The organism is Streptomyces sp. NPDC013457 (genome assembly GCF_043089925.1).
GTDB lineage: Bacteria > Actinomycetota > Actinomycetes > Streptomycetales > Streptomycetaceae > Streptomyces.
Window position 1 is genome coordinate 521,939 of record NZ_JBICBL010000004.1, and the last position, 55,306, is coordinate 577,244.

Here is a 55,306-nt window from a genome sequence, read left to right on the forward strand (position 1 = left end):
TGCCATCATCCGCACCCGCCCGGGCTCCCCCGACACTCTCCCCAACCGACCAGGAGGAGCCACCCCCCATGAGACACCCCAAGGTCCTCACCACCTCGCTCGCCGCCACCCTCGGCCTCGGACTCGCCGCCGCGCTGGGCGTCCCCACCGCCTCCGCCGCAACCGTCGAATCCGTCGCCGCGCCCGCCGGGTACGCCGCCTACGAGGGGTCCGCCGAGGACGCCAGGGCGACCAAGGCCTTCCACGAGGCCGTGATGAAGTCCGTGGCGAAGAAGCGGGCCGCCAACCCCGGCGCGGCCGCCGTCACCGTCGTCTACAGCGCCTCCAACGCCCCGAGCTTCCGTACGCAGATCTCCCGGAGCACCCAGATATGGAACAGCTCGGTGGTCAACGTACGACTGGTGGAGGGCAGCAACCCGGACTTCCGCTACTACGAGGGCAATGACTCGCGCGGCTCGTACGCCAGCACCGACGGCCACGGCAACGGGTACATCTTCCTCGACTACCGGCAGAACCAGCAGTACAACTCCACCCGCGTCACCGCCCACGAGACCGGGCACGTCCTCGGCCTCCCCGACCACTACTCGGGCCCGTGCAGCGAGCTGATGTCCGGCGGCGGCCCGGGCACCTCCTGCCAGAACGCCCAGCCCAACGCCCAGGAGCGGTCGCGCGTCGACCAGCTCTGGCGCAACGGCCTCGCCACGGCCTTCAAGGCGTTCTGACCGCCTGCCCGAACCGCGTCCCGGCGGGGCGGACGGCAGCGGCCGCCGTTCGCCCCGCCGAGAGCGAACATCCTTGGATCCGGGGTGTGTCACCTGAAAGCTGGGGGTGACACATCCCGGATCAGGAGGCGTTCCATGACCGCCGAGCACACGAACACCCTGTACGAGGCCGTGGGCGGTGCCGACGCCCTGCGCCGGCTCTCCGAGACCTTCTACGAAGCGGTGCTGGCCGATCCCCTCCTCGCGCCGGTCTTCGCCGACTTCACCGCCGCCCACGTCGAGCACGTCGCCGTATGGCTGGCGGAGGTCTTCTCGGGGCCCGCCGGGTTCACGGCGGAGCTCGGCGGGCACCAGTCCCTGCTCCGCGCCCATCTCGGTCTGGGCATCACGGAGGAACAGCGGCTGCGGTGGATGGAGTTGATGACGGCGGCCGTGGAGAAGGAGCTGCCGGACGACGAACTGCTGCGGCGCCGCGTGGTGGAGTACTTCGACTGGGGGACGCGGATCGCCAAGGACGTCGCGGCCTCGGCGCCGGGCACGGATCTCGGCGAACCCGGACCCACCCCGCGCTGGGGCTGGGACGGCCTCGCCTGACCACGGCCTCGCCCGATCGCCGTCCCGCCGCCCGGTGGTGGTCTCTCCCGTCACGCGGACGGGAGAGGCCACCGGGTGCGTCCTCAGGGCAGGAAGGCCCAGAACGGCCCGTCAGGCGCGAGGTTGCGGGAGCACAGCATGACGTCCCTGCCTTTGAGGTAGGCCAGCAGCCACTCGCCGAACGTCATCTCGTAGAGGGTCCAGGACGGACTGTCGAATTCCTGGACCACCACGCGCCACGGCGACGAGGCGTCGTCGGGAACGCGGAGGAAGACCGCCTCGCCCGTCGTCGCCGACGCCACCGGGATCAGCTCTCCGGGGTTGGGCCCCACCGGACTCGGCAGGAACTCCACCATGTCCTCGTCGCGCCAGAGTTCCAGATCCCCCCGGATGCTCTCCCCGAGGCTGTGCAGGAGATGGCCGGCGGGGTGCGTCAGATACAGCTGTCTGTTGATCTCGATCGAACCGTAGGCGTCCACGATCTCGCGGAAGTCCGCGGGAAACGCGACACCGAGCTCCTGCTCCAGTTCGGTCCACGGAGCCGCATCCGACCAGTTGAACCGGGGTTCGCCCAACAGGGCCGTGATCTCCGGCAGCGTCGCCATCGCCGGACTCCTCTCGTCAGGCCGTCTGCAGCAGCCGACGGCCGAACGCCGCGCCCTGCGGCAGCTGACGCCTCACCCGGTCGAGCGCCTCCTCGAAGTCGCCGCCCGCGATGCCCGACTCGTAGGCCGTCCCGCCGTAGTGCAGCGTCAGGCTCAGGTCCGCCCGCTCGCCGAGCGTCAGCAGGCAGCAGAGAGTGGCCTGCTGGGTGGCGCCTTCCAGCACGACGGGGAGCGGAAGGTCCCATTCCAGGACGCAGCCGGTGAGGGCCTCACCGTTCTTCTCCGCCGCATCCGCCGTCCCTGCGGCGCGCAGGGCGGCGAAGCTCGCGCCCGTGTACTCGACTCCCCTGATGCGGGCGGACACCTGCCGTCCGTCCACCGTGATCACGATCGCTTCCGCGCCGTTGCGGTCCCGGTACCAGCCGGTCCAGACTTCCGTCGACTCCGATGACATGCGCGGACTGTAGCGGTCTGACCGGCTTCTTCGCGCGGCCGGTCACCCTGTGGCCGGACTTCTCCCGGTCTCGCCGTTCTTGCCGGTCACGTGCGGGGTAGCGGCTTCCGTGCCGTCGTCGGCGACTCCCGCGGGAACGCCGTTCGCCACCGCGCCCGCGGCCTCCCCCGCACCGTCGCCGGGCTCGTCGCCCTCGCCGCCGGCGCGCTCGGGCCGGACGTAGAGCCCGCACCGCGGGTTACGGCACGGCTGCACTTCCCACTCCGGCACCCAGGCCCCGAGGACCTTGTGCCGCTTCGCGACGATGCCGAGGGACTCTCCGCAGGCCGGGCATGTGGGCGTGGCCTGCGGGTCCCGTACCGTGCGCGGGGTTTCGCTGCCCATACCTCCCAGGGTAGGGCGCGCCCCTGGTCACCGCTTCCTGGTGTACGTACGGACGAGCACGCCGTTGTCGAAGGTCCGCACGGCGCCCAGTTCGAAGTCGCGGGGCTCGAACCCGGCGCCGAACATCGGCATTCCGGAACCGTAGACCTGCGGGTACGTCTTGATGATGAGCTCGTCGATCTCCTCGATGAGCTCGCCCGCGACGATGGAACCGCCGCAGAGCCAGATGCCGAGCGGGCTGTCCTCGGCCTTCAGCTCACGGACCCGGCCGACCAGGTCGTCGGCGATCAGCTCGACGTTCGGGTCGGGCGACTCGGTGAGCGAGCGGCTCGCGACGATCTCCCTCATGTGCCCGTACGGGCTGGTGACGCCGATGTCCAGGGCGAGCTGGTAAGAGCCGAGGCCCTGGATGACGGTGTCGAAGTGCTTGTTGTCCGCGTCGATACCGAGCGCCTCACGCCCCTGCGTGGGGATGGTCTCGGGGTACTCGGCGGCCATGAACCCCACGTACTCCGGGTCCAGGAACGCGAACATGGACGTGGCGTCCCCCTGGGGGTCGCCGATGAAGCCGTCGATGCTGCACGCGATGTAGTAGGTGAGCTTGCGCAAACCGGTCCTCTTCGTCTGTCGGATGTCCGAGATGTGCGGCCGCGTCAGCAACCACGACGGATATAGTGCTTCACCTGTAGTGGTTACGCAAGGGCTATCTTCCGGAGAGAAGCGGAATCAGGAGGTCCGGTGGCGAGAAATCCCGAGCGGCGAGCGGCGCTGCTCGACGCGGCGATCGAGGTCCTCGCAGACGAAGGTGCCCGTGGGCTCACCTTCCGAGCGGTGGATGCCCGGGCGGGTGTGCCCACGGGCACCTCGTCGAACTACTTCACCGACCGGGACCAGCTGCTCTCCCAGGTCGGGGACCGGATCTTCGTACGGCTCACCCCGGAGCCGGGCTCGGTGGACACGGCCATGCGGCCCGAGCCCAGCCGCGAGCTGGTCGTGGAGCTGATGCGGTGGCTCGCGCGGCGGTTGGCCGCCGAGCGCACCTGCTACCTGGGGCTGTTCGAACTCCGTCTGGAGGCCACCCGCCGCCCCGAACTGCGCGAGCAGCTCACGAAGGTGCTGCGCCACGACCTCGACCTCAACATCCGCATGCACCTCGAAGGGGGGATGCCGGGCGACGCGGACACCGTCCGGCTGCTCTACTTCGCCCTGACCGGACTGCTCTTCGACCACTTCACGGTCCCCGGGCTCCATGGCGACCGCGAACTGGACGACCTCATCGAGACGGCGGTCCGCCGGATCGTCCCGGAGGACCGACCGGTCACCGCGTCCGGCGCGTGACGAACTCCGCCAGGGCGAGCAGATCCCCGGCCGCGGCCAGGTCGGGGACCGCCCGGGAGAGCTGCTGCACGGCGCGGGCCATCCGGTCGGCCGCCTGGGCCTGCGCCCAGTCCCGGCCGCCCGCCCGCTCGACGGCGTCCGCCGCCGCGCGTACGGCCCGGGCATCCAGTTCCTTACGCGAGTACAGCTCGGCCAGCTCCTCCCCCGCCACGGTCCCCGAGGCGAGCGCGGCGACCACCGGCAGCGACTTCTTGCGGGCGGCGAGATCCGCGCCGGCCGGCTTGCCCGTGCGGTCCGGATCGCCCCAGATGCCGATCAGGTCGTCGATGAGCTGGAACGCGAGCCCGGCCTCCCGGCCGAACGCGTCCATCGCCGCGACCTCCTCCTCCGCCGCGCCCGCGTACAGCGCGCCGAGGGCGCAGGCGCAGCCGAGCAGGGCGCCGGTCTTGGCGGTGGCCATCGCCACGCACTCGTCCAGCGTGATCTCGTGCGGAGCGCGCTGCTCGAAGGCGCAGTCCGCCTGCTGGCCGGCGCAGAGCTCGATGACGCAGGCGGCGAGCCTGGCCGAGGCGGCGGCCGCGACCGGGTGCCCGTCCTCGGCGAGCAGCCGCAGCGCGAGCGCGAGCACGGCGTCGCCCGCGATCAGCGCCTCGGGGATGCCGAACACCGTCCAGGCCGTCGGCCGGTGCCGGCGGGTCGGGTCCTCGTCCACGATGTCGTCGTGGAGCAGGCTGAAGTTGTGCGCGAGCTCCACCGCGGCGGCGGCCCGCACGGCGGGCGCCGGGTCGCCGCCGAGCGCCCGGGCGGCGGCGAGGACCAGAGCGGGCCGGATCGCCTTGCCCGTCCGGCCGTCGGCCGGGGAGCCGTCGGCCTGCTCCCAGCCGAAGTGGTACATCGCGACTTTCCGTATGTCGCCCGGTAACGACTCGATGGTGGAACGCAGTTGGGGATCGACGACGCTCCGCGTCTGGTCGAGGAGCGCCACGGCGTCCTGGGGGTCGGCCACGGCGTCCGCCCGGGTCATGGTCACAGTTCCTGCTTTCGTCAAGGCTCGGCGCTCGGTACCGGGCGCTCGGTACTCGGGCTCGGTACTCCGCACGGCGGCCGTGACGGGGGCCGGTCGGCACGGCCCCCGTCACGGCCACCAGGACCGGCGCGTCAGCGCCAGCGGCTGACCTCCACGTTCTCCAGGACTCCCAGGGCGTCGGGCACGAGGACCGCCGCCGAGTAGTAGGCCGTGACGAGATAGGAGATGATCGCCTGCTCGTCGATGCCCATGAAGCGGACGGAGAGGCTCGGCTCGATCTCGTCCGGGATGCCCGTCTGGTGCAGGCCGATCACACCCTGCTCGGACTCGCCCGTACGCATGCAGATGATCGACGTGGTCCGGGCGTCGGAGACCGGAATCTTGTTGCACGGGTAGATCGGCACCCCGCGCCAGGTCGGGATCCGGTTGCCGTTGATCTCGATGGACTCGGGGACGAGGCCGCGCCGGTTGCACTCGCGCCCGAAGGCGGCGATGGCGCGCGGGTGGGCGAGGAACATCTTGGAGCCCCGGCGGCGCGAGAGGAGCTCGTCCATGTCGTCCGGGCTGGGCACGCCGTCGTGGGGCTGGAGGCGCTGTCCGTAGTCGCAGTTGGAGAGCAGGCCGAACTCGCGGTTGTTGATCAGCTCGTGCTCCTGGCGCTCGCGCAGCGCCTCGACCGTGAGCCGCAACTGCTGCTCGGTCTGGTTCATCGGCTGGTTGTAGAGGTCGGCGACCCTGCTGTGGACCTTCAGGACCGTCTGCGCGACCGAGAGTTCGTACTCGCGCGGCGAGGCGTCGTAGTCCACGTACGTGTGCGGGACGGTCGCCTCGCCGACATGGCCGGCGGAGAGGTCGATCTCGGCCTCGCCGTACTTGTTGGTGCGCTGGTGGGGCAGGGCGGCGATGCTCGCGAGGTGGTCGGCGAGCGAGGTGGCCCGCTCGGCCAGGTTGCGCACGTCGTCACGGGTCAGTTCGAGGACGGTACAGGCGGTGGCCGCGCGGGCCGTCCACTCCCATGTGGTGTCCGGGTGGGTGAGCGCGCTGTCGCCGAAGTACGAACCGTCGGCGAGGACGCCGAGGATCGCCTCGTCGCCGTACGGTCCCTCGCCGATCTGCTCGATCCTGCCGTGCGCCAGGAGGTGGACGCGGTCGGCGGACTCGCCTGCGGAGGCGATCAGCTCGCCCGGCGCGTACTCCCGCTGCCGGCACCGCGAGGCGAGTTCGGCGAGGGCCTCCTCGTCCTCGTAACCACGCAACGCGGGGAGTTCGCCGAGTTCGGCTGGGATCACCGCGACACGCTCTCCGGTCTGCACGAAGGTGACGCGACCGTCACCCACGGAGTAGCTGAGCCTCCGGTTCACCCGGTAGGTACCGCCCTGGACCTGCACCCACGGCAGCGTGCGCAGCAGCCACCGGGAGGTGATCTCCTGCATCTGGGGCGCTGACTTGGTGGTGGTAGCCAGGTTCCGCGCGGCGGCGGTACCGAGACTCTGCTGCGGGGCTGTCTGTTCCGCGCGGACCTCGTCGCCAACCGAACCAACGGACATGGAACTCCCTCTCGATGTGAATGACCTGCGAGAGGAAGCCTTTCAGCACGGAGAGTGCGCGCGCCATTACACAAATGAGTGGGAGTGATCGGCTTCTGGCTGGGCATGCCCTTCGGTTCCACTCGAACAGCGCAGCTCCGCCCGCCCATGGCGCCGTGTCCGGATCGGCTCGCACACCGGCCGAACGGGATAGCCGCGGAGTCGCTCCCTCCGGTACTCCGTTGCACGGGGCACTTCGACCCCGTCCCGTTCCGCTTATCCCGAAGGAGGCGGTCATGGCCCCACCCATGTCCCCGAGCAGGTTCCTCGACGCCCTCCGCGCCGAGGGCCTCTCGGTCGTCCAGGTCGGCGAGTGGCGTACGCACAACCGCAACCACAAGGGCCCCTGGGGGCCGGTCCACGGCGTGATGATCCATCACACGGTCACCCGGGGCACCGCGAACACCGTCCGGCTCTGCCGGGACGGGCACGACGCCCTGCCCGGGCCTCTCTGCCACGGTGTGATCGCCAAGGACGGCCGGGTCCATCTCGTCGGCTACGGCCGCGCCAATCACGCGGGGGCCGGCGACGACGAGGTGCTGCGGGCGGTCATCGCCGAACAGCGCCTCCCGCCGGACAACGAGGCCACGACGGACGGCAACCGGCACTTCTACGGCTTCGAGTGCGAGAACCTCGGTGACGGCAGGGACCCGTGGCCGAAGGTCCAGCTGGAGGCCATCGAGAAGGCCGCGGCGGCGGTCTGCCGGGTGCACGGCTGGACCCAGCGCTCGGTGATCGGCCACCTGGAGTGGCAGCCGGGGAAGGTCGACCCGCGCGGCTTCACGATGGCCTCGATGCGCGCCCGGATCGGCGAGCGCCTGCGGTAGGCGCCTGCGGGGAAGGGGGCGGCCCGGAGGGGACAATGGCCGGGTGAACGCGTTCGACCTCTCCCGCCTGCGGCCCCGGCTCCCGTCCCCCCTGGAGCCGGTCGAGGACGAGCGCTTCACCCGGCGCGGCCTGCGGCTGCTGCTCAAGCGCGACGACCTGATCCATCCGGATCTTCCCGGCAACAAGTGGCGCAAGCTGGCGCTCAACCTCCGGGCGGCCGACGGCCGTCCGGTCCTGACCTTCGGCGGCGCGTACTCCAACCACCTGCGCGCGACGGCCGCCGCCGGACGGCTGCTCGGCTTCGACACCATCGGGGTCGTACGCGGGCATGAGCTGGCCGGCCGCCCCCTGAACCCCTCGCTGGCGCGGTGTGCCGAGGACGGGATGCGGCTGGTGTTCGTGGACCGCGCCACGTACCGCGCCAAGGCGGACCCCGAGGTGCTGGCCGGGCTGCTCGCCCAGTCCCCTCCGGAGACCTATGTCGTCCCGGAGGGCGGCAGCAACGCGCTCGCCGTCGAGGGCTGCGTGGAGCTCGGCCGCGAGCTGCGCGGGGCGGCCGACGTGGTCGCCGTCGCCTGCGGTACGGGCGGCACGCTCGCGGGCCTGGCGGCCGGTCTGGGCCCCGGGCAGCGGGCGCTGGGCATCCCGGTCCTCAAGGGCGGCTTCCTGGGCGCGGAGATACGCGCCCTGCAGCGGACCGCGTTCGGCGGCCCGCGGGGCGAGTGGAGCCTCGACGAGCGCTTCCACGGCGGCGGTTACGCCCGGACGACCCCGGATCTCGACGCGTTCGCCCAGGAGTTCGAGGCGGGGCACGGACTCGCCGTCGAGCGGCTGTATGTCGCCAAAATGCTCTACGGACTGGTCACCCTGGCCGAGGAGGGCGCGTTCGCCCCGGGCACGACCGTCGCGGCGGTGATCACCGGCGCCCCACGATGACGGCCCGCGCATCCCTGCGCGATGACGGCTCCGCACATGCCCCCGCGGTGACGGCCCGCTCAGCACACCGCGGTGAGGGCCCGCTCAGCATCCCGGGAGTGACGGCCCGGCTCAGCACCCCCGCAGTGACGGCCCGCGCATCACTGTGGTGACGGCCCGCGCATCACTGTGGTGACGGCCCGCGCATCACTGTGGTGACGGCCCGCGCATCACTGTGGTGGCACCCCCTTCAGGCGCCGTCCTCCCGGTACGCCGCCGCCTCCTCCAGGTCGAGGCGGCGCAGCAGCGTCCGGAGCATCTCGTCGTCGATGCGGCGCTCGTCCCTGAGCCGGACGAACACCTCTCGCTCGGCTTCGAGCACCTCCCCGGCGAGCCGGCGGTAGGTGTCGTCCGCCGTCTCGCCCGTCACCTCGTTGACCGCGCCGAGGCGCTCCCACACCGCGTTGCGGCGCCGCTCCATGACTGCGCGGAGCCGGTCGGCCAGCGGTTGCGGCAGGGCGTTGCGTTCGTCGCTCAGCAGCGCGTCGAGGCGCTCCTCCGCCGCCCGCGAGGCCTCGCTCTGGGCCTGCGCCTCGGCCAGGGTCTCCGCGTACGTGTCGCGGCCGGGAAGCTTCAGAAGACGGATCAGCGGCGGCAGAGTGAGGCCCTGGACCACGAGCGTCCCGATCACGGTGGTGAAGGTGAGGAAGAGGACCAGGTTCCGGGCCGGGAACTCCTCGCCGTGCGTCGCCAGCGGGATGGAGAAGGCGATGGCCAGGGAGACCACGCCGCGCATGCCGGCCCAGCCGACGATCAGCGGCGCCCTCCAGTCCACTCCCGGTTCCCGTTCCCTGATCCGCCGTGACATCCAGCGCGGCAGGAAGGTGGCGGGGTAGACCCAGACGAAGCGGACGACGACCACGGCCACGAAGACCCCGAGGGCGTACGCGGCCGCCTCGCCGATCCCGTACCGCCCGAGGCCCTGGACGACGTACGGCAGCTGCAGGCCGATCAGGGCGAAGACGGCGGACTCCAGGATGAAGGCGACCATCTTCCACACGGCCTCCTCCTGGATACGGGTCGCGAAGTCCACCTGCCAGTTGCGGTGTCCGAGGAAGAGGCCGACGACGACCACGGCGAGGACGCCGGAGGCGCCGACCTCCTCGGCCGCCGCGTAGGCGACGAAGGGGATCAGCAGCGAGAGGGTGTTCTGCAGCAGCGGCTCGCCCAGCCGGCAGCGGAGCCAGTGGATGGGGGCCATCAGGATCAGGCCCACGCCGATGCCGCCGATCGCCGCGAGCGCGAACTCGCCGATGCCACCCGCCCAGCTGATGCCCTCGCCGACCGCCGCGGCGAGCGCCACCTTGAAGGCCGTGATGGCGGTGGCGTCGTTCACGAGGGACTCGCCCTGGAGGATGGTGGTGATCCGGTTCGGCAGACCCAGCTTGCGGGCGATCGCCGTCGCCGCGACCGCGTCCGGCGGCGCGACGACCGCGCCGAGCACGAGGGCGGCGGTCAGCGGCAGGTCAGGGACGAGGACGTACGCGAGCCAGCCGACCGCGACGGTGGCGAAGAGGACGTACCCGACCGAGAGCAGGGCGACGGGCCGGATGTTGGCCCGCAGGTCGAGGTACGAGGAGTCCACCGCCGCCGTGTAGAGGAGCGGGGGCAGGATGAGCGGAAGGATGATGTGCGGGTCGAGCGTGTAGTCCGGGACGCCGGGCACGTACGAGGCGGCGAGACCGGCGGCCACCAGGAGCAGCGGCGCGGGCACCGGCGTCCTGCGGGCCGCTCCGGCCACCGCGGCGCTCGCCGCGACGAGTCCCACCAGCTGCAGTGCGTCCATCCCTACGTCCCCGTCCCCGGCTCGTTCCAGCACGTAACCTGGCCATCATGAGCGAGTGTCCTCACGTTGCCGAAATGCCGCGCCCCGAACCGGCGCCGCTGACCGACACCTGTCCCGAGTGCCTGGCCGACGGCACGCACCCCGTCCAGCTGCGGCTCTGTCTGAGTTGCGGGCACGTGGGATGCTGCGACTCCTCGGCGGGGCGGCACGCCAGTGGGCACTTCTCGACCACCGGCCACCCGGTGATGAGGACCTTCGAGCGGAACGAGCGCTGGCGGTGGTGTTTCGTGGACGGTTCGATCGTCTGAGGGGTGGGTACGACAATCCTCCGCCGGTCGCTCGCAATTGGGCCCCGCAGACCTCTAGCCACTGTCCGTACTCATGGCCTTACCATGAGTGACAGACGGGGACGGGGTCCCGACCGGGGCCCACGGCGACACGGCAGCATGGATCGCGATAGCGTCACGGCGGATTACGCAACCGACTGCGTACCGCCCGGTTCGGGGGGCTTTCTCCCTCGATCCCCGAATGAGCTTGTGCCACCTTGGAGGTGAGGGTGTCCCAGATCGCAGGCGAGCCCGGGTCCCAGGACTTCGTGGAAGTCCGGCTGCCCGCTGCGGGTGCCTACCTGTCCGTGCTGCGTACGGCCACAGCCGGCCTCGCGGCACGCTTGGACTTCACCCTCGACGAGATCGAGGACTTGCGGATCGCGGTCGACGAGGCGTGCGCCATCCTGCTCCAGCAGGCCGTACCGGGCTCCGTCCTCAGCTGTGTCTTCCGCCTCGTGGACGACTCGCTGGACGTGACGGTCTCGGCGCCGACGACGGACGGGCGGGCTCCGGAGAGGGACACCTTCGCCTGGACGGTGCTCTCCGCGCTGGCCGGGAAGGTCGAGTCGTCCGTCGCGGACGACAAGACCGTCTCCATCAGCCTGTACAAACAGCGCGGCGCGGGGCCAGGCCCGGCGTGAGGAGCGGGGACGCGACGGCCGGCATCCCTGAGCAGCAGGCGCGGCCGCATCCGGAGGTCGAGGTCGAGGTCGCTACGGAGCAGGCGGTCCAGATGAGCGAGCACGAGCAGCACAACGAGGTCCTCAAGGACGCCGAGGAGGCGGAGGTTCCCGCGGCCCCCGAGACCACGGGAGCCTCCGGGACCACCGAGGCCCCCGGGAGCACTGCGGTCGCCGGGACCCCCGAGGTCGCCGAGGTCCATGAGGCGTCCGAGGACTCCGAGGTCCCGGAGGTCTCCGAGTCGCACGAGGCCCCGGCTCCGCACGACCGGAGCGGGGCGCGCGCGCTCTTCGTCGAGCTGCGCAAGCTCCCGGAGGGCTCCCCGGAGAAGGCGGAGCTCCGCAACCAGCTGGTGCGGATGCACCTGCCGCTGGTCGAGCATCTGGCCCGGCGGTTCCGCAACCGGGGCGAGCCGCTCGACGACCTGACGCAGGTCGCGACGATCGGTCTGATCAAGTCGGTGGACCGCTTCGACCCGGAGCGCGGTGTCGAGTTCTCGACGTACGCGACGCCGACGGTCGTCGGCGAGATCAAGCGGCACTTCCGGGACAAGGGCTGGGCGGTGCGCGTGCCGCGCCGGCTGCAGGAACTGCGGCTCTCGCTGACGACGGCGACGGCGGAGCTGTCGCAGCTGCACGGCCGCTCGCCGACCGTGCACGAGCTCGCGGAGCGGCTCGGGATCTCGGAGGAGGAGGTCCTGGAGGGCCTGGAGTCGGCGAACGCCTACTCGACGCTCTCCCTGGACGTGCCGGACACGGACGACGAGTCCCCCGCGGTGGCCGACACCCTCGGCGCGGAGGACGAGGCCCTGGAGGGGGTCGAGTACCGGGAGTCGCTCAAGCCTCTCCTGGAGGACCTGCCGCCGCGGGAGAAGCGGATCCTGCTGCTGCGGTTCTTCGGCAACATGACCCAGTCGCAGATCGCGCAGGAGGTCGGCATCTCGCAGATGCACGTCTCCCGGCTGCTGGCCCGCACGCTGGCCCAGCTCCGGGAGAAGCTGCTCGTCGAGGAGTAGCCGAGGAAGGGCGAGCGGCCGACGAAGAGCGAGCGGCCGAGGAAGGGCGAGCAGCCGAGCAACGCCGAGCGGCGGTCGAAGAGGGCCGCCGTCACGCCTCCCCTGCCGTCACGCCTCGCCCGCCGTCACGCCTCGCCGCGACGGCCGATGCCCAGTGCCTCGGTCGTCGCGGGGTTCACGAGGAGGACCAGGCCGCCCACGGCGAGAGCGGCGAGAGCGATGCCGGCCGGGATCATGGCGCTGTTCGCCTGGAGGAGCTGCCAGGCGACCGGCAGCGCCAGGATCTGGGTGATGATCGCCGGCCCGCGGCTCCAGCTCCGCCGCAGCAGCAGTCCGCGCGCCGCGGCCCCCGGGATCAGTCCGAGCGCGATCAGCGTCACGCCACCCATCAGGGCCTGCGTCAGCCCGTCCGGGTCGCCGGTGAACGCCGTCACGAGCACGTACACGCCCCCGGCCATCAGGGCGAGGGCTTCGATTCCGGCCACCGCCGCGGCCGCGGTCAGCCGGACGGGTCGGGGGGTCTGCTCCGTACTGCTCATACCAGGCAGGGTAGCGGGGCCGGGCCGGCGCTCCGCGGGTCAGGGGCCGTCCAGCGGGGGCGTCCGCCTGATGGCCACGACTGGGATCGGTACCGCCGGGTAGGTACGCTGGCGGCCATGCGCGCACTTCTTGTGGTCAATCCGGCAGCCACCACCACCAGTGCCCGCACGCGTGACGTCCTCATCCACGCCCTCGCGAGCGAGATGAAGCTGGAGGCCGTCACCACCGAGTACCGGGGGCACGCCCGCGACCTCGGCCGGCGGGCCGCCGAGTCCGAGGACATCGAGCTGGTCGTGGCCCTGGGGGGCGACGGGACGGTGAACGAGGTCGTCAACGGACTGCTCCACGACGGTCCGGATCCGGACCGGCTGCCGGGTCTGGCGATCGTCCCCGGCGGCTCGACCAACGTCTTCGCCCGCGCGCTCGGACTGCCCAACGACGCCGTCGAGGCGACGGGCGCGCTGCTCGACGCGCTCCGTGAGCGCCGTGCACGCACAGTGAGCCTCGGGCTCGCCTCCGGGGCGCCGGGGACGGAGGACGAAGGGGTCCCGTCCCGCTGGTTCACGTTCTGCGCCGGATTCGGATTCGACGCCAGTGTCATCGGGCGAGTCGAACAGCAACGGGAACGCGGCAAGAGATCCACGCACGCGCTCTACCTCCGTCAGGTGTTCCGCCAGTTCCTGGAGGAGCCGAACCGCCGGCACGGAACGATCACCCTGTCCCGCCCCGGCGAGGAGCCGGTCGAGGACCTGGTCCTCTCCATAATCTGCAACACGTCCCCCTGGACCTACCTGGGCAATCGTCCGGTGTACGCGTCTCCGGAGGCCTCGTTCGAGACGGCCCTCGACGTGCTCGGACTGAGCCGGCTCTCGACTCCCGCGGTGGCCCGGTACGCCACTCAGCTGCTCACTTCCAGCCCCGAGCGCGGTCCGCACGGCAAGCACGCCCTGACTCTTCACGACCTCACCGACTTCACCTTGCATTCGAAGGTTCCGCTGCCTCTCCAGATGGACGGAGACCACCTCGGACTGCGTACCAGCGTGGCGTTCACAGGCGTTCGCCGTGCACTGCGTGTGATTGTGTGAGTGGAAGGGCCCAAAGTCCTTTCACTCGAACGTTTAGACTGCCATCCACCCCTTAGAAGTACGGCTGTGACCTAGTCGACACCGAGGAATCAAAAAAAACTTTCCGGAAGGGGTTGTATCCGCTGCCGAGGTTTGCGAGTCTCTTCTTGGCGATCGGGACGGCCCGCAACACCGGCCTCCACTGAGAGCCAGAACCCCTCCTCAGTCCAAGGACCACACCAGTTCATCTGGCAGTCGGCCCTTCACTTACGGGGGGATTCGTGAAAGCGTTCACATTCACAAGCAACCAGCTTGTAACACTCAGAGAGGTAGCAGCCATGGACTGGCGTCACAACGCCGTTTGTCGTGAGGAAGACCCCGAGCTGTTCTTCCCCATCGGCAACACCGGTCCTGCGCTGCTGCAGATCGAGGAAGCCAAGGCCGTCTGCCGCCGCTGCCCCGTCATGGAGCAGTGCCTGCAGTGGGCGCTCGAGTCCGGCCAGGACTCCGGCGTCTGGGGTGGCCTCAGCGAGGACGAGCGCCGCGCGATGAAGCGCCGTGCCGCTCGCAACCGGGCGCGCAACGCGAGCGCCTGAACACCCTGAATAGCCTGAGGCAGGCGGCGCGTACATCGCGTACGCAATCACCGCTCCCGAGCCGCAGCGCGCAGCAGTAACCCACAGCATTCGAGCCCCGGACCGACTCCTTCGGTCCGGGGCTCGCTGCTGTGCGCACGCTCGCGCGGCTACTTCTGGGAACGTACGGGGATGTCGAGCACGACCCTGGTGCCGCGCTCCGCACCCGGCTGCATGTCGAACGTGCCGCCCAACTCCCCTTCCACCAGGGTCCGTACGATCTGCAGACCGAGGTTGCCGGCGCGCTGGGGGTCGAAGCCCTCGGGCAGACCGCGGCCGTCGTCCTTGACCGTGATCAGCAGACGGGCGTCGGCGCGGGGCTCGCCGCGGACGGCCGTGACCTCGACGGTGCCGGTCTCCCCCTGCGCGAAGGCGTGCTCCAGGGCGTTCTGCAGGATCTCGGTGAGGACCATCGAGAGCGGGGTGGCCACCTCGGCGTCGAGGATGCCGAAGCGGCCGTTGCGCCGGCAGGTCACCTTGCCCGGTGAGATCTCCGCCACCATCGCGATCACACGGTCGGCGATCTCGTCGAACTCCACCCGCTCGTCCAGGTTCTGGGACAGCGTCTCGTGGACGATGGCGATCGAACCGACCCTGCGCACGGCCTCGTTGAGGGCCTCGCGTCCCCGGTCCGAGTCCATCCGGCGCGCCTGGAGCCGGAGCAGCGCGGCGACGGTCTGGAGGTTGTTCTTCACCCGGTGGTGGATCTCCCGGATGGTGGCGTCCTTGGTGATCAACTCACGCTCGCGGCGGCGCAGTTCGGTGACGTCGCGGAGGAGGACGAGCGAACCGATGCGGGTGCCCTTGGGCTTGAGCGGGATCGCCCGGAGCTGGATCACACCGCCGTTGCCCTCGACCTCGGCCTCGCGCGGCGCGTAGCCGGAGGCGAGCTTGACCAGGGCCTCGTCGACGGGGCCGCGGGCGGGGGCGAGTTCGGCGGTGATCTGGCCGAGGTGCTGGCCGACGAGGTCGGCGGCGAGGCCGAGCCGGTGGTACGCGGAGAGGGCGTTGGGCGAGGCGTACTGGACGATGCCGTCGGCGTCGAGCCTGATCAGTCCGTCGCCGGCCCGCGGCGAGGCGTCCATGTCGACCGCCTCGCCGGGGAAGGGGAAGGTCCCGGCGGCGATCATCTGGGCCAGGTCGGAGGCGGACTGGAGGTAGGTGAGCTCCAGGCGGGAGGGGGTCCGCACGGTGAGCAGGTTGGTGTTCCGGGCGATGACGCCGAGGACACGGCCCTCGCGGCGTACGGGGATGGACTCGACCCGTACGGGGACCTCCTCGCGCCACTCCGGGTCGCCCTCGCGCACGATCCGGCCCTCGTCGAGGGCGGCGTCGAGGAGGGGGCGGCGGCCGCGTGGAACCAGATGGCCCACCATGTCGTCCTGGTAGGAGGTCGGCCCGGTGTTGGGCCGCATCTGCGCCACGGAGACGTAGCGCGTGCCGTCCAGGGTGGGGACCCAGAGGACGAGGTCGGCGAAGGAGAGGTCGGAGAGCAGCTGCCACTCCGAGACCAGCAGGTGGAGCCACTCGAGGTCGGACTCACTCAGAGCGGTGTGCTGGCGGACGAGGTCGTTCATGGAGGGCACATGAGCGAGCGTACCCGCGGAATCGGGGGGCGATGAACCTGGATCTCACGGGCTTCGTGTTGGAGGATGGACCGGGAACGCAGCCTTGCCGATGGATGGACAGACGAGAATGGTCTAGTCCACAATGGCGGAGCAGTGTTCTTGTGAATACCTCCGCCCTCCCCGCACAGGAGGGCGGACGAGAGGATCGGCGCTCTCTGCCCTGACTGCGCCGGGACCTCCCGATAACGGCCGTGGGACCGCACATCCTCGGCCGGGCAACTCCGGGCTGCGGTGCCGGACGGGTTGAGGGTCCCGTCGGGCGCCGTAGCCCGCGGGTGTTTTCCGGGCCGGTGACGCCTCCCCCGCCCCCTCCAGGAACACCGGGCGAGCCCGCCCACCCCCGCCCCGCCTTTCCGAGAGACAGGGCTCCGGTGGCTGCGCGGGGCGGGCCGTTCGACGATGGAGACGGGCCGGGGGGAGAGCGCCGAGAAGGGCGCCGAAACGGGCGCCCGCACTCCCGCCCGCACTCCCGTCCACGAGTCGGAAGGGCCTGAGCGGACGGCCCCCGCTCTGCTAGATTGAGCTTTGATTGGTCTATACCACCAGGCCCCTCACCAGCCCCTCACCAGATCGGCAGGCACAGCGTGGAAGTTGTCATCGTCCCGGACGCCACGGCAGGCGGAGAGCTCATCGCGGACGGCATCGCCGGCCTCCTGCGCCGCAAGCCCGACGCGCTGCTCGGCGTTGCCACCGGCTCGACTCCGCTGCCCATCTACGAGGCCCTGATCGCCCAGGTCAAGGCCGGTTCCGTGGACGCCTCCCGCGCCCGGATCGCCCAGCTGGACGAGTACGTCGGACTGCCCACCGGGCACCCGGAGTCGTACCGCTCCACCGTGCTGCGCCAGGTCGTCGAGCCGCTCGGGCTCTCCGAGGACGCCTTCATGGGCCCCGACGGCTCCGCCGAGGACGTCCAGGCGGCCTGCGAGGCCTACGACCAGGCCCTGCGCGACGCCGGCGGGGTCGACCTGCAGATCCTCGGCATCGGGACCGACGGCCACATCGGCTTCAACGAGCCCTGCTCGTCGCTCGCCTCGCGGACCCGGATCAAGACGCTCACCGAGCAGACCCGCGTCGACAACGCGCGCTTCTTCGAGAACGACATCGAGCAGGTGCCGCACCACGTCATCACCCAGGGCATCGGCACCATCCTGGAGGCCCGTCATCTGGTCCTCCTGGCCACCGGCGAGGGCAAGGCCGACGCGGTGGCCCAGACCGTCGAGGGCCCGGTCGCCGCACTCGTGCCGGCGTCGGCGCTGCAGCTCCACCCGCACGCCACGGTCGTCGTGGACGAGGCCGCCGCGTCCAAGCTGAAGCTCGCGGACTACTTCCGTCACACCTTCGCCAACAAGCCCACCTGGCAGGGCATCTGAAGCGTCCGTACGGCCCTCGCGCGGTCCGTACGGAGTCCGTGCGTGAAGGGGCCCGGCACCTGAAAACCAGGTGCCGGGCCCCTTCGCGTACGCCCCCGGACGGGGGGGCCGGTCTCAGATCCCCGCGATGGCCTCCGCAGCCGCGCGGCCGCAGACCCGGGCCGCGCCGTGCGTGGCGATGTGCAGTGCTCCCCGGGGCTCGGCCTGGTTCAGGCCCATCTCCACCACGACGGTGTCCGGGCGGGCCGCCAGCAGGGCGTCGAGGGCCTCGGTCATCCACGGATGCCGGTGGGCGTCCCGTACGACCGCGACGATCCGGCGCTCCCCGGCGGCGGCGAGCACGGCGTCCACCGACGGCTCGTCGTAGGCGCCGGTCTCGGTGCCGGGCAGCAGCCGCTCCAGCTCCGCGGCGACGCCCCAGGGCGTCTCGTCGCCCACGGCGAAGTTGGCGACCGGGGTGAAGGCGGCGACATAGGGGGCGTCCGTGACCGGCGCGCAGGGCCGCTCTCCCGTCGTGACCGTCAGGGCCCGGCGTGCCGCGACGAGTCCGATCTCGGTGCCGGGCGCGGTCCCCTCCTGCACTGCCGCGCCCGGCCCCGGAACAGCCCCCCTGGCCCGGTGCGCCTGGGTCCAGGACGCCAGGGCGCGTACCCGCGCCGCGGCGTCCGCCAGCCGCTCCTCGGGCAGTTCACCGGTCCGTACCGCTGCGACCAGCGCGTCACGCAGCCGCAGTACGGTGTCCTCGTCGGCCAGCCCGCCGCCGACGCAGATGGCGTCGGCGCCCGCGGCGATCGCGAGGACGGATCCACGCTCGATGCCGTACGTCGACGCGATGGCCTGCATCTCCATGCCATCGGTGACGATCAGCCCCTCGAAGCCGAGCTCCTGGCGCAGCAGACCGGTGAGGATCTGCGGGCTCAGGGTCGCCGGGCGGTCAGGGTCGAGCGCGGAGAGAAGGATATGCGCGCTCATGACTGCTTTGGTACCCGCGGCGATCGCAGCGCGGAAAGGTACCAGCTCACGGGCGTGCAGTGTGGCGAGGTCCACATCGATCCGGGGCAGCGCGTGGTGCGAGTCCACGTTCGTGTCGCCGTGCCCGGGGAAGTGCTTGGTGCACGCGGCGACGCCGACGGCCTGGAGGCCCTCGACGTACGCCACGGTGTGCCGGGCGACCAGATCGGGGCCGGCGCCGAAGGACCGGACGCCGATGACGGGGTTGTCGGCGTTGGAGTTCACGTCGGCCGACGGGGCCCAGTTGAGGTCGACCCCGCAGGCGGCGAGCCGGCGGCCGAGCTCCTCGGCGACGGCGCGGGTGAGGTCGACGTCGTCGACCGCGCCGAGCGCGTAGTTGCCGGGGAAGGAGGAGCCGTGCCGGACCTCCAGGCGGGTGACGTCCCCGCCCTCCTCGTCGATGGCGACCAGGACGTCGTCGCGCTCGGCCCGCAGCCGCGCGGTGAGCGCGGCGAGCTGCTCGGGGGAGGCGATGTTCCGGCCGAACAGTCCGACCGAGGAGAGCCCTTCGCCGATCCTGCGGAGCAGCCAGTCGGGCGCGGTGGTGCCGAGGAACCCTGGCTGGAGGACCGTGAGCGCGTCACGGGTCAGGGTGTCCGAGGCGGTGGCGAGTGTGCTCATGGGCGGTGTCATCCCTTCACCGCGCCGGCCGTCAGGCCCGCGGCCATCTTGCGCTGGACGAGCAGGAAGAGGATCACGATGGGGACGGCCATCATGGTGGAGCCCGCCATCATCGGGGCGTACTCGGTGCCGTTCTTCGTGATGAAGTTGCCGAGCCAGACGGTGGCCGTCTGGTTCTGCTGGCTCATCAGCATCAGCGCGTAGAGGTACTCGTTCCACGCCTGGATGAAGCCGTAGACGGAGGTGGCGACCATGCCGGGGGCGAGCAGCGGGAAGACGACCCGGACGAACGCGCCGGTGCGGGTGCAGCCGTCGACCTGGGCGGCCTCCTCCAGCTCCTTGGGGATGTTGACGATGAAGCCGCGCAGCGTCCACACCGTGAAGGGGAGGATGAAGGTCAGGTACGTGATGATCAGGCCGCTGATCTTGTCGTACTGGCCCAGGTCGTTGAGCATCAGGAAGACCGGGATGATCATCGCCACGAGCGGGACCATCTGGACGGCGAGGATGCCGACGATGACGATCTTGCGCCCGCGGAAGGCGAAGCGCGAGATGGCGAGCGCCGCCAGCATGCCGACGATGATGCCGATGACGACGACCACGGACGAGACGATGAGGCTGCGGGTGACCGGGCCCCAGAAGTCGGCGATCTCCAGCGCGCGCTTGAAGTTCTCCAACGTGAAGGTGGAGGGGAAGAAGTGCGGGTTGGGGTCGATGGCGTCCTTGGCCGGCTTGAAGGCCGTGTTGACCATCCAGTAGACCGGGAAGCCGATCGTCACGAAGACGAGGAGCCCGATCAGGTTCCAGCCGAGCTTCGACTTGCGGCGGCGGGCGACGGCGGGGCGGGTGACGGCGGGGGCCGCGGTGTCCGTGCTCACTCCACCTCTCCGATCTTCAGCATCTGACGCATGTAGACGGCGACCACGCCGAGCAGCAGCACGACGGTGACGAGCGCGATCGCGGAGCCCATGCCGTAGTCGTTGACGACGAACGCCCTGTCGAACGAGTACGTGGTGAGCAGCTGGAACTCGGCCTCGGGGTGGCCGTTGCGCATGACGTAGACCTGCGGGAAGACGCCCATGTCCCAGATCACCGAGAGCGTCGTCAGCATGACGATGATCGGCTTGAGGATGGGCAGGGTGACGAAGCGGAAGACGCCCCAGGCTCCGGCGCCGTCGAGGCGGGCGGCCTCCTCCAGCTCCTTGGGGACCTGGGTCAGGCCGGCGCTGAGCGTGATGACGACGAAGGGCACGGCGCCCCAGACGACCAGCAGCATGATGACGGCCAGGCCCTGGGGGCCGCTGGCGAACCAGTTGTGGCCGATCATGTCGACGCCCGGCACCTTGCTGAGCAGCCAGTTGAGGACGCCGTAGTCGGTGTCGAAGAGCCACTTGAAGATGGCGGTGGCGACGATGATGGGCATGCCCCAGCTCGCCACGAGCGCGATGTTGATGAGCGCCTTGACCCAGCCGGAGACGCGCTGCAGCAGCAGCGCGATCAGCATGCCGAGGACCATCGTGAGGACGACGGCGCCGCCCGCGAAGATCACGGTGCGCAGGACGACGGCCCAGAACTCGCCGTCACCGAGGATCTTGGTGAAGTTCTCGAAGCCCGCCCACTCCGCCTCCTGGAAGCCCCAGAGCTGGGGCTGCCCGAAGTACTGGAACGAGAGGGTCACCAGGCGCACGAGCGGATAGCCGAGCACCAGGAGCAGGATCAGGAGGCAGGGCGCGAGCAACAGCCAGGGGATGCCACCCCCGCCCAGGCTCGGCTTCTTCCCCGTCTTCGGGGCACCGGCTGCGGGGCCGGATGGTGGCGATTGCCGCGCCGGCGGCACCTTCGCGGTGGTTGTGTCTGCGGCACTCATCCCGTGCTCCTCAGCGATCCCTCTCGTGGTACGGGAAGCAGGGCCCCGTCACGGTGACGGGGCCCTGCCCATAGGTCACTTGGTGTTGATGACCTTGTCGATCGCGGCGTCCGCGTCCTTGGCGGCGGCGTCGACCGACTTCTTGCCGTTGGCGATCTCGATCAGCATCGTCTTGAGGATCTGGGCCTTCTCGACCTGACCCCAGCCGGGGGCGGTCGGCACGAACCAGCTGGACTCGGCGGCGGTGGCCGGGACCGTGGTGGCCGGGTCGGCCTTCAGCGGGGCGAGGTCCTTCTTGTTGTTCGGCAGGTTGCCCTTGGCGGCGAGGCCCTTCTGGCCCTCGGCGCCGGTGAAGGCGGCGATCCACTCGGCCGCGACGCCCTGCGCCTTGGACTTGACCGGGATGGCGAGGTCCGAGCCGCCGAGGAAGACCGGGAGGGCCTTGCCGGACGGGCCGGGCATCACGAAGTTCTCGACCTTGTCGGCCAGACCGCCGACCTTGTCGTTCTCCGGGGTGGCGGAGGTGGCGCCCTCCCAGCCGGCGGCGAACATCGTCGCGGCGTTGCCCTGGCCGAAGACGACGGGACGGTCGGACTCGTCCTTGGTCTTGTCGCCGTGCATGTACTTGTCGAGGATGCCCTTGTACTCGTTGAGGCCCTTGAGGGACTCGGGCGAGGACAGGTTCGCCTTCCAGGTCTCGCCGTCCTGCTTGGCGATGGAGCCGCCGGCGCCGTAGACGAAGGCCATCGCGCCGTACCAGTCCGGTGCCGGCTGGTACCAGGCGCTGAACTTGGCGCCCTTCTTCTTCTGGATGGCGTCGAGCGCGGAGGTCAGCTCGGCCCAGGTCTTCGGGGTGGCCTTCACGCCGACCTCGGCGGCGATGTCCTTGCGCCAGGTGCCCACGCGGCCACCGGCGTAGTAGGGGACGCCGTAGGTCTTGCCGTTGTAGGTGACCGACTCCTTGAGGGCGTCGAGCCACTGGTCCGAGTTCTCGAACTTCGAGGCGTCGACCTCGGCGAAGGCGCCCTTGGCCATGTAGCTGATCATCTCGGAGTTGCCCATCTCGACAACGTCCGGGGCCTTGTCCGTGGCGAGCACCGCGTCGAGCTTGGTGTTCTTGTCCGGCCAGCCGTAGTACTCGTGCTTGATCTTGATGCCCGGGTGCTTCTTGGTCACCGCGTCGTCGGCGGCCTTGACCAGCTCCGGCCAGTTGTTCTGGGCGTCGACCGTCAGCCAGACGGTCAGCTCCTTGGCGTCGCCGCCGGCGTTGTCCCCGCTCTTGTCAGTACCGCCACACGCCGCGATGCTGACCATGATGCCCGCGACGCCGATCGCCGCGATGAGCTTGCGCTTCACGCCACCCTCCTCAGGGATGCCTGCAACCCCCCCACCGCGCGAAGACATACGTCGAGTAGTGCTCGTGGGGCTGGGACCTGGTCTTTAATGGTTTAGACCAGTACCCGGAGCTTGGCCTAGACCTTTAGGGGTGTCAAGGGTGTATAAGAAGGGCAGTCGGGTCCGTTATCGGACCGACACCTGAGGGAGGGCGACGACCCGTGACCGGTCCGTGCCACCATGTGAGCCGCGACAGACGGAGGAGCCGGTGACGGCAGCAGCACAGGAGTCGGGAAGGCAGGCCATGGCCACGGACGCGGGCGGCACGGAGAAAGAGGGCGGGGTCGGCACCCGCACCGCCCGCGTGCCCAAGTACTACCGACTGAAGCGGCATTTGCTCGACATGACGGAGACGCTGCCGCCCGGCACGCCCGTCCCGCCGGAGCGCACCCTCGCCGCCGAGTTCGACACCTCGCGCACCACCGTGCGCCAGGCCCTGCAGGAGCTGGTCGTCGAGGGCCGCCTGGAAAGGATCCAGGGCAAGGGCACGTTCGTCGCCAAGCCCAAGGTCTCGCAGGCGCTCCAGCTCACCTCGTACACCGAGGACATGCGGGCGCAGGGGCTCGAGCCCACCTCGCAGCTGCTCGACATCGGGTACGTGACGGCCGACGACACCCTCGCCGGACTGCTCGACATCTCGCCCGGCGGACGCGTGCTGCGGATCGAGCGGCTGCGGCTCGCGAGCGGTGAGCCGATGGCCATCGAGACCACGCACCTCTCGGCCAAGCGCTTCCCGGCGCTGCGCCGTTCCCTGGTGAAGTACACCTCGCTCTACACCGCGCTGGCCGAGGTGTACGACGTGCACCTCGCCGAGGCCGAGGAGACCATCGAGACCTCGCTGGCGACCCCGCGCGAGGCCGGCCTGCTCGGCACGGACGTGGGCCTGCCGATGCTGATGCTCTCCCGCCACTCGCTGGACGCCCAGGGCGAGCCGGTCGAGTGGGTGCGCTCGGTCTACCGAGGCGACCGGTACAAGTTCGTGGCCCGGCTCCAGCGCCCCAACGGCTGAGCGGAACGCGCCACTTCGGCGTGAACCGATGCCCCGGCACATCCGTGAGGAGTGTCGGGGCATCGTCGTGTCCGCCGGGCCGCACAGATCGACACCCGTCCGCTATTCGGACGGGGGTTCCATGGAGCGAAACAGTCCCCTAGATTTCACGCGCATTACGCATGATCCATGCGATCCATGGTGTTCAGCGAGGGGACGGAGTCGCCGTATGTCCGAAGTGACACAAGGGAAACAACCGGTCGTCACACCCATCCGCGTGGTGGTCGCGCTCTGTCTGATCGCGCCGTTCGTGGCGATGCTCTGGGTGAGCTCGTACGCGAAGGTCGAGCCGACCTTCGCCGGCATCCCGTTCTTCTACTGGTACCAGATGGCCTGGGTGCTGATCTCGACCGCGCTCACCATGGTCGCCTACAAGCTGTGGCAGCGTGACCAGCGCGCCCGTAAGGAAGGTGCGTCGCAGTGAAGGACGGCGTGAACGGCGTCGCACTCGCCGTCTTCATCTTCTTCTTCCTGGCCGTCACGGTCATGGGATTCCTGGCCTCGCGCTGGCGCAGAGCCGAGAACGAGAACAGCCTCGACGAATGGGGCCTCGGCGGCCGCTCGTTCGGCACCTGGGTGACCTGGTTCCTCCTCGGCGGCGACCTCTACACCGCGTACACCTTCGTCGCCGTCCCCGCGGCGATCTACGCGGCGGGCGCGGCCGGCTTCTTCGCCGTGCCGTACACGATCCTGGTCTACCCGCTGATCTTCACCTTCCTGCCGCGCCTCTGGTCGGTGTCGCACAAGCACGGGTACGTGACGACCTCGGACTTCGTCCGCGGCCGCTTCGGCTCCAAGGGCCTCTCGCTCGCGGTCGCCGTCACCGGCATCCTCGCGACCATGCCGTACATCGCGCTCCAGCTCGTCGGCATCCAGGCCGTCCTGGACGTGATGGGCGTGGGCGGCGGCGAGACCACGCACTGGTTCGTCAAGGACCTGCCGCTGCTCATCGCCTTCGGCGTCCTCGCGGCGTACACGTACTCCTCGGGTCTGCGCGCCCCGGCGCTCATCGCCTTCGTCAAGGACACCCTGATCTACATCGTCATCGCGGTGGCGATCATCTACATCCCGATCAAGCTCGGCGGCTTCGACGAGATCTTCGCCAAGGCCGGCGAGGCGTACGCGACGATCAACCCGGCGACCGACAAGCCGCGCGGTGCGCTGGTGCCCGGCGAGATGGGCCAGTGGGGCTACGCGACGCTGGCGCTCGGCTCGGCGCTCGCGCTCTTCATGTACCCGCACTCGATCACGGCGACGCTCTCCTCGCGCAGCCGTGACGTGATCCGCCGCAACACCACGATCCTGCCGCTCTACTCGCTGATGCTGGGCCTGCTGGCCCTGCTCGGCTTCATGGCGATCGCCGCCGGGGTCAAGGTCTCCAACGGCCAGCTCGCGATCCCGCAGCTCTTCGAGAACATGTTCCCGGACTGGTTCGCGGGCGTCGCCTTCGCCGCCATCGGCATCGGCGCGCTGGTGCCGGCCGCGATCATGTCGATCGCCGCCGCCAACCTCTTCACCCGCAACATCTACAAGGACTTCCTGAAGCCGGACGCCACGCCCGAGCAGGAGACCAAGGTCTCCAAGCTGGTGTCGCTGCTCGTCAAGGTCGGCGCGCTCGCCTTCGTCCTCACCATGGACAAGACGGTCGCGATCAACTTCCAGCTGCTCGGCGGCATCTGGATCCTGCAGACCCTCCCCGCGCTGGTCGGCGGTCTGTTCACCCGCTGGTTCCACCGCTGGGCACTGCTCGCCGGCTGGGCCGTCGGCATGGTCTACGGCACGGCGGCGGCGTACGGCGTGGCGAGCCCGACCCAGAAGCACTTCGGCGGCTCGTCCGCCGAGATTCCGGGCATCGGCGAGATCGGCTACATCGGTCTCACCGCCTTCGTGATCAACGTGATCGTCACCGTCGTCCTGACCTTCGTCCTGAAGGCCGTGAAGGCGCCCGAGGGCGTCGACGAGACCTCTCCGTCGGACTACACGGCGGACGCGGGCGACGCGGGCGTGAAGCCGCTGCCCAAGGTCGGCGCCGGTCACTGACCGTTCCGGTACGGCGAAGGGCCCGGGGTCTCCGCGAGGAAATCCCCGGGCCCTTCGCCGTACCCCCGAGGCAGACTGCCCTCCATGGACTTCACCATCAGGGCGGTACGGCCCGAGGAGCACGAGGCCCTCGGCGACATCACCGCGCGCGCCTACCTCGACGACGGACACCTCGACTTCGGCGAGGAGGACGACTACCTCCACCTGCTGCGGGACGTGCCCCGGCGGGTCGCGGAGGCGGAGGTGCTGGTGGCGGTGGACCGCTCGGGCACCGTGCTCGGCGGGGTGACCTTCGCCCGGGGCGGCGAGGAGTGGGCCGACATCGCGGGTGAGGGCGAGGCCGAGTTCCGGATGCTCGCCGTGGCGAAGGAGGCGCGGGGCCGGGGCGTCGGCGAGGCGCTCGTACGGGCGTGTGTGGAGCGGGCGCGGGAGACCGGGGGATGCCGTCGCGTGGTGCTCTCGACGCAGCCCCGGATGGCCTCGGCGCACCGGATATACGAGCGGATGGGCTTCGTCCGCACGCCCGGCCGGGACTGGACACCCGTGCCCGACATGGACCCCCTGCTCACCTATGCCCTGGAGCTCTGACTCCCCAACGACACAACATGTGGGGGGTGCTTCGAGGAGCGCCCCCCACATGTATGCTCATGCTCGCTGTCCTCACAGGGGAATCCGGTGGAAATCCGGAACTGTCCCGCAACGGTGTGGTTTCTGCATGCTTGCGCACGCGGACCGAGTCCGAAGACCTGCGGACGGCGCGCCCGGTCCTTCCGTTCCGGGTGCCACAGACGTCCGGGCCTCGCGGAGTGGGCCGTGGCGCGGCCCTCCCCTGTCCACGGGTGCGGCCGCCGCCCGCCTCCCTCCGCCGGCCCCGAGCCGAGCGAGGGAGAGCCCCACGTGACCATCGCGCCCGCCGATCCGGCCGCAGCGATCGAGAGCGACGGCAACGAGAGCGACGGACCCGGGACCGTGCTTCTGCGGACCCTGACCGACCTCACCGCCGACCTCACCGACACCGACCCCGGCAAGGTCGCCGCCGCCGCGCTGCGCGGCCGCAACGCCGGTTCGGACGAGGCGGAGCTGCGCGAGCTGGCCACGGAGGCGGCGGCGGGTCTGATCGCCGAGGACCCGGCGTACTCGCGGCTCGCCGCCCGGCTGCTCACGATCACGATCGCCGACGAGGCGGCCTCGCAGGGCTCGGTCACCTTCTCGGCGTCCGTCACCGTCGGTCACCGCGAGGGCCTGATCGCCGACCGTACGGCCGAGTTCGTCCGGCGGCACTCCGAGCGGCTCGACGCGCTCATCGACGCGGACGCGGACGACCGCTTCGGCTACTTCGGTCTGCGGACCCTCTACTCGCGCTATCTGCTCCGTCACCCGATCACCCGCCAGGTGATCGAGACCCCGCAGCACTTCATGCTGCGCGTCGCCTGCGGCCTCGCCGAGGACGACTCCACCCGCGCGCTCGACGAGGTCGCCGCGCTGTACGGGCTGATGAGCCGGCTCGACTACCTGCCCTCCTCCCCCACGCTCTTCAACTCCGGCACCCGCCACCCGCAGATGTCGTCCTGCTACCTCCTCGACTCCCCGCTGGACGAGCTGGACTCCATCTACGACCGGTACCACCAGGTCGCGCGGCTCTCGAAGCACGCGGGCGGCATCGGCCTGTCGTACTCCCGCATCCGCGCCCGCGGTTCGCTGATCCGCGGCACCAACGGGCACTCCAACGGCATCGTGCCGTTCCTGAAGACGCTGGACGCCTCGGTGGCGGCCGTGAACCAGGGCGGACGGCGCAAGGGCGCGGCCGCGGTCTACCTGGAGACCTGGCACGCGGACATCGAGGAGTTCCTGGAGCTCCGTGACAACACCGGTGAGGACGCCCGGCGTACGCACAACCTGAACCTGGCGCACTGGATCCCGGACGAGTTCATGCGCCGGGTCAACGCGGACGCCGACTGGTCGCTCTTCTCCCCGGCGGACGTGCCCGAGCTGGTGGACCTGTGGGGCGAGGAGTTCGACGCGGCGTACCGCGCCGCCGAGGCGAAGGGCCTGGCCCGCAAGACCATGCCGGCCCGTGACCTGTACGGCCGGATGATGCGGACCCTGGCCCAGACCGGCAACGGCTGGATGACGTTCAAGGACGCCTCGAACCGTACGGCCAACCAGACCGCCGAGCCGGGCCACACCGTCCACTCCTCCAATCTCTGCACGGAGATCCTGGAGGTCACGGACGACGGCGAGACGGCCGTCTGCAACCTGGGCTCGGTCAACCTCGGTGCGTTCGTGGTCGGTTCGGACATCGACTGGGAGCGGCTCGACGCGACCGTCCGTACGGCCGTCACCTTCCTCGACCGGGTCGTCGACATCAACTTCTACCCGACCGAGCAGGCGGGCCGCTCCAACGCCCGCTGGCGCCCGGTCGGCCTGGGCGCGATGGGCCTCCAGGACGTCTTCTTCCAGCTCAAGCTGCCCTTCGACTCCGCCGAGGCTCGCGCGCTGTCGACCCGTATCGCCGAGCGGATCATGCTCGCCGCGTACGAGGCGTCCGCCGACCTCGCCGAGCGGAACGGGCCGCTGCCGGCCTGGGACAAGACCCGCGCGGCCCGCGGTGTCCTGCACCCCGACCACTACGACGTGGAGCTCAACTGGCCCGAGCGCTGGGCGGCGCTGCGCGAGCGGATCGCCGCGGTCGGCATGCGCAACAGCCTGCTGCTCGCCATCGCGCCGACGGCGACGATCGCCTCGATCGCGGGCGTGTACGAGTGCATCGAGCCGCAGGTCTCCAACCTGTTCAAGCGCGAGACGCTCTCGGGCGAGTTCCTCCAGGTCAACTCGTACCTGGTGGAGGAGCTGAAGAGGCTCGGCGTGTGGGACGCGCAGACCCGTGAGGCGCTGCGCGAGTCCAACGGCTCGGTGGCCGGCTTCACCTGGGTCCCGGCCGAGGTGCGCGAGCTGTACCGGACGGCGTGGGAGATCCCGCAGCGCGGTCTGATCGACATGGCGGCGGCCCGTACGCCGTTCCTCGACCAGTCGCAGTCCCTGAACCTGTTCCTGGAGACGCCGACGATCGGCAAGCTGTCGTCGATGTACGCGTACGCCTGGAAGCAGGGCCTGAAGACGACGTACTACCTGCGCTCCCGCCCGGCGACCCGGATCGCCCGCGCGGCCCAGGCCTCCGCGCCCATCCCCGTCCAGGCGACCCCCGAAGAGGCCGTCGCCTGCTCCCTCGAAAACCCCGAGTCCTGCGAGGCCTGCCAGTAATGAGCTCTTCCGACAAGAACCTTCTCGACCCGGGCTTCGAGCTGACCCTGCGTCCGATGCGCTACCCGGACTTCTACGAGCGCTACCGGGACGCGATCAAGAACACGTGGACGGTGGAGGAGGTCGACCTCCACTCGGACGTCGCCGACCTCGCCAAGCTGACGCCGGGCGAGCAGCACATGATCGGCCGTCTGGTCGCGTTCTTCGCGACCGGTGACTCGATCGTCGCCAACAACCTCGTGCTGACGCTGTACAAGCACATCAACTCCCCCGAGGCGCGCCTGTACCTCTCGCGCCAGCTGTTCGAGGAGGCCGTGCACGTCCAGTTCTATCTGACGCTGCTCGACACCTACCTGCCCGACCCTGAGGACCGCGCGGCGGCCTTCGACGCGGTGGAGAACATCCCCTCGATCCGCGAGAAGGCGCAGTTCTGCTTCAGGTGGATGGACTCGGTCGAGAAGATCGACCGTCTGGAGACGCAGGCCGACCGCCGCCGTTTCCTGCTGAACCTGATCTGCTTCGCCGCCTGCATCGAGGGCCTGTTCTTCTACGGCGCCTTCGCCTACGTGTACTGGTTCCGCTCCCGCGGTCTGCTGCACGGCCTCGCGACCGGTACCAACTGGGTGTTCCGGGACGAGACGATGCACATGAACTTCGCCTTCGAGGTCGTGGACACCGTCCGCAAGGAGGAGCCGGAGCTCTTCGACGACGCGCTCCGGCAGCAGGTCACCGACATGCTGAAGGAGGCCGTCGAGGCGGAGCTGCAGTTCGGCCGCGACCTGTGCGGTGACGGGCTGCCGGGCATGAACACCGAGTCGATGCGCGAGTACCTCCAGTGCGTCGCCGACCAGCGCCTCCAGCGTCTGGGCTTCGCCCCGGTGTACGGCTCCGAGAACCCGTTCGCGTTCATGGAGCTCCAGGGCGTCCAGGAGCTGACGAACTTCTTCGAGCGCCGTCCGTCCGCCTACCAGGTGGCGGTCGAGGGCTCGGTCGACCTGGACGAGGACTTCTAGGTCCGCCGCCAGGCCCCGCAGGCACGGCGAAGGGCCCCGCTCCGGGGGGAGCGGGGCCCTTCGCCGTACACCGAGGTCAGTCGTTCGGGACCGTCTCGTACCGCGGGGTGCCCTCTTCCATCTGGCGCAGCGCGTCCTTGCGCTCGCGCTTGGAGAGCTTGTCGATGTACAGGAAGCCGTACAGGTGGTCCGTCTCGTGCTGGAGGCAGCGCGCGAAGTAGCCGGTGCCCCGGACCTTGATCGGGTTGCCCTGCGCGTCCTGACCGTGGACCTCCGCGAAGTCCGGGCGGGCCAGCGAGGCGTACGCGGTCGGGACCGAGAGGCAGCCCTCGTTGGAGTCGTCCAGAATGCGGCGCTCGGCCGGCAGCTCCTGGAGCACCGGGTTGACGACGACGCCGGTGTGGCGGACGCCCTCGTCGTCGGGGCAGTCGTAGACGAAGACCTTCTGGTCGACGCCGATCTGGTTCGCGGCCAGGCCCACGCCCTCGGCGGCCTTCTGGCTGGCGAACATGTCGTCGATCAGCGCCGCGAGCTTGTCGTCGAACTCCGTGACGTCCTTGCACTCCCGGTGGAGCACCGGGTTGCCGACGACCGTGATCGGGCGCGCCGTGCCGCGCTCGCGGTACGCGAGCTCGCGCGCCTCGCAGTCCTCCGTGTCGACGACGAAACCGTCGTTGATCTGCTCGTCAGTCTCCTGCTGCGCCATTCCGCCGCACGCCTTCCTCAGAACCCCAGTCAATGGTCCCGTACAGCCTAAGGGCAGGATCCGGGCAGTTCAGCAGACCTCTTCGAGATCCCGCCACTCACGGCTGTCGGGGCTGTCCGCCACCCAGCCGTCGAGCAGGCCGCGGACCAGACCCACGGGCGCGGCGATCCCGCACTCCCGTTCGGGGACCCAGAGCTCACCGGGCGAACGGTGGCCGAGCGGGCCGGGGTGGCCCGGTTCGCTGTGGTCGTGCGGGTCGAGGTGCTCGCCCTCGCCCTCGGCACTGGGCATCGTCGACTCGGAGCAGGCGCGGCAGAGCAGCCGGACCGAGGAGGACCAGTCCTCCGCGGCGAAACCGGCGTCTGCGGCGAGCTGCTCCAGGGCGTCCCGGTCCGCCTCGGTGGCTGCCTCCAGGAGGACCACCCAGGTGGGGACGGGCGAGGGCGCCCAGAGCTCGATCTCGTCGAAGACGGGGTACGAGGGGCCGGCGCTGGTGGTGCGCTCGCCGTTGGGCACGCCGTCGTGGAGGACGACCTCCCCCCAGCGGCGGCCGGAGGACGGCAGTGGGATGGAGAGGACCTCGATCCGGGCCGGGTCCAGCCTGCGGCCCCACACGACCTCGGCCTCGCCCTCCGGCGAGAGCCGCACGGCGGCGCTTCCCAGCTCCATCCCGGCGGGCTCACCGGTCCCGGCGGAGGCCCCGGGCACCTTGAGCCCGTAGGCCTGCCAGGCGCGGCGGGCCAGCGGCCAGTCCTGGAGCGCGGTGGCGGCGATGCCGACGTTCCACCAGTCGGGGGCGCCGGTCTCCTTGTCGAGGAGCGCGACGGCGCGCAGCCCGGCGGCCCGGGCCTGCTCCCAGTCGTGGCGGAACTTGTGCAGGAGCGCCAGGTTGAACCAGGACTCCGAGAGCCAGGGCTCCAGATCCGCCGCGCGCGTCAGGAGCGCGCCCGCGTCCTCGTACCGGCCGTCGCCGATCAGCGTGAACGCGCGGTCGGTGGCCTGCCGCCACGAGGCGGAGGGCCGATGCCGTACCTTCCCGAAGATCCTCACGATTCCCGCCTGCCGGTCGCTTCACCCTCTTGTTCGCATCCAACCATGCCCGGTTGGACGCGCGCTCATTACCCATGGGTTACCCAGGAGGGACAGGGGTGACGCCCCCGGTCACGGCGCCTCGCGCGAGGACCCGCGCAAGGGATTCGACGACCTCGGGATGGTGGTCCCTGGCGGTGGAGAGGCGGAGCCGTTCGAGGGCGGCGAGCGACCCGGCGGCCCCTGGACCGGCGCCGGTGAGGTCGTCGTAGGCGTTGACGGTACGGACGATCCGGGCGGGCAGCGGCTGGTCGCGGTACGGGTCGGCCTGGCGTTCCACGACGACGGCCACGGCCGCCGGGACGCCGGTCTGGCGGACGACCGCGCCGCCGAGGAGGGCGATCCGGCGCTGTTCCTCGGCGGGGAGGAGCGCGGTGGCGCCTTCGGGGACGGGGTCGACGAGGGAGAGCTGCCCGATGTCGTGCATGAGGGCGGCGTACTCCAGGACGGTCAGCTCGGGCCCGGTGAGACCCAGCTCACGCCCGACGGCCCCGCTGAGCGCGGCGACGCGGTGGGCGTGGCCCGGTGGGGTGCAGCCGGCGATCTCGGTGGCGCGGGCGAGCGAGGCGATGGTCTGCCGGTTGGTGGCGCGTACGGCCTCGTAGCGCCGGAAGGAGACCTGGGTGAGGAGCAGCGGCACGCAGAAGACGGGCAGGGCCCAGAGTCCGGCGGCGGCCACGCCGAGCGCCATGACGGTGCCGGTGGCGCAGACGGCGGAGCCGATGCCGATCAGGGCGCGGAGCTCCTCGTGGAGGAGGGGACCGTACGGGAAGCCGGTGCGGGCGCGGAGCATCAGGGCGGCGAGGACGGCGTCGCACAGGGCGGTGAGGCCGAGGAGCAGGGCGAGGAGGAGGGCGTAGGCGGGGCCGTTGCCGAGGCGGGCGGTGACCTCGCCGGAGTTGTAGAGCGGCTGGAAGCAGAGGGCGGCGAAGCCGACGGTGAGGATGCGGCGGGCCTGGTGGTCGAGGTCGGGTTCCTCACCGCGGGCGAGGTGCGGGACGATCCCGGCGAGCCGTCCCGCCACGACGACGGCGACGATCTGGAGGACGCCGTGGGTGGTCGCGTACCCGGCCTGTTCGCCGAGGAGGGCGTAGGCGAGGGCTCCGGCGGCGGCGAGCGGCGCGGGCTCCCTCCCCCGGAGCTCGCCGAGCGCGGTCGGTGCGCCGGCCCCGGGCGGGGCTCCCCAGCGGGCCAGCTCGCCGACGGCGATGAGGACCCCGAACGCGAGGGCGTTCCCGGGATCGCTGACCCCGTTCCAGAGCGTGAAGCCGAACCCGGCGGCGGTGAGCACGAGCGCGCCGCCGTGGACCGCCCCGAGGGTCACGCTCCGGGGGCGCCTCACGCGCGCCCGCCGGGCGGGACATGCGCATGGGGCGCGACGCGGGCTCCCGGGCGCCGCGCCGGAAGCGCCGCGCGGTCACCGAGGGTGGCGACCGCGTCGGGGGCGGGCGGCGGCCCGGCGGCGGCGCGCGGCGCGCGCACGGTGTGCGCAGCCGCGACCGGGCCGCGCGCGGGCGGAACGTTTCCGGGCATGCCGGTTTCGTCTGCGGTGACCGCCGTCTGCCAGCCGTGCCGGTCGAGCGCCCGGACCAGCGCCCCGACCATCCTGGGGTCGAAGTGCGTGCCGGCGCACCGCTCCAGCTCCGCGACCGCCGTCGCCACCGGCCGGGCCCTGCTGTAGGACCGGGTCGAGGTCATCGCGTCGAAGGCGTCGGCGACCGCGACCACCCGGGCGAACTCGGGGATCTGGCTCCCGCTGAGCCCGTACGGGTATCCGCTGCCGTCCATCCGCTCGTGGTGGTGCAGGATCGCCGCCCGGGCCTCACCGAGGAAGCCGATGCCGCGGACCATCTCGTGTCCGTACTCGGGATGCAGTTCGATGGTCCGGCGCTCCTCGGGGGTCAGCGGCCCGTCCTTCCGGAGCACCCGGGTCGGAACGCCGAGCTTGCCCACGTCGTGCAGGATCCCCGCGAAGCGGAGGATCTCCAGGCGCTCCTCCGCCATGCCCAGCTCGTGGGCGATCAGCGCCGACGCCCGGCCGACCCGCTCGCTGTGTCCGCGGGTGTACCGGTCCTTGATGTCGACGGCCTGCACGAGGGCGCGGATCGTCGCCTGGTGCGCGGCGCGTTCGCGATGGTACTGGGCGAAGACCCAGCAGGAGATGTACATCGGCAGCAGGACGAAGAGCGCGGCGACGGGGCCGTACGTGCTGCGCCAGAGCACCGCCATCATCAGACCGGCGAGGCCGTGCACGGCGTACGGGGCGAGCGCGCGGCCGAGCTGTCCCCGCCACGCCGTGCGCGGCGGGATCCTCTCGGCGGCGATCCGGATCCCGCCGTCGAGGGCCGTCAGGACCAGGCAGAAGGTGAGCGCGGAGGCCGCGGCGGGGAGCAGTGCGTAGGGGAAGTCGGGGACGTACGCCCCCTTCCCGATGGCCTCGTCGCAGGCCAGGGCCCCGGCGACGAGCGCGGCGGCCCAGACGGCGATCAGGAGCTGGGAGGTGCGCCAGACCCGGCGCACCCCCGCCGGGCGCTGCTCGACCCGGGCGACCAGCGCCCCCGGCAGCGCGGTGAGCGCGGCGGCCGCGGGCGGCAGGAGCAGCGCGGAGGCGAGCAGGACGGGGAAGAAGGAGCCGGCGCCCATGGGCGCCGTGGTGCCGCCGAGCAGCCGCCCGAGGAGCGGGCAACGGCCGGGGAGCTCGCACAGGGCGTACAGCGCGGCGAGGAGCGCGACGGCGCTCCAGGGCGTGTGCGCGCCGGGGCGCAGGGCGGGCAGTGCGCAGCCGGCGGCGCCGACGAGGGCGCAGCCGACGTACACGCGTGCCGCCCGGGGAATCGCCATCACGCCCATCACGGCTGTCACGCTAGCGAGTTGGACGGGGCGTGCGGGGCTGCGGCGGCCGATTCGCACCATCGGGTGATACAAGCTGACGTATGCGCGAGGGCCGCCGCGATCCCGTCGCGGCGGCCCTTCTCGACGTGCGGGGCTACTCCGGAGCGGTCGCCGTGACGTCCTGCTCGGGCACGGCCTGGCCCGAGCGGATCAGGTCGATGCGGCCCATCACCTTGGCCCGCAGATCGGTGGGCACGTCGTCACTGCCGCAGCAGCGCTTGACGAGCTTCTTCACCGCCTGCTCCAGGCCGTACTTCTCCAGACAGGGGGAGCACTCCTCGAAGTGCACCTCGAACTTCGTGCAGTCACTGTCGGGCATCTCATGGTCGAGGAACTCGTAGAGATGATCCAGGACCTCTGAGCAATCCGTCTCGTGCGGCTCTCCGCAGCTCATGAGCCCGAGCCTTTCAGATCGTTCGACGACTCTCCGGCGCCCGCGGGAACGAGCCCGCGGTCGCGGGCGTAGTCCTCGAGCATGCCGCGCAACTGGCGGCGGCCCCGGTGCAGTCGGGACATCACCGTACCGATGGGTGTACCCATGATGTCCGCGATCTCCTTGTACGCAAAGCCCTCGACATCCGCGAGATAGACGGCGATGCGGAATTCCTCGGGGATCGCCTGGAGCGCTTCCTTGACGTCGGAGTCCGGCAGGTGGTCGAGCGCCTGAGACTCGGCGGACCGCAGACCCGTCGACATGTGCGACTCGGCACGGGCGAGCTGCCAGTCCTCGATCTCCTCGGCGGCGCTCCGCTGGGGCTCACGCTGCTTCTTGCGGTACGAGTTGATGAAGGTGTTGGTGAGGATGCGGTACAGCCAGGCCTTCAGGTTCGTACCCTCGCGGAACTGGTGGAACGAGCCGTACGCCTTGGCGTACGTCTCCTGCACCAGGTCCTCGGCGTCCGCGGGATTACGCGTCATCCGGAGCGCGGCGGAGTACATCTGGTCGAGGTAGCCGAGGGCGTCCCGCTCGAAGCGCGCGTTGCGCTCCGCGGTCGTCTCCTCGGGGCCGTCGTCGGTCCCTGTGTCGGTCCCAGTGACCGGACCCACCTCCTCCAGCGCTGCGGCGAATCCGAATGCGGACCCACTCGATTCGGAGGATAGACGAGGAACCGCTCCGCCCGCCGCCCGAACAGGGGCGGTCTTGGGAGCGGGCAGCACTGTCCAGTCGAGGTCAGCGGCCTGCGCGCGCTCGGGGCAGATGGTCGAACCCATGCGACGGACTCCCTCTTCCTTGCTCTCACACCGACATGGGGCACAACCGTGGTCGCACGCTCGGCATTCCCGCCCTCAGGGGCGGAGTGACGTGATCCACGACGTGACCTCGCCGACGACGAGGGCGAGGGTCCCCTCCGGTGTCACGGGGGCGCGCTTGGCCACGGTGAAGCCGTGATCGCCGTACGGCACCTCGACGAGCCGGTACGGCCCTTCGGGGAATTCGGCGGGCTTCCCGAAGGAGTCGTTGCCGCCCTGGACGACGAGGGTGGGCAGGGCCGTCCCGAGCAGCTCGTCGGCGCGGGACCTCTCCGGCCTGCCCGGCGGGTGCAGCGGGAAGCTCAGCGCGAGGACGGCCGCGGCGCCGAGCTCCTTCCCGGTCCGGCAGGCGACGCGGGCACCCGCGCTGCGCCCGCCGGCGATCACCGGGAGGCCGGGCCGGCCGAGGGCGGGCCAGATCCCGCGCCAGCCGGTGTCCAGGGTCTTCGGCGCCGGGGCCACCTTCTTCCCGGCGACCCGCCACGGCTGCTCGACGAGCGCGACGGTCACTCCGCCGGCGGGCAGCGCGCCCGCCAGGGCCTGGAGGTCGCGCGCCTCGATCCCGCCGCCGGCCCCGTGGCTCAGGGCGAGCACCGCCCACGGCTTCTTCCCCGGGTACCAGGTGATCCGGGCGTCCCCGGCGTCGGTCGGAACGATCTCACTCGTGGTCACACCCCCATCCTGCCGCGCGCGGCCGTCCCGGGGTGCGCTCAGAACAGCGTGCCGACCTCCGGGCCGTCGAGTTCCTTCATGAGCTCGGGTCCGTTGTTGCGGACGTTGCTCACCGCCGTCGCGACCGGGAACGCCCGCATGAGCCCCTCGGGCGGCGCCGCGAGCAGGCCCTTGAGCTCCTCGGCGTCGGTGCGGCGCGGGTCCAGCCAGGCGTCCCAGCGGTCCGGGGTGAGCATGAGCGGCATCCGCGGGTGGATGTCGGCGAGCGAGTGGGGGCCCTCCTCGGGGGCCACGCCGAGCGGGCCGCTCTCCGCCTCCGTCGTGACGACCGAGCACGTCACCCACCAGGCCGCCGGGTGGTCGTCGGGCAGGGTGCGGTCGCGCCAGAACTCGTAGAGGCCCGCCATGGCGAAGACGGACCCGTCCGCCGGGGTGACGAAGTACGGCTGCTTCCGCGTCCGCTTCTTCTTCCCCTCGACCTCCAGCTCCCGCTCCCCGGCGCCGGTCACCCACTCGTAGTAGCCGTCCGCGGGCAGGATGCACCGGCGCGCGGCGAAGGCGCGCTTGAAGGAGGGCTTCTCGGCGATCGTCTCCGCCCTCGCGTTGATCATCCGGGCCGCGCCCTCGGGCGTCTTCGACCAGGAGGGCACGAGGCCCCATTTCAGTCTCCGCAGCTGGCGAACCGGCCGCGGCGAATCCGCGTCTTTGAGAGGACGCTCCAGTACCGCGTAGACGTCCTTGGTCGGGGCCACGTTCCAGTCCGGAGCCAGGGTCTCCTCCGGCTCCCACTTCTCGACCTCGAAGATCCCCACCAGGTCCTCGGGCCGACGACTCGCTGCATACCGTCCGCACATACGTGCCACACTGCCACGATCCCGATCCGATCCCGATCCCGTCCGAGGAGCCAGTCCAGAAAATGACCGAAGTCCTCGGCACACAGCCCGCCCCTGAAGAGTGGCTGGTGATCGTCACCGGCGTGGCCGCGCTCCTCGTCACCGTCCCCCGCGCGATATGGCGGATCTCGCGGAACGCCGTCACCATCGCGCACGAGGGCGGCCACGGTCTGATCGCCCTCGTGACGGGCCGCCGGCTGCAGTCCATCCGGCTCCACTCGGACACCAGCGGGCTGACCGTCTCGCGCGGGCGCCCCACCGGCATCGGCATGATCCTCACCGCCGCCGCCGGCTACACCGCCGCCCCGCTGCTCGGCCTCGGCGGCGCCTGGCTGCTCGCCGACCACCGGATCACGCTGCTCCTCTGGCTCGCCACCGCGCTCCTCCTCGTCATGCTGGTGATGGTCAGGAACGCGTACGGGATCTTCACCGTCCTCGTGACGGGCGCCGCGTTCCTGCTGGTCTCCTGGCTCACCGGCCCGGACGTCCAGTCCGCGTTCGCGTACTCCGTGGTCTGGTTCCTGCTCCTCGGCGGGGTCCGCCCGGTCTTCGAGCTCCAGGGCAAGCGGCGCCACGGAGGGGCACCGGACTCCGACGCCGACCAGCTCGCCCGGCTCACCCATGTCCACCCGGCGCTCTGGCTCTTCTTCTTCCACGCGGTCGCGATCTGCTCCCTGATCGGCGGAGGCCGCTGGCTGCTGGGGCTGTAGCCACCGCGTGCCCCACTAAAGTGAGGGGCATGACCGATACCTCCCCGCACGCCGACCTGCACACCGACCTCTGGCCCGCCCCCTATGCGAGCGGTGCCGTCGACGCGACCGTCACCGTGCCCGGATCGAAGTCGGTCACCAACCGCGGACTGGTCCTCGCCGCGCTCGCCGCCGAGCCGGGCTGGCTCCGCCGCCCGCTGCGCTCCCGCGACACGCTGCTCATGGCGGAGGCCCTGCGCACCCTGGGCGTGAAGATCGAGGAGACGGTCAACTCCAGCTCCTCGGCCGCGGGCGGCACCGGCGAGGCCTGGCGGATCATCCCGGCCGGGCTGCACGGCCCTGCGACCGTGGACGTCGGCAACGCCGGCACGGTCATGCGCTTCCTGCCCCCGGTCGCGGCCCTCGCCGACGGCCCGGTGCACTTCGACGGCGACGCCCGGTCCCACGAGCGACCGCTGCACGGTGTGATCGACGCGCTGCGCGTGCTCGGCGCCCGGATCGACGACGACGGGCGCGGCGCGCTGCCGATGACCGTGCACGGCGGCGGGGCGCTGGACGGCGGCCCGGTGGAGATCGACGCCTCCTCGTCCTCCCAGTTCGTGAGCGCCCTGCTGCTCTCGGCCCCCCGCTTCAACCAGGGCGTGGAGGTACGGCACGTGGGAGCGAAGCTCCCCTCCCTCCCCCACATCCGGATGACCGTCGACATGCTCCGCCAGGTGGGCGCCCAGGTCGACGAGCCGGAGACCGGCGGCGAGGCGAACGTCTGGCGGGTCTCCCCTTCGGCGCTGCTCGGACGCGATCTGACAGTCGAGCCCGACCTGTCCAACGCGCAGCCCTTCCTGGCCGCGGCCCTGGTCACCGGCGGCCGGGTGACGGTCCCGGACTGGCCCGCCAGGACCACCCAACCCGGTGACGCGCTGCGCGAGATCTTCACCGAGATGGGTGGCTCCTGCGAGCTGACCGAGGCGGGTCTCACCTTCACCGGAACCGGCCGGATCCACGGCATCGACGTGGACCTGAGCGAGGTCGGAGAGCTGACGCCCGGTATCGCGGCGGTCGCGGCGCTCGCGGACTCGCCCTCGACGCTGCGCGGCGTCGCGCACCTGCGGCTCCACGAGACGGACCGGCTCGCGGCGCTCACCAAGGAGATCAACGAGCTCGGCGGCGACGTGACGGAGACCGAGGACGGTCTGCTCATCCGCCCGCGCCCGCTGCACGGCGGGGTCTTCCACACGTACCACGACCACCGGATGGCGACCGCGGGCGCGATCATCGGCCTCGCGGTCGAGGGTGTGGAGATCGAGAACGTGGCGACGACGGCCAAGACCTTGCCCGACTTCCCCAGGATGTGGACCGAAATGCTCGGAGTCTGATCCATGCGGCACTACGGGAAGCGCACCGACGAGGACGACATCCGCCAGCGGCCCAACCGCAAGGGCAACCGTCCCCGCACCACCATCCGTCCCAAGCACGAGGACGCGGTCGAGGGCATGGTCCTCACCGTGGACCGCGGCCGGCTCACCGTCCTCGTCGAGGACCGGGTGGTCCTGGCGATGAAGGCGCGCGAGCTGGGCCGCAAGGCCGCGGTCGTCGGCGACCGGGTCTCGCTCGTGGGCGATCTGTCCGGCGAGAAGGACACGCTGGCCCGGATCGTACGGATCGGTGAGCGCAGCTCCGTGCTCCGCCGCACGGCCGACGACGACGACCCGTTCGAGCGGGTCGTCGTCGCCAACGCCGACCAGCTGGCGATCGTCACCGCGCTCGCCGACCCCGAGCCGCGCCCGCGGCTGATCGACCGCTGTCTGGTCGCCGCGTACGACGGCGGGCTGACCCCGCTGCTGGTGCTGACCAAGTCGGACCTGGCGAAGCCGGACGAGCTCCTGGAGATGTACGGCGCGCTGGGTGTGCCGTACGTGGTCACCACGCGCGACGAGTTCGTGGACGGAGTCGCCGCCGAGCGGGTGCACGAGCACCTGAAGGGCCGCACGACCGCGTTCGTCGGCCACTCCGGTGTCGGCAAGACGACCCTCGTCAACGCGCTGGTCCCGGAGGACCGGCGGCGGACCACCGGGCACGTCAACGCCGTGACGGGTCGCGGCCGGCACACCACCACCTCGGCGCTCGCCCTCCCGCTCGATTCCCGCGAGGGCGGCTGGGTGATCGACACCCCGGGCGTGCGTTCCTTCGGTCTCAACCACGTCGACCCGTCCCGGGTGATCCTCGCCTTCCCCGATCTCGTACCGGGTACGGAGAACTGTCCGCGGGCCTGCAGCCACGACGAGCCGGACTGCGCGCTGGACGCGTGGGTGGCCGAGGGGCACGCGGACCCGGCGCGGCTGTACTCACTGCGGCGGCTGCTCGCGACCCGGGAGCGACGCGACGGCGACTGACGCGCCCACGTTTGCGGTCCACCACCGTTGGTAAGTGCATAATCGCACCAAGTGCGACGAAGCAGTCACCTACGGCGTGGGAGGCACTGACGATGGCGTGGCTGCTCGTGGTGGTCGCCGGGCTCCTGGAGACGGGGTTCGCGGTCTGCCTGAAGCTCTCGCACGGGTTCACCCGGTTCTGGCCGACGGTCGCCTTCGCCTGCTTCGCCCTCGGCAGCTTCGGACTTCTGACGCTCGCGCTGCGCAAGCTGGACGTGGGCCCCGCGTACGCGGTGTGGACCGGCATCGGCGCGGCCGGGACGGCGATCTACGGGATGGTCTTCCTCGGCGACGTCGTGTCGACCCTGAAGATCGTGTCGATCACGCTGGTGATCGTCGGCGTGGTCGGACTCCAGCTCTCGGGGTCGGCGCACTGACCTTCCACGACGAGGGGTGCGGGGGCGACGACGTAGGAGAGCGCGAGCCGCAGCACGATCTCGCAGGAGTTCCGCACGTCCCCGTCGCGATCCTGGAGCACCGTCGCGGCGCGGTCACGGGCGAGGCGGAGCAGGTCGGTGGGGGACGGCACGCCCGCGTCGGCGCGGCGCTGCGCGGGGACGGCGGAGGCGCGTGATCCGGCTCTGGCCGGGCGGGGCACGGGGAGCCGCTCGCCCCAGCAGCCGGTGAGCAGGGCCCTCAGAACGGGGCGGGTGTAGGCCTGGGAGACGGTCCACTCGGCGACGGCGAGGAGGTTCCGCCGGGGCGGCGCGGGCGCGGCCAGGACTCGTTCGACGCCCTGGAGGTACGCGTCCGCCTCGCGCCGTACGAGCGCGCGGGCGAGGCCCTCCTTGCTGCCGAACTCGTTGTACAGGGTCTGCCGGGAGACACCGGCGGCGGAGGCGACGTCGACCATCCGGACCGCGGACCAGGGCAGCACCGCGAGCGACGCGAGGGCGGCATCGAGCAGGGCCTCACGGGCAGTCGGCATCGTCGCCTCCCGGCCAGAACGGTTCTGCGCTCAGAGTTGACGGGCCGCCACGCACTGTCAAGGCCTCCCGCCGGGCCACGCCCCTTCGGGGGATAGAGTTTCGACCATGGCCGATTACCACGACGATCTGCGTCTCGCCCACGTCCTCGCGGATGCCGCCGACGCGGCCACCATGGACCGGTTCAAGGCGCTCGACCTGAAGGTCGAGACGAAGCCGGACATGACGCCGGTGAGCGAGGCGGACAAGGCCGCCGAGGAGCTGATCCGCGGTCAGCTGCAGCGGGCGCGCCCGCGCGACGCGATCCTCGGCGAGGAGTACGGCGTGGAGGGCACGGGCCCGCGCCGCTGGGTGATCGACCCGATCGACGGCACCAAGAACTACGTGCGAGGCGTGCCGGTCTGGGCGACCCTGATCGCGCTGATGGAGGCCGGCGACAGCGGGTTCCAGCCGGTGGTCGGCGTGGTCTCCGCGCCGGCGCTGGGCCGCCGCTGGTGGGCGGCGAAGGGCGCGGGGGCGTTCACGGGCCGCAGCCTGACGTCGGCGACGCGGATCCAGGTCTCGAAGGTCGCGGAGCTGGGTGACGCCTCGTTCGCGTACTCCTCGCTCAGCGGCTGGGAGGAGCGGGGCCGGCTCGACGGCTTCCTCGACCTCACGCGCGCCTGCTGGCGGACCCGGGCGTACGGCGACTTCTGGCCGTACATGATGGTCGCCGAGGGCGCGGTGGACCTCTGCGCCGAACCGGAGCTCTCGCTCTGGGACATGGCGGCGACGGCGATCGTCGTCCAGGAGGCGGGCGGCACGTTCACCGGCCTGGACGGCCGGCACGGCCCGCACAGCGGCGACGCGGCGGCGTCGAACGGTCTGCTCCACGGCGAACTGCTGAGCTACCTCAACCAGAAGGACTGACGCACGGCGGACGAGCCGCCTCACGCACCCCCCGGGCGCGCCTCGCGCGCCCCCTTGTCAGGCCCCCGGCCCGCTGCGACTCTGAAAGTCCCCCCACTTGTGAACTTGTGAATTCGTTCTCGTTGAAAGCGGGAACGGTTCACCGAGGAGGTGGCTCCTTTCATGCTCGTCCGTGACGCCATGAGCACGGTGGTCCTCACCATCGGCCCCACCCACACTCTCCGCCAGGCCGCCCGGCTGATGTCGGCGCGCCGCGTCGGCGCGGCGGTCGTCCACGACACCGACGCCGGCGGGTTCGGAATCCTCACCGAGCGCGACATCCTCAACTCCATCGGCGCCGGCCAGAACCCGGACCACGAGACCGCGGGCTCCCACACCACCACCGACGTCGTCTTCGCCGCACCCGCCTGGACCCTGGAGGAGGCGGCCGCCGCCATGACCCACGGCGGCTTCCGCCACCTCGTCGTCCTCGACGGACACGGGCCGGTCGGCATCGTCTCCGTACGCGACATCATCCGCTGCTGGACCCCGGCACACCACCACGCGACGACCATGGCGAGCTGAGACGAGAGAAGAGGGCCGGCACGCGCGATCGCGTACCGGCCCTCCCCCTCTTCACGACAAGCGCCCTCGGCCGCGCAGGGCCTGGACCGCGGCCTCCGGCCGCTTGCCGGTCGAGCCTACAATAGACAATGTCCAAGACAAGTGAACATCCAAAGTCACACCCGTTCGGGATCATGGACCCCCGCTGTTACCCTGGCTCCCATGAGTGACCTGTTGGAACGTCTGCGCGGCCGCGGCTGGCGAATGACCGCGCAGCGGCGCGTCGTGGCCGAGGTGCTCGACGGAGACCATGTCCATCTGACCGCCGACGAGGTCCACGCCCGTGCCGTGGAACGGCTGCCCGAGATCTCCCGGGCGACCGTCTACAACACCCTGGGCGAGATGGTCACCCTCGGCGAGGTGATGGAGGTCGCGACGGACGGCCGCGCCAAGCGGTACGACCCGAACGCCCATCGCCCGCACCAGCACCTGGTCTGTGGCCGCTGCGGCGCGATCCGCGACGTCCACCCCGCCGGCAACCCGCTGGCGGACCTCCCGGACTCGGAGCGCTTCGGCTTCACGATCTCCGGCGTGGAGGTCACGTACCGGGGCCTCTGCCCGAACTGCGCCTCGACCGCCTGAGACGCAATCCGAGACGCCGGAAGCCCCCCACCGAGGTGGGGGGCTTCTCCGTGTGTCGCCGATGCGGACCCGGACACGACGAAGGCCCGGATCCAGAGGATCCGGGCCTTCGGTGCTACTGAGTAGCGGGGACAGGATTTGAACCTGCGACCTCTGGGTTATGAGCCCAGCGAGCTACCGAGCTGCTCCACCCCGCGTCGGTGAACCTAACCTTACGGGACGGCCACGACCAGCGCAAATCGCTTAAGCGGTGAGCTCCTGGTGCAGCGCCTCGCTCAGCCGCGCCGCCCTCTCGGCCACCTCCGCGGGACCCAGCTCCACGGCCCGCGCGCACCAGTGCCTGCCCTCCGTCAGCTCTCCGCGCCGTGCCGCGAGCAGGGCGAGCCGCAGCGCGGCCCGCCCGTGTCCGGCCCGGGCGGCGCGGGTCCACCACAGGGCGGCCTCGCGCTCACTGCCCTCGCGGGCCAGCAGCAGGCCGAGGTTGAAGGCACCGTTACGGCTGCCCGCCTCCGCGGCCTCGCGGTACCAGTGGGCCGCCTCCGCCACGTCGCCGCGGGCGGCGGCCAGCATGCCCACCCGCACCTGCGCACGCCGGTGCCCCTGCTGGGCGGCGCGCTCGTACCACTCCTCGCACTCGGTCTTCTCCTCGCGCGGGGCGCCGAGTGCAGGCGGTCCGGGCTGCGGGCGGCGCGCGTCGAGGACGCTCGCCAGCCGGAACGCCGCCTCGGCGCTGCCGCCGCCCGCCGCGCACCGCAGATGGCGCTCGGCGGTCTGCTCGTCGCCGTCCCGCAGGCAGGCGATGCCGACCTGGAGGGCGGCCTCGGTGTGCCCGGCCGCCGCCGCACGCTCGTACCAGCTCAGCGCCGTACGGTCGTCGTCGCGACCCGCGTAGAGGATGCCGAGGTTGAAGGCGGCGTCGACGCTGCCGGCCTCGGCAGCCTTGGAGAACCACGGCTCGGCGCCGTTCGCGTCGCCGGCCTGGAGGAGGAGCACGGCGAGCGCGTTGGCGGCCTCACGGTGGCCCGCGTACGCGGCGCGGCGGTACCACTGCTCGGCCTGCTGGTTGCGGTCCTGGGCGGCGCAGAGGAGCCCGAGGTTGTACGCCCCGTTGACGTCGCCCGCGTCCATCGCGGCGCGGTACCAGCGCTCGGCGGTCTGCTGCTCGCCACGGGCGGCGTGCAGGGCGCCGAGGGCGTTGGCAGCGTTGCCATCGCCGTCCTGGGCGGCGCGCAGCCACCACACGGCGGCGCTCTCCTCGTCCCCGGCATCGCGCAGCAGGAAGCCGAGCGCGCAGGCCGCCTTCGCCTCGCCCTCCTTGGCCGAGCTCAGGTACCAGCGGCCCGCCTCCTTGAGCTCGCCACGCTTCTCCAGGAGCGCGCCGAGGTGGAGCGCGGCCCGGCGGTGCCCGCGCGCGGCCGCCTGCCGGAACCACTGCTCGGCCTCGCCCAGCTCTCCGGCGGGCGGCGCGGTGGCGCCGTCGCCGGACGCCGGGCCGGCGGCCGGTCCGGGCAGCGCGCCGGGCGCCGAGGCCGTACCGGGGGCCGTACCCGCCGCCGCGCCGCTCAGGCCGGCCGGTCCGTCGGTCTCCGTCGCGCGCCGCTCCAGGGCCAGGGCGAGGCGGTAGGCGGCCTCGCGGTGGCCCTGCTCGGCGGCCGCGCGGAGCCACCGCTCGGCGCCGACGTCGCTGCGGTGCTCCAGGAGGTCGGCGAGGGCGTACGCCCCCAGGGCGTGGCCCTGCTCGGCGGACTGGCGCAGCCAGTACTCGGCGGCGGGCTCGTCGCCGCGCTCGCGGTGGTGGCGGCCGAGCGCGTGGGCGGCGGGCGCGGAGCCCGCGACGGCAGCGACCCGCCACCAGCCGGCGGCCTCCTCCGCGTAACCGCGCTGGTGCAGCAGGACGCCCAGGTTGTTGGCGGCGGCGCGGTCCCCCTCGGCCGTGGCGCCGCGCAGGTAGGGCTCGGCACCGTCCAGGTCACCGCGGCGCAGCAGCAGCGCGCCGAGCACGCTCATGGACGCGGCGTCGCCGTTCTCGGCGGCGCGACGGTGGCGCGCCTCGGTCTCCGTGTCGCTCTCGGTCTCGGTGTCGGCGGTGGTGTCGACGGCCGCATCGACGGCCACCGCGGCCTCGATGATGTCATCTGCGGCACGTCGAGCGTGCCGCTGCACAAACCGCCCTGTCTCCAACAGAGTTGCCCTGTCCCCCATAAAAACCATCGTCGCACCACCCGCAACGCGCGTACACCTGGTATACCGCAGCCAGTGAGGTCACTTCAGCGTTTTGTCGACATGCCCACAGAGAGACAAGTCAAACACGACTCACCTCAACTCGCCCCTTCTCCACCGCTCTTCGGGCAGTCGTGCGCCCCCGTGCGGACACGCGACTAGGGCCCGGATCCTGAAGGATCCGGGCCCTAGTCTTCAGTAGCGGGGACAGGATTTGAACCTGCGACCTCTGGGTTATGAGCCCAGCGAGCTACCGAGCTGCTCCACCCCGCGTCGTTGTGCCTTAAAGGTATCACGACGCGGAGTGGCTCCCGACCGGGCTGGTCAGCCTGCCGGGCTCGCGCTCGACGTCGGCGTCGGCCCGGTGGACGGCGTCGCCCCCGGCTTCGGCTCCGTGCCGCCCGGCTTCTGGTCCGTCGAGGGCAGCTTCGCGCCCGCCTCCGCGGCCCGTTGGAGGGCGTCCTGCAGTGCCTCCTGGGCCTTGCCGTACGCGGTCCAGTCGCCCTTCTGCAGAGCCGCCTCACCGTCGTCCATCGCCTTCTGCGCGTCGGCGATGGCCTGCTTCAGCGCGGCGTCGTTGGTCGTCGGCGTCGTCGGCGGCTTGGTGCCCGGCTGCTCGGGCTGCTGGGGCGGCGTGGCGCCGTCCACTCCGAAGACCGCGTTCAGCGCGTCGGTGAGGTTGTCCTCGAACACCGTGGTGTCCTTGGTGGTGTCACCGTCCGGCTGGTCCGCGTCCACGTACGACACCGCGACCTTCTTCAGCAGCGGGTAGTGCGCGTTGCGGCCCTGGGCGTACACCGGCTCGACGTACAGGAAGCCGCCGTCGAGCGGCACCGTCAGCAGGTTGCCGTACTGGATGTCGGAGTCGGCGCCCTTCATGTCACGGACGAAGGTGGCCACCGACGGGAGGCTGTTGAGCTTGTTCTGCACCTGCTCGGGTCCCGGGACCTCGGAGGTGACTCTCAACAGCCTTATGCGGCCGTAGTCCTTGGAGCCGGCGTCGGCGTCGACCGCCATGAAGCCGCCCAGGTTGGGCCGCCCGTTGGGGGTGAACGTCGTCGTCAGCGAGAACTGCTGCTGCTTGTCCCCCGGCATCTTCATGCTCAGGTAGTACGGCGGGACCGCGTTGCCGTCCTTGTTGGTCGGGTCGTCCGGCACCTGCCAGGCGTCCGAGCCGCTGTAGAACTGCGCCGGGTCCTTCACGTGGTACCGGGTGAGCAGCTCGCGCTGGACCTTGAACATGTCCTGCGGGTAGCGCAGGTGCTGCATCAGCTCGGGGTTGATCGCCTCACGCGGCTTGACGGTGTCCGGGAACGCCTTCATCCACGTCTTGAGGACCGGGTCCTTCTTGTCCCACTCGTACATGGTCACCGTGCCGTCGTAGGCGTCGACGGTGGCCTTCACCGAGTTGCGGATGTAGTTGACCTGGTTCTGCTGGGCGACCACCGCGCGCTGCTGGTTGCCCACGGTCAGGGAGTCCGCCGTGGTGTCGCCGAGCGTGGTGCGCGAGGCGTACGGGTAGCCGTTCGTGGTCGTGTACGCGTCGACGATCCAGACGATCTTCTTGTTCACGACCGCCGGGTAGGCGTCGCCGTCGATGGTCAGCCAGGGTGCGACCGCCTCGACGCGCTCCTTGGGCGTGCGGTTGTAGAGGATCCGCGAGCCGTCGCCGATGGCTCCCGAGTAGAGGATCTGCGGCTCGCTGAACGCCACCGCGTACGCGGCGCGGTTGAAGGTGTTGGAGAGGTTGACCCCGCTCTTGCCCTCGTAGCTGGTGGTCTTCTCGCCGTTCTCCTCGTAGTCCAGCTCCTTCTGCGGGCCGCCGACGATCGAGTACTGGTCCGTCTTCTCGCCGTAGTAGATCCGCTGCTGGTACGGGCCGAGCATTCCGGTGGTCGGCAGGCCCGCCTCGGTGAAGACCGGGGAGCCGTTGGCGTCCGTCTGCGTGCCCGCGGCCATGATCGCGCCGTAGCCGTGGGTGTACGTGAAGTGGTCGTTGATCCAGTTCCGCTTCGGGATGCCCTTGATGTTGAGCTCGCGCAGGCCGACGACGGTGTCCTGGCCCTTGTAGCGGTCGACGTCGAGGGTGGTCGGGAACTGGTAGTACTTCCGCTTCTGCTCCAGCTGCTGGAACGTCGGCGACACGATGTTCGGGTCGATCAGCCGGTAGCTGGCCGCCGTGTCCGAGTTCGCGCGGAGCTGGTCCTTGGCCTTCACCGTCGACTTGCCCGAGTAGTTCTCCGGCTCGGTGCCGTCGATGGCGTACGCCTTGCGCGTGGCATCGATGTTCTTCTGGATGTACGGCGCTTCCTTGGCCTGCTCGTTCGGCTGGACCTGGAACTTCTGCACGATGGCCGGGTACAGGCCGCCGATCAGGATCGCCGACAGGACCATGAGGCCGAAGCCGATCACGGGAAGCTGCCAGGTGCGGCGCCACAGCGTCGCGAAGAAGAGCACGGCGCAGATCACGGCGATGCAGAACAGGATCGTCTTCGCCGGAAGGTAGGCGTTGGCGTCGACGTACCGCAGACCCGTCCAGTTGCCCGCCGCCTTGAAGTCGCTGGACTTCACGGCGAGGCCGTACCGGTCGAGCCAGTACGCCACGGCCTTGAGGGAGACGAAGACGCCGAGGAGCACCGACAGGTGCCCCGTCGCGGCGGCGGTGGCGCGGGCACCGGGGCTGGTGACGCGCAGTCCGCCGTACAGGTAGTGCGTCAGCGCGGCGGCCACCAGCGACAGGACGGCGGCGGCGAAGCCGAAGGCCAGCAGCGAGCGGTACCAGGGCAGGTCGAAGGCGTAGAACGACACGTCCAGCTGGAACTGGGGGTCCTTCTGGCCGAACGACACGCCGTTGACCCACATGAGCCAGGTCCGCCACTGGCCGGAGGCCGAGGCACCGGCGATCAGGCCGACGAGCGCGGTGATCGCGAGGAGCACCCACTTCTTGTAGGGCGCGAGCCCCATCCGGTACCGGTCGAGGCTCTGCTGCTCCAGCGACATCGCGCTCAGCGGCGGCCGGAGCCGGTGCGCCAGCCAGATGTTGAACCCGACGGCGAGCGCCATCAGCAGACCGAAGACGGCGAACAGGCCGATCTTGGTCCACAGCGTGGTGGTGAACACGGACGAGTACTGGACAGAGCGGTACCAGAGCCAGTCCGTCCAGAACCCGGCGAACATGACGAACACCATGGCCAGGACGGCCAGCACACCCAGGGTCATGAGCAGCGTGCGGGCCCGCCGGGACGGCCGGCCGACTCTGATCCGTGGCCCGGACGGACCTCCGCCGCCTCCGCGGTCGGGCATCTGGAAAGCCAACGTGCGCCCCTCAGGTTGATGCGTCGATAAAGCAGGCCCCGCGATCGTAGAGCCCACTGATGCAACTTACTGAGGCTTTACCTAGTTCCCGTCTTCGGGGGAAGAGGAGGCAGGATGTTGTCCATGTCCAACGTTTCCCCCTCCGGTACCCCCATGGCCGCGAGCCCCCTCACCCGCGCGGTGCTCGAGATCGACGAGTACGCCTCCGGCCTCGGCTGGGACCGTCCGGCCCGGCTCTTCGCCCTGGTCGACACCGCCCGACTGCGTGCCCAGGAGCCGGGACTCGCCTCCCAGCTCGGCCTCGAAGGCGACGGGGCGGCCGCCGCCTACACCCCCATCGAGCAGGAGGAACTGCCGAAGGGGAAGCCCCTCGACGAGTTCCTCGGCACCATCGCCTGGCCGGACGCCGTGGTCGGCTGCGCACTGACGGTGGAGCGGCTGATGCTCCCGCCGTCGGCCGAGGCGTCCGTGCCGGAGGGCCTGAGCGAGGCCGCTCTGGCGAAGTGGGTGGCCCGGCACCCCGACCGCCAGGAGGTCCGGATGACCGTGGCCGTGCTCCGTGACGGCGCGCGGGAGGCGGCGATCCGGCTGCGCGAGAAGGACTCCCCGAACGAGGTGCTGACGGGCGCGGACCTGGTGCCGGGGCTGGCGGAGGCCCTGGCGGCGACCTTCGAGGGCTGAGACACCCGTGTACAAGGGGGCGCCCCGGTCGGTGGACCGGGGCGCCCCCTTCTCCGTACGGGCGCCGTTCTAGCTCTTCGAGCAGCTGGGCAGGTTCTTCGTGTCCCCGGCGCGGAGCTTCTCCAGCGACTTCGTGGCGTCGTCGATGGTGTTCACCTTGATCAGGGTGAGGCCGTCGGGGATGTCGGAGGCGGCGGTCGCGCAGTTGTCGGCCGGGGTGAGGAAGTACCGGGCGCCCGCGTTGCGCGCGCCGACGAGCTTCATCTGGATGCCGCCGATGGGGCCGACCTGGCCCTTCTCGTCGATGGTCCCGGTACCGGCGATGAACTTGCCGTCGGTGAGGCTCTCCGGCGTCAGCTTGTCGACGATGCCGAGGGCGAACATCAGGCCGGCGCTGGGGCCGCCCACGTCGGCGAGCTTGATGTCGATCGTGAACGGGAAGACGTGGTCGGTGCCGGCCTGGATGCCGACGATGGCCCGGTCGCCCTCCGGGGACTTCACCGTGGTGACGGAGACCTTCTCGGTGGCGGTGGGCTCCTTGCCGGCCTTCTCCGCCGCCTCCGCCTCCTTGGCGGGGACGATCGTGAAGTCGACCTTCTCGCCCGGCTTGTGCGTGGTCACCTGCTTGGCGACGTCCCCCGGCTCCTTGACGGGCACACCGTCCACGGCCTTGACGACGTCGCCGGCGTGCAGCTCGCCCTGGGCGGGGCTGTCCTTGACGACGGAGGCCACGACGACCCGGGTGGTCACCGGGATGTCCAGCTCGCCGAGGGCGGCGACCTTGGCGCTCTCCTGGGACTGGCTGAACTCCTCGGCGTTCTCCTGGGTCGACTGCTCCTCGGTCTTGCCGTCCGGGTAGAGGGTCTCCTTGGGGACGACCACGTTGTCGTGGGCGAGCCAGCCGTAGACCGCCTCGACCACGTTCATCCGGTAGTCCGCGCTGGTGACGCGGACGGTCGTCATGTTGAGATGCCCGTCGGTGGGGTAGGTCTTGCGCCCCGAGATCTGCAGGACGGGTTCGCCCGCGGCCTCCCCGAGGGTGTTGACCGTCGGGCCGGGGCTCATCTCCGCGTACGGCACCGGGACCAGAACGCCCACACAGAGCAGGGTGATCAGGACGAGGGTGGAGGCGAGCATCGTCGCGGTGCGGCGTGGCATGGAACGACAGTACGGGACCGGCCTGTGAGTGCACCCGTGGGGCGGGTCCGTACGAGGCGGCCCGGCAGGCGGAACTCAGCCGGAGACGTGACTACTGCGTACGGGGGACGAGGGTGCGGCCGGAGCCATCTCGGGTTCGGCGTCGGCGAAGCCGACGTGGGAACGCTCCATGGCGTCCCTGAACCGTGCGTAGCCGGCGAGCTCGGCCACGTCTCCGATGGTCTTGCTCCGCTGGGCCCAGCTTCCCCATATCGCCGCGCCGACGACTGCGAAAAGCGGAATCAGCAACCATGCGAGGACTGCCATCCCGACCTCCCATCCCCAATGAGCGACCGCAACCGACCGCGACCGGCCGATCAGCAGACTAACGATCTGCAGCATCAACGCTGCTGCCGGGGGGCCGGTTACGCAAATCGGGGCGTTCGACTACCGCACGTCGGCGCGGCGCCTTGCGGCGGAGCCGTGGGGGCTCTGCGGGTGGACGCTCAGCAGGCCCCTACCCTCCCCCAGACTCCGTCCGGGGGGACCCCCAGGCCTGGGGTGGACGCTCAGCAGGCCCCGACCCTCCCCCAGACTCCGTCCGGGGGGACCCCCAGGCCTGGGGTGGACGCTCAGCAGGCCCCGACCCACTCCTCGGTGCCGTCCGAGAACGTCTGGTGCTTCCAGATGGGGACCTCGTGCTTGAGGTCGTCGATGAGCTTGCGGCAGGCCTCGAAGGCCTCGCCGCGGTGCGGGCAGGAGACCGCGACCACGACCGCGAGATCGCCGACGCTCAGATCGCCCACACGGTGGACCGCGGCCAGCGCGCGGACCGGGTAGTCGGCGACGACCTTCTCGGCGACCCGGCGCAGCTCGTCCTCGGCGGAGGGGTGGCAGGAGTACCCGAGCGCGTCGACATCGGTGCCGCCGTCGTGGTTGCGCACCGTGCCCACGAAGAGCGTCGTGCCGCCGGCCGCGTCGTCGCCGACCGCACGGAAGACCTCGTCGACCGAGAGCGGGGTGTCACGGATCGCGAGGAGCTTGATCGGGTCCGCCGCGGTCTGCTCGCCGGGGTGGTCATGGGTGCGTGCCATGCGCCCATGGTGCCGTACCGCACGGACATCACGGAATAGCGCTTTCCGCCGGTGGACCCGACCCTCCGTAGGAGGGTCCTACAGCTCAGCCGCTACATGCCGCGCCGCTTCCGCATCTGGCGCACGAGCGCCGCCGTGCCGAGCAGCGCGACCGTCGCACCGGCCGCTCCGGCCGCCGTGGCGTCCTTGCGGCCGAGCCTGCGGCCCGCGACCGTGTGCCGGCCCTCGACCTCCTCCAGGAGCGCGGCGAGCACCTCCTCGTTGGTCCACGTGGGCCGCCAGCCCGCGTCGTGCAGCCGCCCGACGCTGACCACCCACGGGTGCATGGTGTAGGCGAGGTCCCCGGCCGGGGACGGTGTGAGCCCGATCCGGTGCAGCCGGGCCGCCGCGCCGAGGGCGACCGCGGAGGGCAGCTCCATCCGCCGGATCCCGGACAGCTCCTCGACCTCCTCCTGTTCGAGCCAGCCGTCGCAGCCGACCGCGAACTCCCCGTCGACCTTCTCGAGCGCCGCGTACTCCAGTGCGCTGACCAGGTCCTCGACGTGGCAGAACTGCCAGGTGGGGCGGGAGCCTGCCACGACGAGCAGCCGGGGCGACTCGAAGTAGCGGGTCAGGGCCGTGTCCGTGCCGCCGACCAGGACCGCGGGCCTGACGACGGTGACCTGGAGTCCGGGGTGGGCTCGGGGCGCGCGGCGGCCGAGCCGCTCGATCTCCAGCATGTCGCCGACGCCGGTGGCCTCGGCGGTCGCCCGCAGCTCGGCGTCCTCGGAGAGGGGGATGTCGTTGTCGGGCAGCGCGCCGTAGACCATCGCGGAGGTGCAGAGCACCACACGGTGCACGCCCGCGGCCGCGGCGGCCGTGAGGACGGTCTGCGCGCCGCGCACGTTGTAGGCCGTTCGGGCGGCCGCGTCGGATTCCAGGTCGAGGTCGACGGCGAGGTGCACGACGACGTCCGCGCCGCGCAGCTTCTCGGCGATCGCCGGGTCGCGCACGTCGAGGATGTGCCATTGCGCCTCGGAGACCTCGCCCCGGCGCTCGTCGATCGCGACGACCTGCTTGATCTCCTCGGACGCGGCGAGGCGCGCGGTCAGCAGGGCGCCGACCCCGGACGCGGCGCCCGTGACGGCGACCACGGGGCCGCGCCCGGCGGGCCGGGTCGAGATGTTTCGCGCTGCGCGAACCTGAGGATCTGGGGAACTCACCGGGCGTCTCCAGCGGTTGTCTTCAGTACGTACCCGAATGACGCGTACGTACCAGGTGGCGTCCATCCTGCCGCAGGCCACGGCCCGGCGGAGCACCGAGCCCATATCCGGCCCGGATGTCTACGCTGGTGGTGTGCAGCCGGGCATCGAGCCGAGCCGGGAAAGCCGCCGTCGGAAGGAATCCGGCGGCCCTACGAGCCGAGGAAACCTGTGAGTGACACCCCATTCGGATTCGGCCTTCCGCCGGAGGAGCCGGAGAACGGCGACGAGGGCAGGAAGAAGGACCCCGCCGACGGTGGCCAGGGGTCCGGTGGCCAGGGCGGCGGCAACCCGTTCGGGGCCAATCCGTTCGGCTTCGGCGGCCTGCCGGGCATGGGCGGTCCGGGTGGCGCGGACAATCCGTTCGCCGCGATGTTCGGCTCGCTGAATCCGAACGACCTGGGCGCCGCCTTCCAGCAGCTCGGCCAGATGCTCTCGTACGAGGGCGGTCCGGTGAACTGGGACATGGCGAAGCAGATCGCGCGCCAGGTGGTCGCCCAGGGCACGTCCGACGGCACCAAGGACGCCAGTGTGGGTCCGGCCGAGAAGGCCGCGGTCGAGGAGGCCGTGCGCCTGGCCGACCTGTGGCTGGACGGCGTGACCTCGCTGCCCTCAGGGGCGAACACGGCCGTGGCGTGGAGCCGCGCGGAGTGGGTCGAGGCGACGCTCCCGGCCTGGCAGCAGCTGGTCGACCCGGTCGCCGAGCGGGTCGGCACGGCGATGGGCGATGTCCTGCCCGAGGAGATGCAGGCCATGGCGGGCCCGCTGATCGGCATGATGCGGTCGATGGGCGGCGCCATGTTCGGTCAGCAGATCGGCCAGGCCGTCGGCGCGCTCGCGGGCGAGGTCGTCGGCTCGACGGACGTCGGTCTGCCTCTCGGCCCGGCCGGCAAGGCGGCGCTGCTGCCGCTGAACATCGAGGCGTTCGGCAAGGACCTGGGCGTCCCCAAGGACGAGGTGCGGCTCTACCTGGCCCTGCGCGAGGCCGCCCACCAGCGCCTCTTCGCCCATGTGCCGTGGCTGCGCTCGCATCTGTTCGGCGCGGTCGAGGGCTACGCCCGCGGGATCAAGGTCGACACCTCGAAGCTGGAGGAGGCGGTGGGTCAGCTCGACCCGACGCACCCGGAGCAGCTGCAGGAGGCGCTCCAGCAGGGCATGTTCCAGCCCGAGGACACCCCGGAGCAGAAGGCCGCGCTGGCCCGTCTGGAGACGGCGCTCGCGTTGGTCGAGGGCTGGGTGGACGCGGTGGTCCACGAGGCCGCGAAGTCCCGTCTGACCTCGGCGGACGCGCTGCGCGAGACGCTGCGCAGGCGCCGGGCCAGCGGTGGTCCCGCGGAGCAGACCTTCGCCACGCTGATCGGCCTCGAGCTGCGTCCGCGCCGGCTGCGGGACGCCTCGCGGCTGTGGGCCTCGCTCACGGACGCGCGCGGGGTCGACGGCCGTGACGACCTCTGGCACCACCCGGACATGCTGCCGACGGCCTCCGACCTGGACGACCCGGACGGCTTCGTCCACCGCGAGCACCTCGACTTCTCGGAGATCGACAAGATGCTCGGCGAGGCGGCCCGCGGGGACGGCGACGACGAGGGCAAGGACGACACCGCCAAGTGAGCCTGCACGACGACGCCGTTCTCGTACTGAAGGCCTACGAGGGCCAGCAGGAGCTGCGCGGGCTCTATCTGGACCATCTCGCGGCGCACGAGGACGGGATGTGGAAGGCGTGCGGGGCCGGGCATCTGACGGCCAGCGCGCTGGTGGTGGACGCCGAGCGCGGGCGGGCTCTTCTGACCCTGCACAAGAAGCTCGGCATGTGGCTGCAGATGGGCGGCCACTGCGAGCCCGGTGACACGACGCTGGCGGAGGCGGCGCTGCGCGAGGCGACGGAGGAGTCCGGCATTCCCGGTCTCACGCTGCTGTCCGGCGGCCCCGTGCGGCTCGACCGGCATCCGATCCCGGCGCCGTGCCACTGGCATCTGGACGTCCAGTACGCGGCGCTGGCACCGGCCGGTGCGGTGGAGGCCATCAGCGAGGAGTCGCTGGACCTGCGCTGGTTCGCGTACGACGAGGTGGCGTCCGTGGCCGACACCTCGGTGGTGCGGCTCCTGGAGGACACCCTCGCCCGCCTCTAGCGCATGCGTA

55 protein-coding genes, 2 tRNA genes and 1 riboswitch are annotated in these 55,306 nt (G+C 71.1%); of the genes, 27 read left to right on the forward strand and 30 right to left on the reverse strand.

The window, feature by feature from the left end:
- Positions 1-68: 68 nt before the first annotated feature.
- Together snpA and ACF1G2_RS14165 are read left to right on the forward strand one after the other, a co-directional pair.
- A complete protein-coding gene (gene snpA / locus ACF1G2_RS14160) occupies positions 69-722 on the forward strand; it encodes a snapalysin (protein WP_391798503.1) in 654 nt (217 codons plus the stop codon).
- Between the two features lie 135 nt (positions 723-857).
- The gene (locus ACF1G2_RS14165) at positions 858-1,316 is read left to right on the forward strand and encodes a group II truncated hemoglobin (protein ID WP_391798504.1); all 459 of its coding nucleotides are present in this window, start codon (positions 858-860) and stop codon (positions 1,314-1,316) included.
- A gap of 83 nt (positions 1,317-1,399) precedes the next feature.
- On the opposite strand, the gene ACF1G2_RS14170 is transcribed toward ACF1G2_RS14165, so the two are convergent.
- Genes ACF1G2_RS14170 through ACF1G2_RS14185 form a run of 4 tightly spaced genes read right to left on the reverse strand, consistent with a single transcriptional unit; the run spans position 1,400 to position 3,368 of the window.
- Positions 1,400-1,921 carry an SMI1/KNR4 family protein gene (locus tag ACF1G2_RS14170; protein WP_391798505.1) on the reverse strand — a complete coding sequence of 174 codons (522 nt, stop codon included), beginning with the start codon at positions 1,919-1,921 and terminating at the stop codon, positions 1,400-1,402.
- A 16-nt stretch (positions 1,922-1,937) separates the two neighbouring features.
- A complete protein-coding gene (locus ACF1G2_RS14175; RefSeq protein ID WP_391798506.1) occupies positions 1,938-2,375 on the reverse strand; it encodes a DUF6304 family protein in 438 nt (145 codons plus the stop codon).
- Between the two features lie 42 nt (positions 2,376-2,417).
- A complete protein-coding gene (locus tag ACF1G2_RS14180; RefSeq protein WP_391798507.1) occupies positions 2,418-2,759 on the reverse strand; it encodes a hypothetical protein in 342 nt (113 codons plus the stop codon).
- Positions 2,760-2,786: 27 nt separating this feature from the next.
- On the reverse strand, positions 2,787-3,368 hold the full coding sequence (locus ACF1G2_RS14185) for a dihydrofolate reductase family protein (RefSeq protein ID WP_391798508.1): 582 nt from the start codon (positions 3,366-3,368) through the stop codon (positions 2,787-2,789).
- Between the two features lie 129 nt (positions 3,369-3,497).
- On the opposite strand from ACF1G2_RS14185, the gene ACF1G2_RS14190 reads away from it, so the two are divergent.
- Positions 3,498-4,097 carry a TetR/AcrR family transcriptional regulator gene (locus ACF1G2_RS14190; RefSeq protein ID WP_391798509.1) on the forward strand — a complete coding sequence of 200 codons (600 nt, stop codon included), beginning with the start codon at positions 3,498-3,500 and terminating at the stop codon, positions 4,095-4,097.
- Here ACF1G2_RS14190 and ACF1G2_RS14195 read toward each other — a convergent pair.
- The gene (locus tag ACF1G2_RS14195; RefSeq protein WP_391798510.1) at positions 4,078-5,121 is read right to left on the reverse strand and encodes a family 2 encapsulin nanocompartment cargo protein polyprenyl transferase; all 1,044 of its coding nucleotides are present in this window, start codon (positions 5,119-5,121) and stop codon (positions 4,078-4,080) included. The genes ACF1G2_RS14190 and ACF1G2_RS14195 overlap by 20 nt on opposite strands.
- Before the next feature lie 134 nt (positions 5,122-5,255).
- Positions 5,256-6,671, reverse strand: coding sequence for a family 2B encapsulin nanocompartment shell protein (locus ACF1G2_RS14200; RefSeq protein WP_391798511.1), 1,416 nt, complete (start codon positions 6,669-6,671; stop codon positions 5,256-5,258).
- 275 nt (positions 6,672-6,946) lie between these two features.
- On the opposite strand from ACF1G2_RS14200, the gene ACF1G2_RS14205 reads away from it, so the two are divergent.
- Positions 6,947-7,537, forward strand: coding sequence for an N-acetylmuramoyl-L-alanine amidase (locus ACF1G2_RS14205; RefSeq protein ID WP_391798512.1), 591 nt, complete (start codon positions 6,947-6,949; stop codon positions 7,535-7,537).
- A gap of 43 nt (positions 7,538-7,580) precedes the next feature.
- Entirely contained in the window at positions 7,581-8,474 is an 894-nt protein-coding gene (locus tag ACF1G2_RS14210; RefSeq protein WP_391798513.1) for a 1-aminocyclopropane-1-carboxylate deaminase/D-cysteine desulfhydrase, read from the forward strand.
- A gap of 229 nt (positions 8,475-8,703) precedes the next feature.
- Here the strand turns inward: ACF1G2_RS14210 and ACF1G2_RS14215 are convergent, their stop codons facing one another.
- Positions 8,704-10,299 carry a Na+/H+ antiporter gene (locus ACF1G2_RS14215; protein ID WP_391798514.1) on the reverse strand — a complete coding sequence of 532 codons (1,596 nt, stop codon included), beginning with the start codon at positions 10,297-10,299 and terminating at the stop codon, positions 8,704-8,706.
- Positions 10,300-10,346: 47 nt separating this feature from the next.
- Between ACF1G2_RS14215 and ACF1G2_RS14220 the strand changes: the two genes are divergently transcribed.
- The 3 genes from ACF1G2_RS14220 (at position 10,347) to ACF1G2_RS14230 (ending at position 12,324) form a co-directional block, all read left to right on the forward strand.
- Entirely contained in the window at positions 10,347-10,607 is a 261-nt protein-coding gene (locus ACF1G2_RS14220) for a UBP-type zinc finger domain-containing protein (protein ID WP_352186996.1), read from the forward strand.
- Positions 10,608-10,855: 248 nt separating this feature from the next.
- On the forward strand, positions 10,856-11,269 hold the full coding sequence (locus ACF1G2_RS14225; RefSeq protein ID WP_361436509.1) for an anti-sigma regulatory factor: 414 nt from the start codon (positions 10,856-10,858) through the stop codon (positions 11,267-11,269).
- Positions 11,266-12,324, forward strand: a complete 1,059-nt coding sequence (locus ACF1G2_RS14230) for an RNA polymerase sigma factor SigF (protein WP_391798515.1) — start codon at positions 11,266-11,268, stop codon at positions 12,322-12,324. The genes ACF1G2_RS14225 and ACF1G2_RS14230 overlap by 4 nt, the downstream gene beginning before the upstream one ends.
- Before the next feature lie 125 nt (positions 12,325-12,449).
- Here ACF1G2_RS14230 and ACF1G2_RS14235 read toward each other — a convergent pair whose 3' ends face one another.
- Positions 12,450-12,863, reverse strand: a complete 414-nt coding sequence (locus tag ACF1G2_RS14235) for a hypothetical protein (RefSeq protein ID WP_391798516.1) — start codon at positions 12,861-12,863, stop codon at positions 12,450-12,452.
- Positions 12,864-12,980: 117 nt separating this feature from the next.
- Between ACF1G2_RS14235 and ACF1G2_RS14240 the strand changes: the two genes are divergently transcribed.
- Both ACF1G2_RS14240 and ACF1G2_RS14245 read left to right on the forward strand, forming a co-directional pair.
- On the forward strand, positions 12,981-13,949 hold the full coding sequence (locus ACF1G2_RS14240; protein ID WP_391798517.1) for a diacylglycerol/lipid kinase family protein: 969 nt from the start codon (positions 12,981-12,983) through the stop codon (positions 13,947-13,949).
- Positions 13,950-14,266: 317 nt separating this feature from the next.
- Complete coding sequence (locus tag ACF1G2_RS14245; protein ID WP_003953983.1) at positions 14,267-14,524, forward strand: WhiB family transcriptional regulator; 258 nt, start codon at positions 14,267-14,269, stop codon at positions 14,522-14,524.
- A 149-nt stretch (positions 14,525-14,673) separates the two neighbouring features.
- On the opposite strand, the gene ACF1G2_RS14250 is transcribed toward ACF1G2_RS14245, so the two are convergent.
- Positions 14,674-16,140 (reverse strand): sensor histidine kinase, encoded by a 1,467-nt coding sequence (locus ACF1G2_RS14250; protein ID WP_391798579.1) that lies wholly within the window; start codon positions 16,138-16,140, stop codon positions 14,674-14,676.
- A 635-nt stretch (positions 16,141-16,775) separates the two neighbouring features.
- Between ACF1G2_RS14250 and nagB the strand changes: the two genes are divergently transcribed.
- Positions 16,776-17,561 carry a glucosamine-6-phosphate deaminase gene (gene nagB / locus ACF1G2_RS14255; protein ID WP_391798518.1) on the forward strand — a complete coding sequence of 262 codons (786 nt, stop codon included), beginning with the start codon at positions 16,776-16,778 and terminating at the stop codon, positions 17,559-17,561.
- A 114-nt stretch (positions 17,562-17,675) separates the two neighbouring features.
- On the opposite strand, the gene ACF1G2_RS14260 is transcribed toward nagB, so the two are convergent.
- The 4 genes from ACF1G2_RS14260 to ACF1G2_RS14275 all read right to left on the reverse strand — a co-directional run bounded on the left by ACF1G2_RS14260 (position 17,676) and on the right by ACF1G2_RS14275 (position 22,416).
- Positions 17,676-19,193: a glycoside hydrolase family 3 protein gene (locus ACF1G2_RS14260; protein ID WP_391798519.1), complete on the reverse strand. Its 1,518-nt coding sequence runs from the start codon at positions 19,191-19,193 to the stop codon at positions 17,676-17,678.
- An 8-nt stretch (positions 19,194-19,201) separates the two neighbouring features.
- Entirely contained in the window at positions 19,202-20,071 is an 870-nt protein-coding gene (locus tag ACF1G2_RS14265; protein ID WP_391798520.1) for a carbohydrate ABC transporter permease, read from the reverse strand.
- Positions 20,068-21,060: a carbohydrate ABC transporter permease gene (locus ACF1G2_RS14270; RefSeq protein WP_391798521.1), complete on the reverse strand. Its 993-nt coding sequence runs from the start codon at positions 21,058-21,060 to the stop codon at positions 20,068-20,070. Before ACF1G2_RS14270 ends, ACF1G2_RS14265 begins: the two co-directional genes overlap by 4 nt.
- Before the next feature lie 75 nt (positions 21,061-21,135).
- On the reverse strand, positions 21,136-22,416 hold the full coding sequence (locus ACF1G2_RS14275; RefSeq protein WP_391798522.1) for an extracellular solute-binding protein: 1,281 nt from the start codon (positions 22,414-22,416) through the stop codon (positions 21,136-21,138).
- 283 nt (positions 22,417-22,699) lie between these two features.
- On the opposite strand from ACF1G2_RS14275, the gene ACF1G2_RS14280 reads away from it, so the two are divergent.
- From ACF1G2_RS14280 to ACF1G2_RS14305, 6 genes are all read left to right on the forward strand, one after another.
- On the forward strand, positions 22,700-23,464 hold the full coding sequence (locus ACF1G2_RS14280; protein WP_383178218.1) for a GntR family transcriptional regulator: 765 nt from the start codon (positions 22,700-22,702) through the stop codon (positions 23,462-23,464).
- Between the two features lie 208 nt (positions 23,465-23,672).
- Positions 23,673-23,927 (forward strand): DUF3311 domain-containing protein, encoded by a 255-nt coding sequence (locus ACF1G2_RS14285; RefSeq protein ID WP_391798523.1) that lies wholly within the window; start codon positions 23,673-23,675, stop codon positions 23,925-23,927.
- On the forward strand, positions 23,924-25,543 hold the full coding sequence (mctP, locus tag ACF1G2_RS14290) for a monocarboxylate uptake permease MctP (RefSeq protein ID WP_352186985.1): 1,620 nt from the start codon (positions 23,924-23,926) through the stop codon (positions 25,541-25,543). The genes ACF1G2_RS14285 and mctP overlap by 4 nt, the downstream gene beginning before the upstream one ends.
- Positions 25,544-25,627: 84 nt before the next feature.
- On the forward strand, positions 25,628-26,131 hold the full coding sequence (locus ACF1G2_RS14295; RefSeq protein ID WP_391798524.1) for a GNAT family N-acetyltransferase: 504 nt from the start codon (positions 25,628-25,630) through the stop codon (positions 26,129-26,131).
- Positions 26,132-26,177: 46 nt separating this feature from the next.
- A riboswitch (cobalamin riboswitch) is annotated at positions 26,178-26,312 on the forward strand.
- 128 nt (positions 26,313-26,440) lie between these two features.
- Positions 26,441-28,804, forward strand: a complete 2,364-nt coding sequence (locus ACF1G2_RS14300; RefSeq protein ID WP_391798525.1) for a ribonucleoside-diphosphate reductase subunit alpha — start codon at positions 26,441-26,443, stop codon at positions 28,802-28,804.
- Positions 28,804-29,817, forward strand: coding sequence for a ribonucleotide-diphosphate reductase subunit beta (locus ACF1G2_RS14305; RefSeq protein ID WP_391798526.1), 1,014 nt, complete (start codon positions 28,804-28,806; stop codon positions 29,815-29,817). Before ACF1G2_RS14300 ends, ACF1G2_RS14305 begins: the two co-directional genes overlap by 1 nt.
- A gap of 76 nt (positions 29,818-29,893) precedes the next feature.
- Here ACF1G2_RS14305 and def read toward each other — a convergent pair whose 3' ends face one another.
- The 8 genes from def to ACF1G2_RS14345 all read right to left on the reverse strand — a co-directional run bounded on the left by def (position 29,894) and on the right by ACF1G2_RS14345 (position 37,281).
- Positions 29,894-30,523, reverse strand: a complete 630-nt coding sequence (gene def, locus ACF1G2_RS14310; RefSeq protein ID WP_391798527.1) for a peptide deformylase — start codon at positions 30,521-30,523, stop codon at positions 29,894-29,896.
- Positions 30,524-30,592: 69 nt separating this feature from the next.
- The gene (locus ACF1G2_RS14315; RefSeq protein WP_260228954.1) at positions 30,593-31,573 is read right to left on the reverse strand and encodes a hypothetical protein; all 981 of its coding nucleotides are present in this window, start codon (positions 31,571-31,573) and stop codon (positions 30,593-30,595) included.
- A 79-nt stretch (positions 31,574-31,652) separates the two neighbouring features.
- Positions 31,653-32,954 carry an HD-GYP domain-containing protein gene (locus ACF1G2_RS14320; protein WP_391798528.1) on the reverse strand — a complete coding sequence of 434 codons (1,302 nt, stop codon included), beginning with the start codon at positions 32,952-32,954 and terminating at the stop codon, positions 31,653-31,655.
- On the reverse strand, positions 32,951-34,456 hold the full coding sequence (locus ACF1G2_RS14325) for an HD-GYP domain-containing protein (protein ID WP_391798580.1): 1,506 nt from the start codon (positions 34,454-34,456) through the stop codon (positions 32,951-32,953). Before ACF1G2_RS14325 ends, ACF1G2_RS14320 begins: the two co-directional genes overlap by 4 nt.
- Before the next feature lie 142 nt (positions 34,457-34,598).
- Positions 34,599-34,898, reverse strand: a complete 300-nt coding sequence (gene rsrA, locus ACF1G2_RS14330; RefSeq protein WP_383177653.1) for a mycothiol system anti-sigma-R factor — start codon at positions 34,896-34,898, stop codon at positions 34,599-34,601.
- The gene (locus ACF1G2_RS14335) at positions 34,895-35,551 is read right to left on the reverse strand and encodes a sigma-70 family RNA polymerase sigma factor (protein WP_352186978.1); all 657 of its coding nucleotides are present in this window, start codon (positions 35,549-35,551) and stop codon (positions 34,895-34,897) included. Before ACF1G2_RS14335 ends, rsrA begins: the two co-directional genes overlap by 4 nt.
- 240 nt (positions 35,552-35,791) lie before the next feature.
- Entirely contained in the window at positions 35,792-36,427 is a 636-nt protein-coding gene (locus tag ACF1G2_RS14340) for an alpha/beta family hydrolase (RefSeq protein ID WP_391798529.1), read from the reverse strand.
- Positions 36,428-36,465: 38 nt separating this feature from the next.
- The gene (locus ACF1G2_RS14345) at positions 36,466-37,281 is read right to left on the reverse strand and encodes an SOS response-associated peptidase (protein WP_391798530.1); all 816 of its coding nucleotides are present in this window, start codon (positions 37,279-37,281) and stop codon (positions 36,466-36,468) included.
- A 62-nt stretch (positions 37,282-37,343) separates the two neighbouring features.
- Here ACF1G2_RS14345 and ACF1G2_RS14350 point away from each other — a divergent pair, with 62 nt between their 5' ends.
- The 4 genes from ACF1G2_RS14350 (at position 37,344) to ACF1G2_RS14365 (ending at position 40,836) form a co-directional block, all read left to right on the forward strand.
- On the forward strand, positions 37,344-38,030 hold the full coding sequence (locus ACF1G2_RS14350) for a M50 family metallopeptidase (protein WP_391798531.1): 687 nt from the start codon (positions 37,344-37,346) through the stop codon (positions 38,028-38,030).
- Positions 38,031-38,059: 29 nt separating this feature from the next.
- Positions 38,060-39,403, forward strand: a complete 1,344-nt coding sequence (aroA, locus tag ACF1G2_RS14355) for a 3-phosphoshikimate 1-carboxyvinyltransferase (protein ID WP_391798532.1) — start codon at positions 38,060-38,062, stop codon at positions 39,401-39,403.
- 3 nt (positions 39,404-39,406) lie between these two features.
- The gene (gene rsgA, locus ACF1G2_RS14360; protein ID WP_391798533.1) at positions 39,407-40,420 is read left to right on the forward strand and encodes a ribosome small subunit-dependent GTPase A; all 1,014 of its coding nucleotides are present in this window, start codon (positions 39,407-39,409) and stop codon (positions 40,418-40,420) included.
- Between the two features lie 92 nt (positions 40,421-40,512).
- Positions 40,513-40,836, forward strand: coding sequence for a DMT family transporter (locus ACF1G2_RS14365; RefSeq protein ID WP_376441362.1), 324 nt, complete (start codon positions 40,513-40,515; stop codon positions 40,834-40,836).
- On the opposite strand, the gene ACF1G2_RS14370 is transcribed toward ACF1G2_RS14365, so the two are convergent.
- On the reverse strand, positions 40,728-41,387 hold the full coding sequence (locus ACF1G2_RS14370) for a TetR/AcrR family transcriptional regulator (RefSeq protein WP_391798534.1): 660 nt from the start codon (positions 41,385-41,387) through the stop codon (positions 40,728-40,730). The two genes, ACF1G2_RS14365 and ACF1G2_RS14370, sit on opposite strands and share 109 nt — an antisense overlap.
- 106 nt (positions 41,388-41,493) lie before the next feature.
- Here ACF1G2_RS14370 and hisN point away from each other — a divergent pair, with 106 nt between their 5' ends.
- The 3 genes from hisN (at position 41,494) to ACF1G2_RS14385 (ending at position 43,479) form a co-directional block, all read left to right on the forward strand.
- Positions 41,494-42,294, forward strand: a complete 801-nt coding sequence (hisN, locus tag ACF1G2_RS14375) for a histidinol-phosphatase (RefSeq protein WP_391798535.1) — start codon at positions 41,494-41,496, stop codon at positions 42,292-42,294.
- A gap of 162 nt (positions 42,295-42,456) precedes the next feature.
- Positions 42,457-42,858, forward strand: coding sequence for a cyclic nucleotide-binding/CBS domain-containing protein (locus ACF1G2_RS14380; RefSeq protein ID WP_391798536.1), 402 nt, complete (start codon positions 42,457-42,459; stop codon positions 42,856-42,858).
- Between the two features lie 201 nt (positions 42,859-43,059).
- Positions 43,060-43,479 carry a Fur family transcriptional regulator gene (locus ACF1G2_RS14385; RefSeq protein WP_391798537.1) on the forward strand — a complete coding sequence of 140 codons (420 nt, stop codon included), beginning with the start codon at positions 43,060-43,062 and terminating at the stop codon, positions 43,477-43,479.
- 123 nt (positions 43,480-43,602) lie between these two features.
- Here ACF1G2_RS14385 and ACF1G2_RS14390 read toward each other — a convergent pair.
- The 4 genes from ACF1G2_RS14390 to ACF1G2_RS14405 all read right to left on the reverse strand — a co-directional run bounded on the left by ACF1G2_RS14390 (position 43,603) and on the right by ACF1G2_RS14405 (position 49,002).
- Positions 43,603-43,676: transfer RNA gene (locus ACF1G2_RS14390), tRNA-Met, on the reverse strand.
- 46 nt (positions 43,677-43,722) lie between these two features.
- Positions 43,723-45,690 carry a tetratricopeptide repeat protein gene (locus ACF1G2_RS14395; RefSeq protein ID WP_391798538.1) on the reverse strand — a complete coding sequence of 656 codons (1,968 nt, stop codon included), beginning with the start codon at positions 45,688-45,690 and terminating at the stop codon, positions 43,723-43,725.
- A gap of 208 nt (positions 45,691-45,898) precedes the next feature.
- A tRNA-Met gene (locus ACF1G2_RS14400) sits at positions 45,899-45,972 on the reverse strand.
- Between the two features lie 51 nt (positions 45,973-46,023).
- Positions 46,024-49,002 (reverse strand): UPF0182 family protein, encoded by a 2,979-nt coding sequence (locus ACF1G2_RS14405; protein WP_391798539.1) that lies wholly within the window; start codon positions 49,000-49,002, stop codon positions 46,024-46,026.
- 135 nt (positions 49,003-49,137) lie between these two features.
- On the opposite strand from ACF1G2_RS14405, the gene ACF1G2_RS14410 reads away from it, so the two are divergent.
- Positions 49,138-49,695, forward strand: coding sequence for a PPA1309 family protein (locus ACF1G2_RS14410; protein ID WP_391798540.1), 558 nt, complete (start codon positions 49,138-49,140; stop codon positions 49,693-49,695).
- Positions 49,696-49,764: 69 nt separating this feature from the next.
- Here the strand turns inward: ACF1G2_RS14410 and ACF1G2_RS14415 are convergent, their stop codons facing one another.
- The 4 genes from ACF1G2_RS14415 to ACF1G2_RS14430 form a co-directional block, all read right to left on the reverse strand.
- Positions 49,765-50,853, reverse strand: a complete 1,089-nt coding sequence (locus ACF1G2_RS14415) for a PDZ domain-containing protein (RefSeq protein ID WP_391798541.1) — start codon at positions 50,851-50,853, stop codon at positions 49,765-49,767.
- A gap of 75 nt (positions 50,854-50,928) precedes the next feature.
- Entirely contained in the window at positions 50,929-51,159 is a 231-nt protein-coding gene (locus ACF1G2_RS14420) for a hypothetical protein (protein WP_391798582.1), read from the reverse strand.
- A gap of 305 nt (positions 51,160-51,464) precedes the next feature.
- A complete protein-coding gene (locus ACF1G2_RS14425) occupies positions 51,465-51,926 on the reverse strand; it encodes a molybdenum cofactor biosynthesis protein MoaE (protein ID WP_391798542.1) in 462 nt (153 codons plus the stop codon).
- A 92-nt stretch (positions 51,927-52,018) separates the two neighbouring features.
- Positions 52,019-53,128 (reverse strand): SDR family oxidoreductase, encoded by a 1,110-nt coding sequence (locus ACF1G2_RS14430; RefSeq protein ID WP_383228420.1) that lies wholly within the window; start codon positions 53,126-53,128, stop codon positions 52,019-52,021.
- A 210-nt stretch (positions 53,129-53,338) separates the two neighbouring features.
- Between ACF1G2_RS14430 and ACF1G2_RS14435 the strand changes: the two genes are divergently transcribed.
- Positions 53,339-54,778: a zinc-dependent metalloprotease gene (locus tag ACF1G2_RS14435; RefSeq protein ID WP_391798543.1), complete on the forward strand. Its 1,440-nt coding sequence runs from the start codon at positions 53,339-53,341 to the stop codon at positions 54,776-54,778.
- The gene (locus ACF1G2_RS14440) at positions 54,775-55,296 is read left to right on the forward strand and encodes an NUDIX hydrolase (RefSeq protein WP_391798544.1); all 522 of its coding nucleotides are present in this window, start codon (positions 54,775-54,777) and stop codon (positions 55,294-55,296) included. Before ACF1G2_RS14435 ends, ACF1G2_RS14440 begins: the two co-directional genes overlap by 4 nt.
- Positions 55,297-55,306 lie beyond the last annotated feature (10 nt).

Coding starts and splice junctions, on each gene's coding strand:
- ACF1G2_RS14200 (WP_391798511.1), bottom strand. CDS start 6,671: ATGTCCGTTGGTTCGGTTGGCGACGAGGTCCGCGCGGAACAGACAGCC.
- rsgA (WP_391798533.1), top strand. CDS start 39,407: ATGCGGCACTACGGGAAGCGCACCGACGAGGACGACATCCGCCAGCGG.
- ACF1G2_RS14350 (WP_391798531.1), top strand. CDS start 37,344: ATGACCGAAGTCCTCGGCACACAGCCCGCCCCTGAAGAGTGGCTGGTG.
- ACF1G2_RS14235 (WP_391798516.1), bottom strand. CDS start 12,863: ATGAGCAGTACGGAGCAGACCCCCCGACCCGTCCGGCTGACCGCGGCC.
- ACF1G2_RS14405 (WP_391798539.1), bottom strand. CDS start 49,002: ATGCCCGACCGCGGAGGCGGCGGAGGTCCGTCCGGGCCACGGATCAGA.
- ACF1G2_RS14295 (WP_391798524.1), top strand. CDS start 25,628: ATGGACTTCACCATCAGGGCGGTACGGCCCGAGGAGCACGAGGCCCTC.
- ACF1G2_RS14285 (WP_391798523.1), top strand. CDS start 23,673: ATGTCCGAAGTGACACAAGGGAAACAACCGGTCGTCACACCCATCCGC.
- ACF1G2_RS14180 (WP_391798507.1), bottom strand. CDS start 2,759: ATGGGCAGCGAAACCCCGCGCACGGTACGGGACCCGCAGGCCACGCCC.
- ACF1G2_RS14215 (WP_391798514.1), bottom strand. CDS start 10,299: ATGGACGCACTGCAGCTGGTGGGACTCGTCGCGGCGAGCGCCGCGGTG.
- hisN (WP_391798535.1), top strand. CDS start 41,494: ATGGCCGATTACCACGACGATCTGCGTCTCGCCCACGTCCTCGCGGAT.
- ACF1G2_RS14370 (WP_391798534.1), bottom strand. CDS start 41,387: ATGCCGACTGCCCGTGAGGCCCTGCTCGATGCCGCCCTCGCGTCGCTC.
- rsrA (WP_383177653.1), bottom strand. CDS start 34,898: ATGAGCTGCGGAGAGCCGCACGAGACGGATTGCTCAGAGGTCCTGGAT.
- ACF1G2_RS14395 (WP_391798538.1), bottom strand. CDS start 45,690: ATGGTTTTTATGGGGGACAGGGCAACTCTGTTGGAGACAGGGCGGTTT.
- ACF1G2_RS14410 (WP_391798540.1), top strand. CDS start 49,138: ATGTCCAACGTTTCCCCCTCCGGTACCCCCATGGCCGCGAGCCCCCTC.
- ACF1G2_RS14270 (WP_391798521.1), bottom strand. CDS start 21,060: ATGAGTGCCGCAGACACAACCACCGCGAAGGTGCCGCCGGCGCGGCAA.
- ACF1G2_RS14345 (WP_391798530.1), bottom strand. CDS start 37,281: ATGTGCGGACGGTATGCAGCGAGTCGTCGGCCCGAGGACCTGGTGGGG.
- ACF1G2_RS14415 (WP_391798541.1), bottom strand. CDS start 50,853: ATGCCACGCCGCACCGCGACGATGCTCGCCTCCACCCTCGTCCTGATC.
- ACF1G2_RS14380 (WP_391798536.1), top strand. CDS start 42,457: ATGCTCGTCCGTGACGCCATGAGCACGGTGGTCCTCACCATCGGCCCC.
- ACF1G2_RS14220 (WP_352186996.1), top strand. CDS start 10,347: ATGAGCGAGTGTCCTCACGTTGCCGAAATGCCGCGCCCCGAACCGGCG.
- ACF1G2_RS14175 (WP_391798506.1), bottom strand. CDS start 2,375: ATGTCATCGGAGTCGACGGAAGTCTGGACCGGCTGGTACCGGGACCGC.
- aroA (WP_391798532.1), top strand. CDS start 38,060: ATGACCGATACCTCCCCGCACGCCGACCTGCACACCGACCTCTGGCCC.
- ACF1G2_RS14280 (WP_383178218.1), top strand. CDS start 22,700: ATGGCCACGGACGCGGGCGGCACGGAGAAAGAGGGCGGGGTCGGCACC.
- ACF1G2_RS14165 (WP_391798504.1), top strand. CDS start 858: ATGACCGCCGAGCACACGAACACCCTGTACGAGGCCGTGGGCGGTGCC.
- snpA (WP_391798503.1), top strand. CDS start 69: ATGAGACACCCCAAGGTCCTCACCACCTCGCTCGCCGCCACCCTCGGC.
- ACF1G2_RS14240 (WP_391798517.1), top strand. CDS start 12,981: ATGCGCGCACTTCTTGTGGTCAATCCGGCAGCCACCACCACCAGTGCC.
- ACF1G2_RS14305 (WP_391798526.1), top strand. CDS start 28,804: ATGAGCTCTTCCGACAAGAACCTTCTCGACCCGGGCTTCGAGCTGACC.
- ACF1G2_RS14365 (WP_376441362.1), top strand. CDS start 40,513: ATGGCGTGGCTGCTCGTGGTGGTCGCCGGGCTCCTGGAGACGGGGTTC.
- ACF1G2_RS14260 (WP_391798519.1), bottom strand. CDS start 19,193: ATGAGCACACTCGCCACCGCCTCGGACACCCTGACCCGTGACGCGCTC.
- ACF1G2_RS14385 (WP_391798537.1), top strand. CDS start 43,060: ATGAGTGACCTGTTGGAACGTCTGCGCGGCCGCGGCTGGCGAATGACC.
- ACF1G2_RS14420 (WP_391798582.1), bottom strand. CDS start 51,159: ATGGCAGTCCTCGCATGGTTGCTGATTCCGCTTTTCGCAGTCGTCGGC.
- ACF1G2_RS14205 (WP_391798512.1), top strand. CDS start 6,947: ATGGCCCCACCCATGTCCCCGAGCAGGTTCCTCGACGCCCTCCGCGCC.
- ACF1G2_RS14170 (WP_391798505.1), bottom strand. CDS start 1,921: ATGGCGACGCTGCCGGAGATCACGGCCCTGTTGGGCGAACCCCGGTTC.
- ACF1G2_RS14425 (WP_391798542.1), bottom strand. CDS start 51,926: ATGGCACGCACCCATGACCACCCCGGCGAGCAGACCGCGGCGGACCCG.
- def (WP_391798527.1), bottom strand. CDS start 30,523: ATGGCGCAGCAGGAGACTGACGAGCAGATCAACGACGGTTTCGTCGTC.
- ACF1G2_RS14195 (WP_391798510.1), bottom strand. CDS start 5,121: ATGACCCGGGCGGACGCCGTGGCCGACCCCCAGGACGCCGTGGCGCTC.
- ACF1G2_RS14250 (WP_391798579.1), bottom strand. CDS start 16,140: ATGAACGACCTCGTCCGCCAGCACACCGCTCTGAGTGAGTCCGACCTC.
- ACF1G2_RS14245 (WP_003953983.1), top strand. CDS start 14,267: ATGGACTGGCGTCACAACGCCGTTTGTCGTGAGGAAGACCCCGAGCTG.